Source organism: Collinsella sp. AF14-35 (assembly GCF_003464565.1).
Lineage (GTDB): Bacteria > Actinomycetota > Coriobacteriia > Coriobacteriales > Coriobacteriaceae > Collinsella.
Map to the genome: position 1 here is coordinate 1 of NZ_QRZD01000012.1, position 57,671 is coordinate 57,671.

The following is a 57,671-nucleotide window of genomic DNA, read 5'->3' on the forward strand; positions in this document are numbered from 1 at the left end:
GGAAACAACCCGCCAGTTTCGAAAGTCGTAATCATCGGGTTTGGTTCACAAGCCTATGTCACTGACCGCGGCGTCCAAGTTGTTCCGCTGGATGTGCTCGCGCCGTAGTGCAATTGCAAGTTTTTACTTCTTTTAACAAGGCACCCGACGGGCATAGGCTGCTCGCCGGGCGCCTTGGTTAGGATGCTATTGCTGTTGAGAACGCCTAGGCCAAATCTTCGCCGTTGGTGGCGATAACCTTCTTGTACCAGTCGAAGCTCTTCTTCTTGGAACGCTTGAGGGTGCCGTTGCCTGCATCGTCGCGGTCCACGTAGATAAAGCCGTAGCGCTTGGACATCTCGCCCGTGCCGGCCGAGACCAGGTCGATCGGACCCCAGGTGGTGTAGCCCAGCAGGTCAACGCCGTCCTCGGTCACCGCATCGCGCATCGCGGCGATATGCTGGCGCAGGTAGTCGATACGGTAGTCGTCGTTGATGGAGCCATCCTCCTCGACAACATCCTTGGCGCCCAGACCGTTCTCGACCACAAACAGCGGCTTCTGATAACGGTCGTACAGGTCGTTGAGGGTGATGCGGAAGCCCAGCGGATCGATGGCCCAGCCCCACTGGCTCTCCTGCAGGTAGGGGTTCTTGGCGCCGGCGAAGGCGTTGCCCTGGGTGCGCTCGACATCGGGGTTATCGGCACCGGCGGAGCAACGGGTGCTGTAATAGCTAAAGCTAATGAAGTCGACGGTGTTGGCGGCCAGGATCTCGCGGTCCTCGTCGGTCATGCCCACATCGATGCCAAGACGCTCGAGCTTCTTGACGGCATAGGCCGGGTAGTAGCCGCGGTTCTGAACGTCGACGAAGAAATAGTTGCTCTGGTTGCCAATCTGCGCCTGGCGCACATCGCCCGGACGGCAGCTGTAGGGGTAGTAGCTACCTGCGGCAAGCATGCAACCGATCTTGACCTCAGGGTCGATCTCATGGGCGATCTTGGTTGCCCAAGCGCTGGCGACGAGCTCGTTGTGGGCGGCCAGGTACTCGACGGCCTCCTTGTTCTCGCCCTCCTCAAAGACCAGACCGGCACCCATAAACGGCAGGTGAAGGATCATGTTGATCTCGTTGAAGGTGAGCCAGTACTTCACCAGGCCCTTGTAGCGGGTGAAGATCGTGGTCGCGAGGTTCTTGTAGAAGTCGATGAGCTTGCGGTTGCGCCAGCCGCCGTACTCCTTGATGAGGTGGACGGGGCAGTCGAAGTGCGTGATGGTCACGAGCGGCTCGATGCCGTGCGCCTGGCACTCGCGGAACACGTCCTCGTAAAAGGCCAGGCCGGCCTCGTTGGGCTCGGCCTCGTCACCGTTGGGGAAGATACGGGTCCAGGCCAGGCTCATGCGGAAGGTCTTAAAGCCCATCTCGGCAAAGAGGGCAATGTCCTCCTTGTAGTGATGGTAGAAATCGATGCCGGTCTGCGCGGGATAGTAATAGCCGTCCTCGAAGTCGAGCATCTTGCGCTGGCCGGAGACCACCGCGTAACGCTCCGGGCCGTGCGGCGCCACATCCACGTTGGCCAGGCCGCGACCGTCAACGTTGTACGCGCCCTCGCACTGGTTGGCAGCCGTCGCGCCGCCCCACAGGAAGTCATTACGGAAAGCCATGCATCGATCCTTTCACACGCTGTTTGTCGTGGCTTCAGTATCCCCGTAAGCAGCGCGCCACTCAACGGCAACGGCGCAGGTCGGCACTTCTTTTCGCGCACAGACGCCCGGCAGCCGCCCCCGTCTGACACTTTTTGATACCTGCCCGCCCAAACCGCCAACCACCACAAAGGGGACAGGCACCTTTGCGGCGGATTGGGCCCGGTTTGTCTCGATCTGTAACAGTTAGGCAGCCAAAACCGGGCCTGGTGTTACAGATCGAGATTTTTCGGGCAGCCCCTTCAGTTTGTCTAAATCTGTAACAGGTAGAGACGATTTAGCCCGCTAGATGTTACAGATCGAGATGGAAGATTCTAGTCGCAGGCGATGTCGAGGTTCTTGCCGACGAGGCCTACGTAGCCGCCTTCGGCTGCTTTGGGGCTGTCGGCGTGGCAGAGGACCCACTTGTCGGCCTTCCAGTAGCAGTAGCTGTCACCGACGGCAGGCATGTCGGTTGCAGCCTCGGGGCGCGGGCCGTTGGTACCCGCCGGCAGCGCCACCATCACCTGGAAGCCACCGTCGTCGACCATGCACGGCGTGTAGTGAAGCGTGGTGTTGAAAACCTCGACGACCTTGCCCGCCGGCACGCGGAACGCCTTGACGCATGCGGTGTCGAGCTTGCCGTCCTCGATCTCCCAGCGATGCGCCACAAGCAGGATAAAGTCGCGAGCGCCCAGGTTGAATTCGCTGGCGCGGTGATACTCCAGACAGTTGAGTTTCGTGTTGTGGCCATTGCACCAGCCGAGCTGGAAGGGACGACCGCCAAACATGAGAAAACCCAGTTTGTCGGCATCCTTGACGCCCTCGAGCTCCGGCGCACTCGCTACGTACTTGCTGCCCTCAGGAATGGGCGTGGCAGAGAGCGCCTCGAGCACGGGCGACGTGAGCTCGGACGGAACGTCATCCCAAACGTTGCCATAGGATTTGAACTCGGGATCGTTAACAGAGTAGATATGCATGTTCGCTCCTGTTCGTAAATGTGACTAAACGAACATTCTAGAACAAACATGAGCGATTTTGAACGCTCGTTCCGACCACTCAACAAAAAGGCGCCCCCGTATAAGCGAAGGCGCCCAATGCGCGCGTTTTAGGCGATATAGCCCTTAGGCCTGCTGATAGTGCAGGTGCTTCTCGTCGATATCGGCCAAGTCGCGGTCGAGGTAGCGGCGCGCGAGCCAGTTTGCCATGGGGAGGTTCTGGTCCAGGTAGTTGCCGCACTCCTCGGGAGCAGCGCCGGGGATATCGCCCTCAAAGCCAGCAACAAACTCGAACAGCTCACGCACGAGCGGCAAGATTTCCTCGCTCGTCAGCTCACCAAAAACGACGAGGTAAAAACCCGTGCGGCAGCCCATGGGACCAAAGTAGACAATGCGGCTCGACCACTCGGCATGGTTGCGAAGGAACGTCGCACCCAGGTGCTCAATGGTGTGGCACTCTGCCGTGTTCATGACCGGCTCCTTGTTGGGCGTGGTCAGGCGCAGATCAAACGTGGTGACGGCAGCGCCGGTCGCCGGATCGCGGTCGATGCGGCTCACATACACGCCGGGCTCGAGCAGCAGATGGTCAACGGAAAAACTTGCGATGCGCTCCATGGCAGTTCCTCTCGGTAGTCAATTTGGGACGGGGCTCTTTTAGCTGGTTCGAATGGTCGCACCAATCATACCAGTCAAAAAAGCCCCGTCCCAAAAAGACAACTTAGCCAAGGACACGGGCCATACGGGCCTTGAACTCGGACAGGAAGCGCGGGGTATCGACGGTCAGCGCCACGAGTGTGCTCTTGTCGGGATCTGCCACGCGGCGCTCATCGCAGATGGTGCGGCCGCGATACTCACCCAGCAAGTCAACACGCAGGTTACAGCCGAGCGCACCCACGAGCGTGGGATCAATCGCCACGGCAACCGCCAGCGGATCGTGCAGCGCGCAGCCGCCCAGGTAGGACGCGTTCATCTCGTACGAACCAATGTAGTGCTCGACCATGCTCGCAAATGCGCAGCCGGCCATGGTTCCCGAACCCGTCCAGCCGGCAATGTCGCGGCGCGTGAGCACCACGCGATGCGTCACGTCCAGGCCCACCATGGTGAGCTTACGGCCCGAGCGCAGCACCGCGTCGGCTGCCTCGGGGTCGCTCGCCATGTTGGCCTCGGCGCCCGCGCTCACGTTACCGGGCACGGTAAGGGCGCCGCCCATCACGACCACGCGGCCGATGGACATCATCGCCGCCGCATCGCGCTCCAGGGCGAGCGCTAGGTTGGAGAGCGGGCCAGTCGCTACGTAGACCAGATCGGGACCATAGGTGCGCGCGGCATCGATCAGATAATCGACCGCAGCGTTGCCGTCGGCCGAGGTCGCCCCCACCGGCTCGTAGGGCGACGCGGGCACGCTCGCGCCGCCGATGCCGTTCTTGCCGTGAATGAGCGCGGTGGACGCCGGCGGCGTATAGGGCTCAGTCGCTTGCAGAGGACGGTCGGCACCCAGGTACACCGGCACCTCGGGACGGCCCAACAGGTCGAGCACCGCCAGGCAGTTGTGCGCCGACTGCTCGACGCGCACGTTGCCAAAGCATGTGGTGATGCCCACGAGCTCCACCTCGGGGCTCGCGATGGCATAGGCAAGCGCCATCGCATCGTCCACACCCATATCCAGATCAAGGATCAGCTTCTTGGTTGCCATTGTTTTACTCCGCTTCTCCGTCTTGTACTAATCGTCTAAACCAAACATGCGCCCAACTTCGGCACGCGTGGGAATCGACTGCTGCGCGCCCAAACGCGACACCGTCACCGCCGAGGCACGGGCGCCGGCGGCCATGCATTCAAAGAGCGGCAGGCCCTCCAGGCGAGCCGCCGCAAGCGCACCAATAAACGTATCGCCCGCGGCCGTCGTATCGACCACCGCGCACGAAAGTGCCGGCATGCGCAGCAGCTCACCGTCATCGCCAAATGCAACTGAGCCGGCACCGCCTAGCGTGATGACCGCAGCCCCGGCGCCCTTGTCGAGCAGCGCATTGAGCGCGGCGACGCAACTCGCATCATCCGTGGGCAGAATGCCCGTCAGCACCTGGCACTCGGTCTCGTTGGGGCAGACCAGGTCGACCGCAGGCCAGACCTCCGCAGGCAGCTCGCAGGCGGGCGCTGGATTAAAGACCGTATAGAACCCCAGCTCGTGAGCGCAAACAAGCGCCTCGGCCGTCGCCACAAGGTCACATTCGCCCTGGGCGATAAAGACGCTTCCGGCAGCCGGGGCAATCTCGCTGGCGTCGCCGTCGAGCTCATGGGCCACCAGACGCCTCAACGCGCAGGCAACGTCCGCGCCCGCAAGCGCATGGTTGGCGCCCGGTGACAGTATGATGCGGTTGTCGCCCTCGCAGCGAATGATAGTCGCGGTGCCGGTCTCCACGTCATCGCGAAGCGCCACGAACTCAACACTCACGCCGGCATCCTGGAGCCCCGCCACAAGCGCATCGCCAAAGGTATCACGTCCAACAGCGCCGATCATGCATGTGCGCGCACCCATGCGCGCGGCGGCAACGGCCTGGTTAGCGCCCTTACCGCCGGCGTTGGTGATAAACCCGCTGCCGCCGACGGTCTCGCCCGCACGCGGCATGCGCTCGCACGCCACCGAAAGGTCCATGTTCATGCTGCCGAACACCGCAATGATGTCGCGATCTGCCATGGAAACCTCCTCATCTGCGGGCCTTATGCCCACCGTCGACCATCGATTGTGCGCCCTCGCACCCCCTATAACTTTAGTTCACTTTGATGTGGACGCACGCTTGAGCTTGCGCCAGCAGCAAGCATTCACAGGAGCAGGCAGCTACAATAAATACGTGCTGATTATTCTCGTCATTGGATGATGTTTTATGGAACAATTCTCGCAATCGGGCTCGCGCGGTCGACGCCGCACAGGCAACGAGCCGGCGCCGCACGAACGCGTGAAGAGCGAACGCCGTACCAACGAGCCGCGACGCACCGCAAGCCCTCATCGCGCTTCTACCAACAACGCGGGCCGCGCCAACACTCCCGCCGCGGAGCAGACGCCTGCTCGCCCCAAGTCCCGCTACATCCCTGCCCTTGACGGCCTACGCACGCTTGCCGTCGTCGCGGTGGTGCTCTATCACCTCAACCTCACGTGGGCGCAGGGCGGTCTGCTCGGCGTCACGATCTTCTTTGTGCTTTCGGGCTATCTGATCACACGCCTGCTACTCAACGAAGTCGCTAAGACCGGCCGCATCGACCTCAAGAGCTTCTGGATTCGCCGCATCCGTCGCCTGGTCCCCGCCGTGGTAACGGTAGTGTTCGTGACCTGCGCGCTGTGCACCATCTTTAACCACGTGATGCTCACCAAGATGCGCCCCGACATCCTGCCGTCGTTGCTGTTCTTCAACAACTGGTGGCAGATTGCCCAAAACGTCTCGTACTTCAATGCTCTGGGCGACCCCTCGCCGCTCACGCACTTTTGGTCGCTTGCCATCGAGGAACAGTTCTACCTGATTTGGCCGCCACTGCTGTTTGCCATGGTATCCATGCATGTGAGCAAGCCCAACACGCGCCGCTTGGTTCTGGGCCTTGCCGCGGCATCTGCCCTCGCCATGATGGTGCTTTACAACCCTGCCGCCGACCCCAGCCGCGTGTACTACGGCACCGACACCCGCGTGTTCTCGCTACTGCTGGGTGCCTGGATGGCCTTTATCCCCGATCGCGACCTGGCGCCAGTGCGTCTCGCTCATCGTTTGGGGCTCAATCGCCTGGCTGGCGCCGCCAAGCACGACAAGAACGCCGAGGGCAAACCTAGCGAGAAGGCCGACGAATCAGCCGAGACCGCCCCGGCACAGCCGAGCGCCCTCGTGCGCTTTTGGTCCTCGCCCACATCCATCGATGTGTTGGGCGTCGTGGGTCTGGTTGGCCTTGCCGCCATGGTCGCGCTCACCAACGGCTACACCGCGTTCCAGTATCGCGGCGGCACGCTGCTGTGCTCGGTCCTCACGCTCATGGTCATCGCGGCCTGCGTGCAGCCCCAGGGAATGGTTGCCCGCGCGCTGTCCGCCGAGCCGCTCGTGTGGGTTGGCAAGCGCTCGTACAGCATCTACCTGTGGCACTATCCCCTGCTGTTGCTCATGAACCCGGTCGCCAACATCAACGATACACCGTGGTGGCAGTACATCTTGCAGGTACTTGTGGTGGTCGCCGTGGCCGAATGCTCATATCGCTTTATCGAAACGCCGTTTAGAAAGGGCGCCTTTGAGCGCACCGTATCCGAGTTCCGCGACGGCACCGCCACGCCCGCCAACTGGGCACGCGCGCACGTCCCTGTCTGCGCAACCTGCGCTGTCGTGTTGGTCGTTGCACTGGGCGGCCTGATCTTTGTGCCGGAGACCTCCGCACTGAGCGGTGAGGGCGCCGAAGTCCTCAACAAGGAAGCCAAAAACACCGCGCCCGCCGACCAGCAGGCGGCCGACGACACCGACAAGGACAACGACGGCTTCCCCGATGGCTCCTACGATTTGCTTATGATCGGTGACTCCGTGTCGCTGCGCGCCGTTGATTCCTTTGACGGCGTGTTCCCGCACAGCCATATCGATGCCGAAAAGGGCCGCCAGTTTGATGCGGGCCGCGCGACATTTGAGGGCTATCTCCAACAGAACCTTGCCGGCAAGATCGTGGTCTTTGCGCTGGGCACCAACGGCTTGGTAACGGACGCCCAGGTCGACGCGATCATGGCCGACGCCGGCGAGCAGCGTACTGTCGTGTTTGTAAACACGCGTAGCCCGCAGCCGTGGGTCGGGTCCACGAACCAGGCCATCGCCAACGCCGCCACGCGCTACAAGAATGTACGCGTTGTCGACTGGTACGGGTACAGCGCCAACCGCAACGACCTGTTCGACGGCGACGGCACGCACCTGTCGACTACCGGCGTGACCGAGTACCTCAACCTGATCCACGATGCGGTCAAGAAAGACCTGCCCGTGCACCCCGAGGACCACGTCAACGATCCGCAGCCGGCAGCCGTCAAATCCGCCGCCGACGCACTCGTCAATGCCCTCGCCTACAAGCCACACAAGCTGGGCACCGACAAGTAGCACGCAGCCAAATCTGTGTACACCCGCAGCAACCAACCAAAAATCGCTCTTTTCGAGCCGGCTCCGAGAGGCCATGGGCAAAAAAGAGGCGCTAAGCGCCGTAGCCCATCGCTTGCAGCACAAACATGACGACCGTCAGCACCGTAATCACGGCGATAGTCGCCCACGTGAGCACGTTCCACACGCGGCCGTTGCGGTTGGCGCCCATAATGTGACGGTCGGCGGCGATAACCACTTGGAACACCAGAACCACGGGCAGTAGCACGCCATTGATGACCTGCGAGGTCATCATAATCTGGAACAGATCGACGCCGGGCATAAGCACCAGCACGGCAGAGATACCGATGATGGCCGTAATGATGCCGCGATAGACCGGGGCCTCGTCCCAGCTGCGGTCGGCACCGCGCTCCCAGCCAAATGCCTCGCAGATAGCGCTCGACGTAACGCCCGGTAGCACGCAAGCAGCCAAGAAGCTCGCCGCGACCAGGCCCGAGGCAAACAGCACCGTGGACCACTGACCCGCAATAGGCTCCAGCGCGCGGGCAGCATCGGCAGCATCGCTAATCTGAATACCCGCCGGGAACAGCACCGTACCGGTCGTGATGATAATAAAGCCCGCAATGATATCAGCAGCGATCGAGCCGCTCACGGTATCAATACGCTGCAGCACGATGTCGTCCTCGCCCGCATTCTTATCGACCACGTTATTCTGCGCCAAGAAAATCATCCACGGCGCGATGGTGGTACCGATCGTTGCGACCACGAGCGACACGTAGCTGGGGTCATTTTGAATGTTAGGCACGACCAGGTCGACCGCGACCTCACCCCAGTTGGGGCCAGCCATAAACGCGGCGACAATATAGGTCACGAAGACGCAGCTTACCAACAGCAGAATCTTCTCGATGCGCTGGAAACTACCCGACATGGTAAGCATCCACACCAGCAGCGCCACCAACGGCACCGAGATGCTCGCCGGCACGCCAAAGAGAGCAAGGCCGCTGGCGATACCCGCAAACTCCGAAATGGTCACAGCCGTGTTGGCGATCAACAGCGCCGCCATAGCAAGTACACTCTTGCGCACGCCAAAGCGCTCGCGAATGAGCGATGCCAGGCCCTTGCCCGTGACGCAGCCGCAGCGCGCCGCGGTCTCCTGCGTCACGATGAGCAGCACGGTCATGACGGGAAGCATCCAGAGCATCTTGTAGCCATAGCTGGCGCCCGCGCTGGAATACGTTGCAATGCCGCCGGCGTCATTGCCCGAAAGCGCCGCCAGCAGACCGGGACCCATAGCGCCAAAGATGGCCGCGATGGTCAACTTTTGCTTGGTGCCCGACTTTTGCTTGGTATTTTGCACGCGACCACCTAACCCATGACCGACATGGTGAGCAGCACCGCAGCGGCACAGTACGCTACGCACGAGATCATGACGGCAATAACGTTCATGGCGGTGCCCGACGTATTGAGGTCGTGCTCGTCACGCCAGAACAGCACCATCAGGTAAATCACGGCGCTCATGTTGCCAATCAGACAGACGATGGCCGCGATGTTAAAGCACCCGGTAAAGAGTTGCTCCTCAAACATGGACGCATCGGGGAACGCAGCGGTGCGCACCAGCTGGGCGCACAGGTAGGTCACGAGTGACAGAATCAGGCCCATACCCGTGCTCTGGAAGAAGAACCCCAGATACGGCTTGGGTTCGTCGTCGTGACCGTCATACTCCAGGAAGTAGTTCTTGACGAACGACACCATGCGCGAGGCCGCCAGCAGCACGAGCGGCATGGCGCACATGGGGAACACCACCAGATGCGCGGAGCCGAGCGCCGTTCCCAGCACGGTCGCCATGATGCACGACGCGATGCCCCATACAACAACCCAGTATTGGCGATGCACGAACCAGCTGAGCACATTCGTCGAGTCGTCGGACGCGCTATCGCCCGAGCCGACACCGGCGATCTGCAGGTCCTCCTGATGCTCCTCGGCGATAACGTCCATGGCGTCGTCGAAGGTCACGATACCCAAGATGTGGCGGTTCTCGTCACAGACGGGGATAGCGACCAGGTCATACTTGGTCATCTCGTCCGTTACGTCTTCCTGGTCCTCGTCGGGCGACACATAGACCAGGTCGCGATAGGCCAGCTGACCCAACGTGGCGTCGCGGTCGGCTACGATCAGCGTGCGCAGCGAAAGCACGCCGGTCAGCATGCCGCTCGGATCCTCGGTATAGACGTAGTAGACGCTCTCGAAGTCCTCGTCGAGCTCGCGAATCGCCTCGATGGCGTCACCGACCGTTGCCGTGGCGGGCAGGGAAACAAACTCCGAGGTCATGATGCGGCCGGCGGTGTTGTCCTCATACCCCAGCAGGTTACGAATCGCCTTCTCCTCCTTGACGCCCATCAGGCGCAGGAGCTTCTCGGCCTTCTCGTAATCGAGCTCGTCGATCAGGTCGGCTGCATCGTCCGGGTCCATCATGGCCAGCATCGACGATGCGTCCGTATCGGACAGGCCCTCGAGCATCTCGGTCATAAGCTCGTCGTCATCGAACTCCGAGATGGCCTCGGCGGCCTGGGCAGTATCGAGCTGTGCAAACACCTGCGCACGTAGGCGCGGGTCGAGCTGCTCGATAATGTCGGCGATGTCGGCAGGGTGCAGCTCGCCGAGCGTCTTGTGCGACACCGAGAGCTGGATATTCTTGGTCGAGCGGTCGAGCAGGTCCATGTAGGACCAGGCGATGATATCCTCGCTCAACGGCTTGCCCAGGTGCTTCATAAAGCCCTCGGCAACATGCTCGAGCGTGGGGCTGATCGCGCGCAGCAAGCCGCGGGCGCCAACCTCGGCACCCAGCAGACGCAGCTGATTTTCGCCCGACATGGAAAACTTGATGTCGTTTACGCGCACGACCTTCATGCCCTGCGTGTCGACGATCTGCTTGTTGAGCACGTCGCGTGCGAGCAAGAGCTCGGTCGGCTGCAGGTACGAAAAACGGATTTCGGTGGCCGACGCCTTAAGGTACACGCCCGTCTCGTCGATACGGTCGACCCATTTGCGCCAGCTGATCATAAACGGCGTCTTGCCGGGACCGCGGAACGCGAGCGACGTCACGTGTGGAAAAACTTCGCCGGTAGCAATACCAAAATCGTTGACCACGCCGAGCTTTTCGCCGTCGACGTCCAAGACCGGCAATTTGAGCATCTCACTCAGATAATTCAATGGTGCTCCCCATCATTATTCCTCCGGACGCGGCCGCGCGTGCGGCGTCCGGGGGCTTCTGGATATGTATACGCATGCGCGGGCGGCACGCCGCTCGACGCTTACACCCCGTGCATGCGCAAAAAGCACCTGCATGGGGTCATCGACTGTATGGTCGAGGTTTGGATTTCACCTGTAACCTTTCTCTTGACCCTCATTAACCGCAGTAACTATAGCATCAGCATCGCCTTGCGGCATCGAATTTATGCGCTGCACATTGCAGGCATACCAAACGCTGACGTATCCGTGACATAGCCATTGGGGACGTTCTTAAACGACTACCCAATGGCTACTCTGTGGTGTCATCGTCCTCGGCAAGTTGGGGGAACACGGCATCCTTGGGCATGGAAACCTTGGTGAGCGAGGTGAGCTTTTTGCTCAATGCCGTGTCCGTCTTAACCAGGTCGCTGAGCGTCACGATCTTGTAGCCGTCGGCGACAAGGCCATCGATAATCTGCGGCAGCGCCTCGAGCGTCTGCTCGGCGCATTCGTCTCTATCGGTGAGCAGCACGATATTGCCCGGCGTCACCGAATCGAGCACCGTCGAGACCTGCTCGTCGGCACCGTTGAGCAGCCAGTCGCCCGAGTCAATATTCCACGAGACCACGGCGGAGACCAGGTCCATCGCATCAATCCAGTTTTGCTCGTCAAAGGCAGCGTAGGGAGCACGCAGCAGCATCGTCTTCACGCCGGTCGCCGACTTAATCGCATCGGTGCCTTTCGTGATCTGTTCGCGTACCGCCTCACGGTCCTGACCCTTGAGCGAATCGTCGCTGTAGCTGTTGGATCCGATCTCGCACCCGGCATCGACAATCGCCTTGGCCGTGGCAGGCGATGCCTCGGCCGCATCGCCCGACAGGAAGAACGTCGCGGTGACGCCCTTTTCCTTGAGTACCTGCAAGATCTGCTTGGTAGCGCTGCTCGGACCCTCGTCAAACGTCAGCGCCACGTACTTTTTGTTGCCCTTGGGCGCCACGCTGGCGCACGCAACGACGCAATCGGTGGCGGGCACGACCTCGCCGCGGTCCTGTGTCTTGCCCGATTGCTCGCCGACCCACACCTCGGAGCGGCCCTGGACACCCCACGTCTGCACATACTCGATAGCGCCCGTACCCTCGACCTTGAGCTTGGGCTCGATAACCGTAGCCTGAACCTCGTGCTTCTCGTAGGTGTTACGGCCATCCTTGACCGTCACCTTCTCGCCGCCCTCAAGTTCGCGGCTATCCCATTTGCCCTGCTTCACGCGCTTGCCGTCGACCTTCACCGACAGCTTTTCGCCCCCATGGCGCTTGAGCACGCTGTCATCGACGGCCAGCAGGTCGCCTGCGTCGTAGGTGTCAGTCAACTCCTGGTCGTCGATGAGATTCTGCAGCGTAGAGCCCACACGCACCGCTGTCTTCTGGCCGTTGAGCTCCACGTCCACACTGCGGTTGACGTAGCCCACGACGGCAGCGATAAACAGCACGAGCGCGCAACCCACGGCGATGAGCGCGTAGGGCAGGCGAGACGAACGACGGGGTGTGCGGCTGTTGCCGATGCGCGCGCTGCGATCGCTAAAGCCGCGGCTATGGTTGAGATACATCGCGCCGGGCTTACGGTGACGGCGGCGCTGACCGCTGGGCAGCTGCCCCAGGTCGCGGCGCGCCGTCGGACGCGCACCCGAACGCCCGTTTAAGTTGGATCCGTTTTGGCGCATGTGCCCTCCCCCATAAACACAGCAAGCCGGAGCAACAGGTCTCCGGCTTGCCTCCCATCATTTGGTACGTCGCTATTTTGTAGCTTTTGACGAGCCTCCGCTCGCCTTTTGGTATTCGTCCTTAAAGGCCTTGAACATACCGCGCGTCTTGCCGAGCTGCTTGCCCAGTGCGCGGCTGCCCTTGTCCACGGCGACCGATCCCTTGTCATCGAGCACCTTGGCGCCCTTTTTGACCTTGTCGCCCACCACGACGCTGGCCTCGGCGGCCTTGGCAGCCGCACCGCCCGAATACCCGAGCGACTTGACCTCGTCCGAGACGACCATCGCGCCGTTCTCGTAGCCGCGCAGCATCGTCGGCGGCACCTGCGTGTCACCAACCAAAACACTCGAAGCAGCGCCGGCGGTCACATAGAATGCCTGCACGATGCCCGAGCGCGGCTTGAACTCAACGTCCGAGCAATAGCCCACGACGTCGCCCGATTCCGTGCGCACGTCCATACCGACCCAGATGATGCAATCGTCCAGGTTGATGTCGAGGCGCTTGGCCGCAGCGGTATCGTAGGTGCCCTTGACGTCGTCAACCGCGATGGCGCCCTCGTAGACACCAATGGCGTCGAGCGCTACGAATCGGTCGGGACGCTCGATCATGCCCGCGATATCGGACTGGCGGACCATAAAGCCGACCACGCGCGTACCGCCCGGGGTAAAGACCGGAAAGTGAATCTTTCCGAGCTTTTTAGGGCTGCGCGGCGTGCCGTCCTTTTTGGTGCGCTTGTCCTCGGCAGGCTTGCGATAGATCTTGGCGCCGACAAAATCCCCGGCGCGCATTATGCCTCGGTCGAGGGCTCCGCAGCCTCGGCATCAGCCTCGACGGCGTTCTCGACCATGACGTCGGCGGCAGGCGTCACGTTGCCACCCGAAATGGCGTCGTTGAGCTGCTCGCGCAGCTGGTCCATGCGCTCGCGGGCCAGGTCGACCTTGGCGCGCAGGTCGTCGGTCTTGGCGTCGACCATCGGGCCAAAGTCATTCACCGCAGCACGGGCCTCCTCGGCGCTGTGCTCGTAGGTGTCGCGCATATTGTCCCAGGCGTCGTTGGCGATATCGGCAGCCATGGCGCGGGTCTCGGCGCCCGAGCGCGGGGCCAGAGCAACACCGATAATAGCGCCGGCAGCGGCACCAAAAAGTGCGCCGGAGACAAAGCTGAAAGTCTTACCCATGATCATTCCTCTCCTGCGGGCACGTCGGTGCCCACCGTTTGAATGCTGTCCATTATACCCGCAGCGCATCACTTGCCGCTCCGCTCATCTGCGTACGGCAAAGGCGCAGGTACGTGATGGTGATAAACGCGTAGGCCTACTCCTGAGGCATAGCCGGCATGGCCACCGTGGCACCCGGGTCCTCGCCGGCGCCGTCCACGAGTGGCAGGCCGCCCTCATGCGCAGGTCCTGCCGGAACCGTCGCCGCACCGCCAAAGACGGCAGCGGAGGCCTCGTGGTTCTCGGCAACCGCGCCCTCGGTATCAATCGCCACCTGGGGCTCGTCGTCAAAGTTGGGGACGCCCTGGGGCTCGGTGGGAACGGGCTCGGCGGTCGCATCGGCAACGGGCTCGGCGTCGACCGGCACATCGCCCTCGTCAGCGCCCTCGTCCTCGGCAGCATCTTCGCCGTTCGCAGCAGCGACGGCCTCGTGAGGATCCTTGCCCTCGGCCTCGGCGCGCATGCCCAGCACCAGGTTGCGCAGGCCCGCGACCGTGCCTTCCACGTCGGGGGCAGGCTGGTCGACGTGCAGGTACGCCCAGTCCATCATAAAGGTGGCCGACGACAGCGCACCGATGGCCAGTGCGTCGTCGGGACACGAAAGCTCGACCTCAAAGACACGCTCGTCATGCTCGCTTACGCGCGTGCGGCCGCACGAGATGCTACCGGCAAGACCGGTCTCGTTCATGAGCTCGACCGTCACGTGCTCCAGCAGGTGGCAGAGCTCGGTCTGACCCATGCAGTCCTGGAACTCGCGGCCGGAATCGCCCAGGCACAGGTGCTTGGCAATCGCCGGTACCAGGTAGTACACGCGCGCCGTGGCCTCGATGTCCTCCGAGGTCATGAGCGGCATGCCGGGGTTCACCAGCACATGCGCACAGATCTTGTCCTCGCTGACGGTGACCTTAAGGATGTTGAACAGGCCTGCCATAACTCTCCCCTACTCTTCCTTGTCCTACTCGTCGCCATCGTGCGGATCCACAGAGCCCGCACCCGACGCCGCCGGCTTCTCTGCCGAAGACTCGGAATCCTTCTTATCGGTTTCGGCCGGAGCGATCACGCGAATGAGCGAGATGCGCTGGCCACGCATCGACTGCACTTTAAACTTGTACCCCGCGACCTCAAACACCTCTCCGATGTCGGGCACCGAGTCGCAAAGCTCCAAAATCCAGCCGGCGATGGTCTCATAATCATCGCTTTCCTCGAGCGGCCAACCAAGCTCAATCGCGTCATCGCACGAAAAACGCCCATCGACGAGCCACTCGCGGCGCGAAAGGCGCGTGAGGTACTTGTTGTCGGGGTCGAACTCGTCCTCGATCTCGCCCACGATCTCCTCGACGATGTCCTCGATGGTGATGATGCCGGCCGTGCCGCCGTACTCATCCACGACGACCACGATCTGGTCGTGCGAGGTCTGCATCTCGGACAGCAGCGGCAGGATGTCCTTGGTGTCGGGCACAAAGGTGGCGTCGCGCAAAAAGCCGGCGATGGGCTGGTCGCCCTTGCCGTCGAGCGCGGGCTGGATCAGGTCCTTGATGTGCGCGATGCCCGCGACGTTGTCGGGGTCCTCGTGATAGACGGGGATGCGGCTGAAGCCGGTCTGGCGCATGGTGGATAGCACGCTGGCGACCGTCTCGTCGTCCTCGCACATGGTGGTGTCCACGCGCGGCACCATGACCTCGCGGGCAACGGTGTCGCCCAGGTCAAAGATCTCGTGGATCATGCGCTTTTCCTCGTCGAGCAGGTCGTCCTGCTCCGAGACCATGTACTTGATCTCTTCTTCCGAGACGTTCTGACGGTCGTCGGCACTCTTGATACGCAAGATGCGGGCCAGGCCATCGGAGCAAGCGCCAGTCAGCCACACGAGCGGACGGGCGATCTTCTGGAACACGGAAAGCGGGCCCACGACCTGCTTGGACACGCCCTCGGCATTGGCCAGGCCGATGCGCTTGGGGACGAGCTCGCCGATCACGATGGACACGAAGGCGACCGCGACGGTGATGATGACCGGCGCCAGGCCGCGCGCGATGGCGGAGAGCGGCGCGATGCCAAAGCTCATGAGCCACGTGGCAAGCGGGTCGGACAGGCTCGTCGAGGCGACGGCGGACGAGGCGAAGCCCACGAGCGTGATGGCGACCTGGATGGTGGCGAGCAGCTGGTCGGAGTCGGCGGCCAGCTTAATGGCACGCTCGGCGCGCTTGTCGCCTTCCTCGGCCTCATGCTCCAGCACGGCGCGCTTGGCCGTGGTGAGCGCCATCTCGGACATAGAGAAGTAGCCGTTGATGAGGGTCAAAACGAGGGTAGTGATAAGGGAGATGGTTATGTCCATCGGGAGTTTCTCGAACCTCCAAGATTCGGGACGTCAGGTCAAAACGTTGACGACGGATACGGCAATTGCACCGGCGCCCAAACGAGGACGCGGGCGCGCAGGCGCGGTCGCTAGATTACGAAGAGAATCACCGCCATGAACTGGAAGATGCTGCCGGCGAGCACCAACAAGTGGAAAACACTGTGCAGATAGCGCACGTTTTTGGCGATATAGAACGGCACGCCCACGGTGTAGCACACGCCGCCGACGGCGAGCAGGGCAAGCGCCACGGGGTTCAGCAGCGCCACGAGTGCGGGCAGTTTAAAGACAACGAGCCAGCCCATCAGCAGATAGACCAGGCCGCTTACCCAGTGCGGCTGGCGCTCGCGCAAAAAACACTCGAGGGCGATCCCGACGATGGCGATGGCCCATACGGCAAAAAACAGCACGGGACCACCGTCGTTTGCCAGCGTAATGAGGCAAAACGGCGTATAGCTGCCGGCTATGAGCAGGTAGATGCAGCTGTGGTCGATGATGCGGAACACGCGCTTGGCGCGCGCGGGTTGAATCGCATGGTAGAGCGTGGAGGCTAGGTACTCGAGGATGATGCTGACGCCATAGACAATTGCCGCGGCCATGTGGGCCGGGCCACCGCCGCGCAGGGCAGCGAATACGATCAGGAGCACCAGGCCCGCGATACCCAGCAGACAGCCGACACCATGGGTGACGGAGTTCATGATCTCCTCGCCCACCGTGTAGTGCGGAACGGCCGCGGCCTTGGGTCGCGGCTTGGAACTGTCGCTCGAATCGGACATGCCGGTTACATCCTCCAACGTAAAGAGTTCTCAACACTATATCAAAGCGTCTGGGTGCGTGCGAAATTTGCACCATACGTGACCCTTTGTTTACCCATTCTTTGCCTGTTGACGCATCAACGGTGAACGTCCATAATGCGCTTGCATTAAATGTTGATGTATTAACATCTTATAGGAAAGCTTCTTATGTCTCAAAACGCACGTTCCCATCGAAAGCTCAAGATAGCCGGCGTCGTTGCGCTGGTGGTTGTCATTGCGCTGCTCGGATTTGCCGGCAACTTTCTGTTTGACTTCGCGCTGAATCCCCGCGCGCCATACACCATGAAGATGATGCAGGACGGCAAGGACGGCAAAGAAAGTGAGCAGCCGGATGCCGAGGGAACCGAGGCGCGGGCGTGGTTTAAAGAGAATCGCGAGAGCAGCAGCCTCACCGCAGATGACGGGACCGAGCTTGCCGCCTGGTATTTTGCTGCGTCGGAGAGCACGCACGACTACGCCGTCTGCCTGCATGGATATACCAACGAGCCCATCGGTATGGCCCGATACGTCAAGCGATTCCACGACCGCGGCATGAACGTACTCGCACCCGCCGCCCGCGCCCACGAGCGTTCCGGCGGTGACTACATCGGCATGGGCTGGCCCGAGCGACTCGATGTCGTCGCGTGGATCGGGCGGATTGTTGCGGCCGATCCCAAGGCGCGCATCCTGGTCTTTGGCGAGTCGATGGGCGCGGCGACTGCCATGAACGTAGCGGGGGAATCTCTGCCCGCAAATGTGAAATGCATTATCGAGGACTGCGGCTATACAAGCGTTTGGGACGAGTTTTCCCTGCAGCTCAAGGATGTATTTGGCCTGCCCAGTTTTCCCTTGCTCGATGTAGCAAACTTGGTGTGCAACGTGCGCGCGGGCTACGACTTTCATAAGGCGAGCAGTGTGGAGCAACTCAAACACGCGACGGTTCCCATGTTGTTCATCCACGGCGACCAGGACACCTTTGTGCCGTACGACATGCTCGACCAAAACTACGACGTGTGCGCCAGCAAGGTCAAGCAAAAGCTCACCATCCATGGCGCCACCCACGCCAAGAGCGCGCAAGTTGACCCCGAGCTCTACTGGAATACGGTCGACGAGTTCCTCGACAAGAATTTTTAAGCAAATAGTACGGTTTACTGGTCTATCTGGCCCCTAGCACTTCCAAAAAGCCGCCCGTGGGCGCTGTGCTCACGGGCGGTTTTTACTAACGTTGCGCTACAAAAGCGCTTGATATGTCCAATAGCTAGGCGCTATTTGACCTCGATGAGCTCGTACTCGCTCGTGCCCAGGCCGATCTTCTCGGCATGCGCGATGCACGCGCGCCAGTCGGTGTCGGGATGCGTGATGCAGAAGGGATCCTTGGCCTGCTCGCCCTCCAGATGCTCGTGATTATGCTCCATCTTGGCCGCGCTGTCGGTAAGCTCGGTGTTAGGCAGCGGCTCGGACGCCAGGACGGCGTCGGCGCAGGCCTGGTCGATGGCGACCGGGTCGAAGCTCGCGAACATGCCGATGTCGTTGACGATGGGCGTGTCATTCTCGGGATGGCAGTCGCAGTTGGGGCTGATGTCCATGGCGAGCGAGATGTGGAAGCTCGGGCGGCCGTCGACGATGGCCTTGGTGTACTCAGCGATCTTGTAGTTGAGTACGTCGGCCGCGGCATCATAGTCGGGCTTGATGCAGTCCTGGTTGCACGCCGCAATGCAGCGTCCGCAGCCCACGCAGCGATCGTGGTCGATGGCAGCCACATGAACCGTGCGAGTGCTGCCGTTGGCAAGCTCGCGCTCACGCGTACCGTCAAACGTGATGGCGCTGTGCGCGCATATCTTCTCGCAGGCACGGCAGCCAACGCAGTTGGTGGTATCGACGCTCGGCTTGCCAGCGGCGTGCTGCTCCATCTTGCCGGCACGGCTACCGCCGCCCATACCCAGGTTCTTCATGGCGCCGCCAAAGCCGGCCTGCTCATGGCCCTTAAAGTGGGTGAGGCTAATCACGATGTCGGCGTCCATGAGTGCCTGGCCGATCTTTGCCTCGCGCACGTACTCGCCGCCCTCGACCGGAACGAGCGCCTCGTCGGTGCCCTTGAGGCCGTCGGCGATGATGATCTGGCAACCCGTGGCATACGGGGTAAAGCCGTTCTGGTAGGCGGTGTCGATGTGCTCGAGCGCGTTTTTGCGGCTGCCCACATAGAGCGTGTTGCAGTCGGTGAGGAAGGGTTTGCCGCCCAGCTCCTTCACGACGTCTGCGACGGCGCGGGCGTAGTTTGGGCGCAGAAAGCTCAGGTTACCCAGCTCGCCAAAGTGAATCTTGATAGCGACGAACTTGTTCTCGAAGTCGATCTGCTCAATGCCGGCGCGGCGAATGAGGCGTTTGAGTTTGTCGAGCTGGCTCTCGCGAGCATGCGTGCGCAGGTTGGTGAAGTACACCTTTGCCGGTGCTGCGGGTGCGGTTGCGGTCATAGATCTATCCCCTCGGTCTATATGGCGTTACAGACATAGAGGATGGTACCCGTTGAAGTGGGGTTGAAGTCAAGCGCAACGCCGAGTCGCTAGGAACTCATTGGGGACAGACTTAAATGAGTGCTTGCCGCCCGGCCAGCGAGCCGGCGATCCGGCAAAGACTGTCCCCAACGACTAGTCGTTTAAGAACGTCCCCAATGACTACTCCTGCACCTTGAGGGCTTCGGCCAGGCTGACGCGCTTGATAGAGCGCGTGTGCAGCAGCGCCACGACCAGGTAGGTCGCAAAGCCGATGCCGATGCATGCAGCCATGGACCAAGCGGGCACGTAGATCTCGATATTGCCGTTGTAGGCGAGCAGCATCGAGCGGAAGATGGCCGTGAGCGAGCCAATAATGACCGGCAGGCTCAGCACGAGCGACGCCGCCACGCACAGCGTGATCGAGCGGATGTACAGATGCGAGATCTCGCTATCGCGATAGCCAAAGACTTTCATGTAGCTGATCGAACGGGCGCTGTGGTCGATCACCGCTTTGGTCAGCAGGTACATAAACAGCAGGAAGATAAACACCGCGAGCCCGACCATCATGCCGATCATTTTGCTCATCATGCCGATGAACTGGTCACCCACGGCGCGCATGTCGTCGGGCGTGGTGTCGCCGGCAAAGTAGCGCGCGTCGAGGTCGAGCTTCTCGTCGCTCACATAGCCGTTAAAGTAGGCGGCGTCGTTGTCGAACAGCTCGTTAAATTCGTCGATACTCATATAGATGTTCATGTCCGACTTGGAGCCCCAGGCACAGTCCTTGCCCGCGTACTCAAAGGAATAATGCTCACCCTCGTACTTGTCGCTGAGCGTGACCTTCTGGCCCTCGCTCCAGCCAAACTTATCGAGCAGACCGCCGCCAAAGACGACGCGGCCATCGCCGATGTTGAGGCCCTTCCAGTAGCGCGAATCGGACGAGATGCCGTAGACAGAAATCGTCTCCTCGCCATTGCCGTCGCCACGGTCGTACTGCAGCTGGTGAACGGCATATTTCTCGGCCTGCGCGATTGCGCCCGCGCCGTTGTCGGTCGTATTGACCGGGTGGATATCGTCGTTGTCAGTGTCGATCTTAGAGGCCTTGTCGATCAGATCGATGGCCTCATCGCGGTTGCAGCCGAGGGCATCGGCAAGATCGTCAAGGCGCGCGTAGAGCGCATCCTTCTTGTCCTGGACCTTGGCAAGCGCATCCTGCGCTGCGGTCAGGCTCTCGGCAGACGGAGATGCGGTCGCGGCATCGGCTGCCGTCTGCGCCGCATCGGCCGCGCCGTCAAGCTCGTCATCGGCATCCTGGGCGGCAGAAAGCAGCGCGCCGTCAACCGACTGCAAGCGCTCGAGTGCCGACCACTGCTCGCGCTCCTCGGTAGTGCCCTCGAGCTCCAGCGGCGCCTTGAGTGTGTACTGATGCTCGGCGACCAGGCTCGTCTCGAGGTTGTCGGCGTAGTGCGTCATCGTGGGCAAAATCGCCAGGCCAAAGAGCAGCAGCAGCGAGGCGAATGCAATGCCCACGAAGAGCGTGGCGAAGTTGCCCAGGTTGCGCAGGAAGACGCGCAGGCGGAAGCGCGAGACAAAGCCCATGCACTCCGGCAGCTGCAGGCCGCGCTTGGTGCCCGATTTGCCGCTCGCCTCGTGACGAAGGAACTGCAACGGCGTCTTGCCCATCTTGCGAAGCAGGCCCACCAGCGTGATGAGGATGAGCGCAGCGGCGGGGACCACGGCACACTTCACGAAGATCTCCCAGCTCCAGTACACCTGGAAGGGCGGCAGGCTGTACGAGCCGTAGTAGAGACCGCGCATGGGCTCGGTAAAGAACGCAACGCCGAGCGCGGTTCCCAAAAGTGCCGCGAGCACGCCCACGATGGCGGGAAGTGCCAGGTAATGCAGCACGATCTCGCGACGGCGATAGCCGCTGGCGAGCAGCGTGCCGATAATGGCGCTCTCCTCCTCGATGGTGGCGTCGGTAAGGACCACAAAGACAAACGCCATGATCACGATGATAATGTCGAGCAGCGTCATCCACATCATGGAGTCGCCGTCGACGTCGTCGCGCGCATAGCCAATGCCCTGATTGGAATCGGCATCGATCAGATCGTCCACGCGCGCATCGGCATCGGCCAGCGCCTCGACCATATCCTGCTCCGTATCGATGCGATCCGCGGTGGGGAGGTCGCGATCGGTAAAGGTAAAGGAGTAGGTGTAGGCAGGCGCGCCGCCGGCGTCCTCAAGCGCGGCAAAGCCGGCGTCGGTGACCTCGGCCACGCCGTACGTGATGGTGTTCACCGTAAAGTCCGAATTGTCGAGGAACAACGCCTGGCTATCGGGCTGGGTCATGATGCCGCAGATGGTGTAGGTGCGGCCCTCAAGCTCGACCTTATCGCCCACGGCGAGGTCGTTGTTGGTGGCGAAGACACGGTCGATTGCCACTTCATCGTCCGTCTTGGGCTGCCTGCCTTCGCAGTAGGACGCAATGTCAACCTTGGTGCGATGCGCGTAGGTGCGCAGGGTGCGCTTGGTGCCGTCGTCGCCAGCCGCCTTTTTGATGATGACGTCGATAGAGAAGTTCTTGTAGAACGTAACGCCGCCGACGTCGCCGGCTGCATCCTCGGCGGCCTTGAGCTGGTCTTTGGTAGCCTCGAAGGAGGTGGTCACGCGGCCGTCCTCGATCGTGTACTCGTCGCGCATGTCGTCGATGAGGCAGCCGATGGAATGCGCCGCGAGCAAAAAGCCCGAGGTAAGGGCGATGCTTCCGCACATAAGCAAAAAGATGCCCAGGTACTTGCCGATATTGCGGCGCAGCTCGCGCGGGAGACGTTTTGCGAGAGGTGTCATGGCGCCGCCTACCAATCGAGCTCGGCGGCCGCGACGGGTGACTCATTGAGCTCATCCTCGACGATGCGCCCGTCGCGCAGGCGCAGCACGCGATTTGCCATGCGCGCGATGGCGGCATTGTGGGTGACAATGATGATGGTGCAGTCGTAGGTGCGGTTGACATCCTCCATGAGCTGCAAGATTTCCTTGGACGTCTTGTAGTCAAGCGCGCCCGTGGGCTCGTCGCACAGCAGCAGGCCTGGGTTTTTGACGAGTGCACGGCCGATGGCGCAGCGCTGCTGCTGGCCGCCCGAGACCTGGCGTGGGAACTTGTTGCGGTGCTCGTAGAGGCCCAGCGAACGCAGCAGGTCGTCGACATTGAGCGGGTTTTTGGACAGGTGCGCCGTGACCTCGATGTTTTCCTTGATGGTAAGGTCGGGCACCAGGTTGTAGAACTGGAAGACAAAGCCCAGCTCGCGGCGGCGGTACTCGCCCAGATCGGCAGGCTTGAGCGCGGTGAGGTCGCAGCCGTCCACCATGATGGAGCCGCCGTCGGCATCCTCCAGGCCGCCAATGAGGTTGAGAAAGGTCGACTTGCCCGAGCCCGAGGGTCCCAGCATGACGCAGATCTCGCCGCGGTTGATGGACGTGTCGATGCCGTCGAGCACCGTCAGGCGCGCATCACCGTCGCCATAGTGTTTCTTGAGCCCTTTGACCTGGACATAGGCTTGCTTTGTCGCCATGTTATCCCCCGTTGTTAGCCTTCTGCTACTTTTCTAGGGTAATAGTAAACCTGGGCGAACTATTTTTAAGCGACGTGCGCGACTTTTTTCCAACCTACTCATTGGGGACAGACTTAAATGAGTGAAATCGCTCATTTAAGTCTGTCCCCAATGAGCGCCGGCAGGAAAGGAGCGTCCCCAAGTGCCGACATATTGGGACAGTCCCTGCCAGCCCTGCCGGCGAATCGGCAAAGACTGTCCCCAATGACTAGGTGGCTAGGCGTGGGATTTGTTGTGGGCGAGGGCTAGGCCTACGGCGGCGATGGCGGCGGCGAAGAGCACCGTGACGCCTAGGTCGCAGGCGATGTCGCCCAGCACGGCAGACGTCAGGTCCGAGGCAAGCGCCTTGCCGATCGCGTCGTTCACCCAATACGTCGGCACAAAGCGCGCCACCGTCTGCACGGCCGAACCCATCAGCGACAGCGGCATCCAGGCGCCACCCAAAAACGTCATGAGCATGCCGAGTAAGTTGCCCACACCGTTGAGCAGCTCCTCGCGCGCGCCCAGGCTCGACAGCGTAAAGCCAACAGCCAGCGGCGTGCACGCCAGGGCAAACGTTGCCGCCAGCGCCAGGCACACGCGACCCACGCCGACCTCGGCAACCGCGCTGGCAAAGCCCACGACGCCCATCATGCTCGACACGAGCCAGATGCAGACGGTGAGCACGGCGGCGGCCGCGAACACAGCGAGCGAACGCTGGCGCTCAGAGACCGGGCTGGCATGCATGCGGCGCACGCGCTCGGGCTCGTTCATGCCCGAGAACACCAGTCCCACCGACACGATGACCGACGAGATGATCGCGTACGCGCCAAAGTTGAAGTACGACTCGAGCGTGATAGCAGCAGTCGAGTCGACCTTGACCTGCTCGATCTGGACCTCCGCGCGCTTTGCGGCCGCGTGCTCGGCGGCCCTTGCGACGTCGCCGTTGGAGGCAGCGGGTTCAAGCGCCGCCGCGGCGCCCGCGAGCGAGATCCAGCGCGAGGCCTCGGCAGACGAGAGCGCCGCCGCCATGGTGCCGGAACCGTAGGTCACGTCGAGCTTGGGCAGGGCCTCCCCCGCACGGGCGGCTGCAACAAGATCGTCCTCAAACCCCTCCGGGATAAAGAACACGCAATCGGCACTGCCCTTGGCGCTGTTGCTCTTGGAGAGCGCATCGGCAAGGTCGTACGCGTCGTCGCCGATGCCCGTGACCAGGTCAAAGCGTGAGCCCAGGTGCTTGGTAAGCGCCCGCGAAAGGTCGCTATTGTCGCGGTCGACCACGATCACGTTGGTGTCGTAGGGCTTGTACTCGGTAAGCTGCGACGAGTTCCAGCTCACCGAAGCCGCGATGAATACGCCCATGAGCGAGATGAACACCGTATAGATGAGCAGGTAGAACGGGTGCGCCAGCGCCATGCGAAGCGCGGTCTTAAAGGTGCTCATAGCGGCTCCTTCCAAAGATCAGCGTAGCGGCGGCGACAAACACCAGGGCCATCAGGACGAGCGCGCCGACGCGAACGGCGAAGGGCCCCAGGTCCTCAAAGAAATACAGGCGATTGAACATGTCGCAGATGAGCTTGACGGGGTTGAGCCAGCACTCGACCGGACAAGCGCGGGCGACGTCGTCGGCAAGCGCCATCGCCGGCTCGCCGTAGAGGCCGGCGAACAGGGCGCACGTGGTGGCAAAGCCCGTGAGGATGCCCGACTTGGATGCCTTGCCGCCCTTAACGGGAAGCGTGCCCACAAAAAGCCCCAGGCCCGTGGCGGCAAGCGCGGATGCAGCCCCGCCCAGCAGGCACAACCCCTCGCGCCCGCCAAAGTCGACGCCCACGACCAGGCGCACGTAGCCGATCGCAACCGCCATCGATGCAAAGGAAACCAGCCACGAGCCGACAAAAATGCCGGCCAGCGACGCCGTCTTGGAAAGACCGCCCACGCAGCGGCGCGCGCCGAGGCCGGACAGATTGGGCTGCAAATCGACGACGCTCAAGGCGGCAAACTCGGCAGACATCATCGCGACCAGGCCAAAAAGCGCGTAATAGTAGATGACCGTGCCATCGGGCGTGGCACGAGTCAGGCTCACGCGGCGGGTTCCGCCCTCGAGCGACAGGGCGCGCGCAACCGCCGCCGGATCGGCGAGCGCCGCCGGGTTGTCCTGGGCAATCTGGGACATGAGCTCGGCATTTTGCGTATACGAGCTTGCCACCGTTTCAGGGATGCTGCGGTCGGTAAGCACCGACGAGGCGCGCGAGCTGTCGTAACTCGATAGCAGCGTGAGCCTGGGCGTGCCCGCGGCATCAACCGTATAGATGCCCGCGACCTCGCCGGCCTTGAGCGCTTTGCGCGCGGCAGCCAAGTCTTCGTACTCGCTCACATCGAGCAGCTGGTCGTCGCCTGCCTTGGCAAGCGAAGCTGCCACATCCTTAAAGGTCGAGGCATCCCAGGCCTCGTCCGCCACGACGGCAACCGGCACCGGGTCGACCGTGCCGTCGGAGCTGAGGTTCGCAAACATAAACATGAACATCGTGGAAAGCGCGATAGGAAAGAGAGCGCCCCAGACCCACGTGCTCGGCCGGCGCAGCAGCGTCTTGACCGTGGTGATGATGGTGTTGAACATGGCCGCCCCCTAGTCGCGCAGCTCGCGGCCGGTGATCTCGAGGAACACGTCGTTGAGGGTCGGCGGTTCGGAATAGATGCGGCCGAGCGGCACGTCATGCGAGCGCAGCGCATCGAGAATGTCCGTCAGGTTGTGCGGGCTCGCTTCGCACGAAAACGTGAGCTGTCCCGCCGTTGCCGAAAGGTCCAGAACGTGCGGCAGGCTTGCGACGGCACCGAGCGCCGCACTCGGAACCTCGCCGACCTCGATTACAATCTTCTCGCCCATCTGGATCATGCGCTTGAGCTCGTCGTTGGTGCCCTGCGCCAGCACGCGGCCGCCGTCCATGATCATGATGCGGCTGCAGATCTGCTCGACCTCCTCCATGTAATGGCTGGTATACACCACCGTAGCGCCCTCGTCGCGCAGGCGGCAAATGCCCTCCAGGATGGCGTTGCGGCTCTGGGGGTCGACCGCCACCGTGGGCTCGTCAAAGAAGATGAGCTCGGGCTTGTGTGCGATGCCGCAGGCAATGTTGAGGCGACGCGCCAGGCCGCCCGAGAGCTTGCCGGGGCGGAACTTGGCAAAGTCGCCCAGACCGACAAAGTCGATCGCCTCGTCCACGAGCGCACGGCGGCGCTTGCGGTCGTTGACGTAAAGACTGCAGAAATAGTCGATGTTCTCGCGCACCGTAAGCTCGTCAAACACCGCCACCTGCTGCGGCACCACGCCGATGCGGCGCTTGAGGTCGTAGCGGGCGGGCGTCATGGGCTCGCCGAACAGCTCGATGGTGCCTTTGTCGTAGGCAAGTAGCTGCAAAATGCAGTTGATGGACGTGGTCTTGCCCGAGCCGTTGGGGCCCAGCAGGCCAAAGATCTCGCCGGGGGCGATGCTCAGGTTAAAGTGGTCGAGCGCAATAAGGTCGTCATAGCGCTTGACGAGGTTTTCGACGCGGACGATGTCTGTCATGAGGCGGCCCTTCTGTTGCTTGCGGCCCGGTACGATTGCATCATCGCAGGAGCGGACGGCGCGCACCAGTGAGCTTTGTCACGAGTGCGAGGGGGCGGAGGCGAAACCCCCGCCTGCGCGAGCGATCGACGACGCTTTGCCGCGCGGGAGGAATGTCACGGTTGCGCCAGGCGGCCCCTCCACCACGCGCGGCTTCGCGTACAATACCCGTATGAACAGGCTTTTCGACAAATCGATCGTGCTGGCGTGCTGCATTGCGGCCGCCATGGGCCTTGCTGTGGACGCTCGCCTGGTCGCGGCGTTTTGCCTTGGAGTTATCGCCACCTCGCTGGCCGAGGTCGCACAGGGAAATCGCGCCCGCCGTGCGAGCGAGGCCGTGAGCTACGCTTACATCATCGCGGCTGTCTTCGTGCCGCCGTTTATGCCGTTTGCGCCTCTCGCCCTCTATGACATCGCGCGGCGCGTGCGCCGTGAGCACGCCTGGATCGCGTTGGGTGTCGGTGCTGTCTTTGCCTGTGCGCTCGTCGCGGACCTTCGCGGCGGCGCGCTCACCACCCGAACGCTGCTGCTAACCGCCATTCTTTCGGTCGCCGCCACGTTGCTGTCACTGCGCACCGCGCAGCTGGAGCGCGAACAGGAACGCATGCGCCGTACCCGCGACGAGCTGCAGGAACGAGCCCTCGCGCTCGAAGCGCGCAACCGCGATCTTGCCGACCGCCAGGACTACGAAGTCGAGCTCGCGACGCTCGCCGAACGCGCCCGCATCGCGCGCGAGATCCACGATAACGTCGGACACCAGCTCACGCGTGCCTCGCTACAAGCCGAAGCCCTGCGCGTGATCCACGCCGACGAGCCCGGCGTCGCCGCCGATTTCGCCGACGTCAAACGCACGGTTGACGAGGCGCTCCAACTTGTGCGTACTAGCGTCCATGCGCTCAACGACAACGCTGTCGACCTTTCCGTGCAGCTCGAACGCATTGTTGAAGGCGCGCGCTCGGACGGCGGCCCGCAGATTGAGCTTGAAGTTATGACCGAACATGCGCCCGCAAATGTCGCCAACTGCTTTGCGGCGGTCCTTCGCGAGGCGCTTTCCAACGCCATGCGCCACGCCCATGCCAATGCCGTTACCGTGCGGTGCATGGAGCATCCGTCGTTTTACCAGCTCATCGTTACCGATAATGGCGCGGACGCGACCCCGGCGAGCAGCAGCAACGTCGCAGAAGGCATGGGGCTCGGCTCCATGCGCGAGCGCGTCGAGGCGCTTGGCGGCACCTTCACCGCCGGTCCGCGCGCCGGTGCCGGCGGCTGGCGTGTGTTCGCCACCGTTCCCAAACAGCAAGGAGATGAGGGCCGATGAGGCTCATCGTTGTCGACGACGACCGCCTAGTGGTCGATTCGCTCAAGATTATCCTGGGCGCCCAAACGCAGATCGAGGTAGTGGGCACCGGAGCCGACGGCAACGACGCGGTGGCACTCTACGCCGAACTCGCACCCGATATCGCGCTGCTCGACATTCAGATGCCGGGGCGCGACGGCCTTTCGGCGGCGCGCGAGATCCTTGAGCACGACCCCGCGGCACGCGTGGTGTTTCTGACGACATTCTCGGATGACGAGTACATTGTGTCGGCGCTCAAGCTGGGCGCCCGCGGTTACCTGATCAAGACCGATGTCGCCGCCATTCCGCCAGCGTTGGCGCAGGTCATGGATGGCAAACGCGTGCTCGAGGGCAAGGCGATCGAAGATGTCGATTTTGATGGGGCGAACGCTGAGGCCGGTGCGACTCGCCGGCCCGCGGCCTTTGCCGGTCTGACCGACCGCGAGTTCGAAGTCGCCGAGCTCATCGCCCGCGGCCTCGATAACAAGGAGATTGCCGCCACGGCTTATATGGGAGAAGGCACGGTGCGCAACCACATCAGCTCGATCCTGGCCAAAATGGGCCTGCGCAACCGTACGCAAATCGCCATCGCCTACCTGCGAGGGTAATTACCCAACAACCGACCACCCCGGCAAAGTAAAATGGCTGCCACCGATTTAATGCCATTTCAAAACTATGTCGGTTTACTACGATGAATCGACCACCTTCGACCACGGCAAATTGCGCGCTTCCAAAACCGCAGGTAGAACGCTTGCAATATTTAGAAAAATGCAGTCATGGTCGGGAATGCCGAATTCATCGTAGTAAACCGACATAGTTTTATTCGCGACGGCCCTGCACGAGTGCCTCCGCAAACCTCGCGAGACCAAAATGATCCGTTTTCTTCCGCCCACGGAGATCGGCTGACGGCGCCCACCACGAAATCGGCCCATCTACTACGTTTGACCCGATACCCCTGACCATAGCCGCGTTTCATGAAAAACCGCAGGCGTTCTACCTGCGGTTTTCATTTCGCATTGCTTGCCGTGGTCGAGGGCTGCCGCCTAAACATAGTAGATGGGCCCATTTCGTGGCAGACGGATCACGCGGCAGCCTTCGCAAGGCAAAAATGATCCGCTTTCCTCCGTCCATGGGAGATCAAGAGCTGTCACGGATATGGTGCCATTTCAAAACTATGCCGGATTACGGAGCTAAAGTCGGGGCCCTCATCCATACCTTCATTTTTTGAAAAACGGCAGGCTATCTACCTGCGGTTTTGTTTTTGCGATTTTCTATATGGTCGGAGGTTCGCCATCCAGCCCCGTAATCCGGCATGGTTTTGTTAGCGGCGGCCCAGCCGCGCGTTCAAGCGCGGGGCCGGCGGGGCAATTTTGCCCCGCCGGCCCGTCTACGCGTTATTCCGGCTTAGTTTCTACCGTGGGAGTCTTGTCCGCCGCAACCGGAGTACGGGCGGTGTCCATAGTCAGGCAGTGCTTGGGGCAGCTCTCGATGCACTCACCGCACACCACGCAGGCATACGGGTCGATCGACCACGTTCCACCCTTGCGATCGACTGCGAGCGCGCCCGCCGGACAGCGACGCGCACACATGCCGCAGCAGATGCACGCGTCCATGTCGTTGACGATATGCCCGCGCAAGCGCTCGGGTGCCGCGAGCTTCTCCTGCGGATAGCACACCGTTACCGGCTGCTTGACCATAGAGCCCAAGGCCGTCTTGGCAAATGTCAGCAAACTCATGCCGCGCCTACCTTTCCGTGCAGCTAATGCAGGGGTCGATGGTCAGGATAATCATGGGCACGTTGGCAATGAGCACGCCCTGCAGCGCATGCGTCAGGCCCGCCAGGTTTTGCGACGTCGGCGTGCGCACGCGAAAACGGTCCAGATTCTTGGTGCCGTTGCCGCGCACATAGTAATACGCCTCGCCGCGCGGCTGTTCAATCACAACCTCGCCGCGTGCGCCGTCGGCCGGCGTAAGCTTGGTGCGCCCGCCGATCCCGTCGTGCGGAATCTTGCCCACAAGCTCCTTGATGATGTCCATGGCCTGCGTGACCTCGGCGCAACGCACTTGGCAGCGGGCATAGCAGTCGCCATCGGTAGCGACAACCGGCTCAAACGCAGCCAGGTCCGCATAGGCACCGTCGCCAAACATGCGCACGTCGTAGTCCACGCCCGAGGCGCGCCCAAACGGACCGACCATCGAAAGCTCCAGCGCGTCTTTCTTGCTAATCACGCCCACGCCATGCAGGCGCTCGCCGCAGCTGTCATCGTCCAAAAACGTATGCACCAGAGCCTCGTAGTCAGGACGCATGGCATCGAGCGTCTGGACAATGCCTGCCAGCTCGGAGTCCTCGATATCATGCTTAAGGCCGCCGATCTCGTTAATCGACAGAATCACGCGCCCGCCGCACGTGCTCTCAAAGATCTTGAGAATCTGCTCGCGCAGGGTCCACGAACGATAGAACAGCGCCTCAAAGCCATAGGCGTCGGCAAGCAGGCCCAGCCACAGCAGGTGCGAGTGAACGCGCGAAAGCTCGTGCAGAATGGTGCGAATATACTGCACGCGGCCGGGCACCTCGATGTCAAGCATGCGTTCGCAGGCGCTGGCATAGCCGCAGCTGTGGCCCACGGCGCAAATGCCGCAGATGCGCTCGGCGATGTAGCCAAACTGATGCATGTCGCGCTTTTCGGTGAGCTTCTCGAGCCCGCGGTGCACAAAGCCGATCTGTGGAATTGCCTCGATAACGCGGTCGTCCTCGATCACCAAGTCCAGATGAAGCGGCTCGGGCAGCACCGGGTGCTGCGGTCCAAACGGAATAACGGAGCGATGTGCCATGGGCCTTACGCCTCCTTTTTCTGCTTGTCGCGGGCGGCCTTGGCGGCAAGCGCCGCGCGGACCTTGGCCGCTTTCTCAGGATCCATGGCGGCGAGCTTTGCCTCCATCTCGGCGGCCTTGAGCGCCGCCTTCGCAGCAGCCCCATCGTGCTGAGCATCGGAGCCGGCAGCCGCAGCGGGCTGAGCAGCGGCGCCCGCGGCATCGCCGGCGCCCGCAACGCCCTCCCCTGCAGCAGCCGCAGCCGCGGCGGCCTTCTCGGCAGCGGCCTTGCGCGCCTTGGCCTCGGCAGCCGCGCGGACCTTCATGGCCTTCTCGCGCGCGGCCTTCACCTCGGGCGTGATAACGCTCATGGGTTCAGCGGTCGAGACCTGGTAGAAAAAGCCCTTAAAGTCGATCTGCATATCGGTGATGGCAAGACCAAACAGATCGTGCGCTTCGTTTTCAAACGGGAATACCGCCGGATAGTACGAGCTGATGGACGGAATCTCCTGGTACTGATCAATTCCCTCAACCACCAGGTTCTCGATCGCATAGCTGCCGTCCTGCGCAATATGCTCCCGAGCAGCACGAACGTTGATAAACGTATAGACCAAGCGATACGTGCCGTCGTCGACGTTGCGCTCGGCGTGCATTTGCACAAAGCGGGCACCGGCGCCCTTGAGCGCCTGGACATGCGACAGGAGCTCGTCGATCCCGACGGTGGTATAGATTGCCTCTTGCATTACTCGGCCTCCTTTGCAGCGACGGACGCGGTGGGCGTCCCAGCAGGTGCGTCGCCAGCGGCGGGCGCGTCGCCGGCCTCAGCTGCGGCCACAAACCCGTCCTCGCCCAACTCAACGCCACCGTCCCAAGTAGCGGCACCGCCCACGGTAAGCGGATCGCCGCCGGCGCGCATCACGGCCTCCTTCTGGTCCAGGATGCCGCACGCCTCCACGATGGCATCGATCACGGTCTCGGGGCGAATGGCGCATCCGGGCGCGTACACGTCCACGGGAATCGCGCGGTCCACGCCGCCGATCACGTTGTAGGCATCGCGGAACACGCCGCCCGAGCACGCGCAGATGCCGCAGGCCACCACGCACTTGGGCTCGAGCATCTGGTTGTAAATCTGGCGCACGACAGGCAAGTTCTGAGCGTTGACCGAGCCCGTCACCAAAAAGATGTCCGCATGCTTGGGGTTGCCGGTATTGACCACGCCAAAGCGCTCCGCATCGAACAGCGGCGTGAGCGAGGCCAGCACCTCGATATCGCATCCGTTGCAGCTCGAGCCGTCGTAATGAATAACCCACGGCGAGCGCGACATTTTATGATCCATGGATGCCGCCTCCTAAATAAACACGTCGACGAGGATGGGCATAAGGTTGAGCAGGCCAAACACCAGCGCCACGCCCCATCCGAGCTTAAAGCAGCTGCGCCAGGTGCTGCGCGCGAAGGTGTTGTCGATCAGCACCTCGACAAAGTACGTCGCAGCCATCACGACCAGGGCGACCAGCCAGCTCACTGGGTTGTCCCAGACAAAGAACATGCCCACCCACATCAAAAACAGCACGGTCTCGCACCAGTGCATAAGGGTCATCTTGGCCAGCGTGCTGCCGCTCATCTCGGTGGCGACGCCCTGGACGATCTCCTGATGCGCGTGATGCGAGTACGAAAGATCGAACGGCGACTTGCGCAGCTTGATGGTAAGCACCGCGAGCAGCGCGAGGAAAATGGGCGCGCTGTACACGATGATGGGGGCCGACTGCCCCGTCACGGCGATGGAATCGAAGCTGTCGGTGGCAAGGTACAGGCCCACGCTCATCAGCAGAACGGCGGGCTCGTAACTCATAACCTGCAGCAGCTCGCGGTCGGCACCGACCTGGGCAAACGGGCTTTGCGTCGAGGCGGACGCCAGCACCACAAAAATCGCGGCAAGCGTCACCATAAAGGCGCATAACAGCGTGTTGGAGCCCGACACAAAGATGCCGCCGCCCACCACGGTAAAGATGAGCGCGCACGCCATGTAGGTATCGTCCATGGTGTTTACGCTGGCGGGAGCCTTGCGCAGCAGCTTGGCAACGTCGTAGAAGGGCTGCAGCAAGCGCGGGCCCACGCGGCCCTGCATGCGAGCCGAAAGTTTGCGGTCAACGCCGTCGATCAAGCCGCCCACAAGCGGCGCAATCAAGGCAAACGCCACGGTGCCAATAAAAATGCCCACGACGCCCGAGCCTTCAAAATACTTGCCGCGCAGCACCGAGGGCGCACTCATGGCAAGCCGCTCGGGCCCAATCCACGCGCAACACAGCAGCGCAAACAAGATAATGCTGCAGCACACGACGCTACCCGCGGGGCCAATACGCTTCTCGCCAAGGGCGTCCTCCGAGTACCAATTGCGCTTTTCGGCCTTCACCTCGTGTCCCATCGAGCCGCGGAAATGGCGGTAATTGTCGGTTCCCACACCCGAAAGATATACGTTTACGTGCGGTTTGTTGCTCACGCGGAATGAAGTCAGCAGCACCACGGCGATAAACGCCACGATAACCACCATCAGATACATGGCGTCCTTGCCAATAACGTACGGCACGCGGCCAAACACCATGGCCAAGTAAGGCGACACCAGACCGCTCGAGATAACCGGAAACGCCACGCAGCACAGAATCAGCAGCGCGGCGATGGCGTTGAGGGCCATCCATTCGGTCTTATGGACATTGACCTCAACGTTTTGAGCCGTGGGGTCGACGCCCGAAAGCTTGGCAAGCCACTTGCCCCAGAAGTAAAACGTCGCGGCCGAGCCAAAGGCAAGCACCATGATCATGAGCACGTTGCCGGTCTGCGCAAACGCCACCAGGGCGCCCCACTTGGACACGAGCATGCCAAACGGCGCCACAAACATGCCCATAATGCCCAGCATCATCAGACGCGTCAGGTGCGGCATGCGGCTGAACATGCCGTCCATGTCCTCGATATTGCGGCTGCCGATATGATGCTCGGCCGTGCCCACGCACAGGAACAGCAGCGACTTGGCCACCGTGTGGAACAAGATCAGGAAGATGGCCGCCCATACGGCCTCGGGCGCGCCGACACCCAAGCAGGCACTGATGAGGCCCAAGTTGGAAATGGTGGAGTACGCGAGCACGCGTTTGGCGTTGCTCTGCGAGATGGCCATGAGTGCAGCGAGCAAAAACGTGATGGCACCCACACTCGTGACCATAAAGCCGGTCACGGGGTAGATGGCATAGAGTGGGCTCAGCTTGACCATCAGGAACACGCCGGCTTTGACCATGGTTGACGAGTGCAGCAGGGCGCTCGTGGGAGTGGGTGCAACCATGGCACCCAACAGCCAAGTGTGGAACGGCATCTGTGCGGCCTTGGTGAGCGCGGCGAGCGACAACAGGATGACCGGCATCACCAGCAGCGCGGACTGCGCGGTTCCGGTGCCGGAAAGCTCGATCATGCCCGAGATGGTCAGCGGCATGCCGTTAACGTGCAGATACATAAGTCCGGCCAAAAACGCGATGCCGCCCAGCATGTTGAGGATGATTTGGGTAAAGGCGTTCTTGATGGCCTCGGGCGTACGCGTGTAGCCAATCATAAGGAACGAACACACGGTGGTGATTTCCCAGCCGCAGAACAGCCACTCAAGGTTGTCGCTCGTCACGATGACGAACATGGCCGAGAGGAACAGGAACATGAGCGCCAGGAACTGCGGGCGACGGTCGGGCGCGGTCTGCCCGCGCAGCGCGGCCTCGTGCTCGTCATGGGCCTGGAAGTCCTTCATGTAGCCCAGGGCATACAAGCAGATTAGACTGCCAACGATGCCGACGGCGAGGACCATGATCACGCTCATGTAGTCCAGGTAGAGTGGCGTTGCCGTGACGGCTTCGGCCGCGGGCAGCGTCATGGCTGCAAAGGCGAGCGAGCCCACCAGCTGGACTATGCCGAGCACCGTGGTGAGCGCGTTCCTATATTTGTACGCGTTGTACAGGATGACAGCGCACAGGATGACGTCGATAACGGAACTGATGATCGAGAGCACATGCGAGGTGCCGGGGGCAACCTCAAAGCTCTGCGGACCCGTGCCAAAAAACATGACGGCGACTACAACTGTCACCGCCATAATAATGCCGGAGCCTATGAGCCCCGCCGCATCGCGGGCGCGGTCACCGCGCGCGAGCAGCATGCCCAGCGCCGGTACCAGCGGAAACAGGGTAAGGAAATACAGTAGCGTCATACCATCACTCCCCCATGCTAAAACGCTGCAATTGTTTAACGTTATAGCTCAATTGAGGAGTAGCGGCGGCGGGTTTTCGGTCAACTGGGGAGTTTTAGGCGTACGGGGTAAGGGCACGCCCGCATTGGAGCAGAGGGGCGGCAAGAAAAATGCGCCCCTGTGGGTGCACCATCCCGTTTGCTATTCCGCCTTTTTAACGCGCGGCTTGCGACCGCGCGGCTTATCGACCAGTGCGGACTCACCGCTCTCGCGGTACTGACGGCACCAAGCCTTGACCGAAGACTCGCTAGGAATCTTGTGCTTGATCATGGCCTCGCGAACCGTTAAGCCGTTTTCCAAGCGGTCCTTGACCACGGCGAGCTTAACTTCGTACGAATAGGTGTGATGATGCGAACCGGCGTTGAGAACGGCGTCGGCACCGCCCACGGCATATGCGCGGGCCCACTGACGAGCCGTGGCCTGGGGAATGCCGAGCTCCGCGGCGAGGGCGCGATGACCGACCCCCTCTTGGAGGACCTCGACGGCGCGCTGCCTAACCTCGGGCGCATGCGTGCGAGTCCTTGTTGCTTCCGACATACCTGCCACTTCTTAGCCTTAACCGTTAATCTGCTTTCTTACGTGCATGTTAGATAGTAGCATTTTGCTGTTTGCGCGTAACAGTTAATTGAAAATCGCAATTTCGCTATCTGGGCATTTGCCATTAATTTGCAACAGTTCTTTAGGTTTTATTTACCCAGCTAGCTGGCTCGCGGCTCATTGACGGTGTTTTACCAACCAGATTGGTATCTTTTTGTTTGGCTGGTATGGTTTGTGTAATTATTAACCCCTCTTCAGCCCGCACCTACATGTCAACTTTCCACTTACTTTCCAGCTTTCCACCTAGCTTTCCAGCTTTCCACTTAACTTACCACCTAAGGTGGAAAGCTGGAAAGCTAGGTGGGAAGCTGGGGCAGCAGCAGGCCAGGAGAACAAGAAAGGGGGCGGAAACCGGGTGGTTTCCGCCCCCTTTGCGAAGCCAGTTGGCTTCGGAACTAGTGGTCGATGCCGTTGAGGTTCACCCTCGTGAGCGTATAGGTCACATAGTCGGGCGATTGAGGCGTTGCGCTCGCCACGTCACCCTTAACCAGGCTCGCTGTCATCACCAAGCGATAGTTCGCGTAGAACTGCTCACGCTGTTCAACCTGCGTGTTGACCTTAACGGTAAAGGGCAGGCTAAACGTCGTATTACCGTTCTTCGTTTTGAACTTGCCGTTCTCCTTCGAGTCAGTGAAGGTGATCGTGCTACCGGAGGGAGCGACCGCGGCAAGCTTACTCTCCGTCACTGTTACGTAGTTTGAGATATCATCCGTTACGCTCTCATACGTGCCGTCGGTTCCGCGGCGCTGAAGCGAGAGCGTGTACACAACAGAGTCTGCGTTCGCAATTGCCTCGGCGGCGTTGCTGAGTCCACCCAGTTCATACGTGGCACCCAGACCAATCGCGCCATTCGCGATCGGACGCAGGTCGTCCACGTTAATGCCAAGCTGCGACTTATCTGGCGCAGAAAGCGTAATGGTCGTATCACCCGTGTCCATGCGATAGTACCCGACGTTACCGCGCTTCGTCTGCGTCAGGCTCGAGGTATTAAGGCCTTCCTTACGCGTCGAAAGCTTGGCGGTATAGGACATCTTGGTACAGGCGTCCTCGCCAGACTGCTTGGACAGGGAGATAACCTTGTTGCAGCCGTCCGGCGTAAGGCGAATCTCTTCCACTACCGTACGCACGGTAAAGGATCCGCCCGCTGCACGCTTGCGGATTCCGGCAAGGTCATGGTCGAGCGTGAGCCTCAGTGAGTCATCACCCGTATCCGTCACAATCTGTGTAAACGCAGGCGTCGAAGCGTCATACGGCTCCCAATCGCTGCCACTCCACCTGTAGTTCTGATTGCCGATGGCAACATAGAACTTCGCAATTGCCGAAGTTCCGCTCGGGAAACTGCTTACTCCCATTAGGTTGTTGTTGGCGCCATAGCGACACAGCGATGTATCGAGCTGATAGAACAGATGGTCGCTCTCTGTATAGTATTGGCTCGGGCTAAACGTAACCGTATCCATGACATCGAGAGAAAGAACGTAGGCGGCACCGTCCTCCGACTTCGAAACCGGAATGCACGCCCCATCTTTTTTGTCGACTACATTCTGCTCATAATTGGACAAGATGCTGTATGTCGATGCCGTACTGTTTTGAATATCGTCGCTGCCATCGGTGCGTAAAACATGATGCAGATTCCAAGATATGCGGCCACCCGAAGAATTCGAGTCAATAGACGAAGCCGTAAAACCGTTGATACTAGCTTGCGTCACGCCGTCGCCCGACTTGGGCACGTTGACAACTAGGTAGACGCTCTCCGATGCACGCTTCTCTCTGCCGGTATCCTTCTCCTTGGGTACCTTTAGCGTATAGCGACTGTTGCTGGGAACGTCAGCACCCGCAACCTTAAACAGCGTCCACTTGCCATCGAGTTTCGCTTTAGCGGTCGCCTCTGCCTCGTTATCACACACGGTCCATGTGCCGGCGCCATCCTGCGTGGCCGACACACCCAAGATCTCGCTCAGCCATCGCTCCTGATATGGATTGCCCGCAGAATCCTTAAAGCCGTCGTTTCCGCTCAGGGAAACGCTCGTTGCTCCGCCTTCGCCCACCGTATAGTGATACTCTCTGCCGCCGGCCTTGCCATCAACGTTCGCATCGATGAGCGTAAGCTGGGTGCCCTGGGGCAACCTTCCGTCGGCACCATTGAAGAGGATGCTCTTACCGAGCCCCTTCATCGAGCCGCCAGCAGCCATATAGCTGTCCCAGCCAAAGTCGACTTCCTTCCCATTGGCAGAATTGTATGTCCAGGTAAGCAGACCCGTCATCGGCTCGCCAAAGCTCGTAAGCACGTGTGCATCTTTTCCAAGGTTAGCGTAGTCGCTTTCTTTAAATTTAGTGCCGTAATCATACGTTGCAGTGAAATCGATCTCGAGCTTGCGCTTAACGATGATCGGCACCTGAACGTTGTAGCTCTGACCCGCCTCGGTAAAGGTGACGGTCAGGAGCGTAAAGCGACCCTTGCCGTTATCCCAATCGGAGCTTGGGCTAAACGACATGTTGTTCTTGCCGTTGTTCACCACGCGAAGCGTGGGATTGCTCGACGCGCCATCGTCCTTAACGAACACACCATCCTTGAGTTGGAAAACCTCTGCTTTGGCCGTCACGTGCGGATTGGTGCCATTCTCGTTATTCAATCTGCAAGCGTCGGAGAAGCCGCCGTTCGTGACGATGTTTAGATAGCTCTTGACCGTCGTGTTGTCGTTGCCAGAGATCACCAAAACGGGGAAATCTGTTGTGGCCTGGTTGCTGCTTGTATCATTATTCGAATTGAACTTACTCGCCACGGATGAGGCATCGTAGCTCGAGGTATTTTGATAGGCGCCGTTGTCATTAATGCCGCCGATATTGGTGTAGGTGTAGCGGCCATCAACGCCAGCAGCCGCCTCGCTCTGGATGGTCGCCGCGGTGTCGATGGCGGCGCCGTCGCCAAACAGGTAGCGGTCGGTGGTGTCGTTGTCGGAGGCACGCACCGCCAGCGTGCTCACGGGGCTCGTGGTCACGTACGGGCTTGCCGCCGTGGTAGCGGTATCGTCCGCACCGTAGAGCGTGGTGCCCTCGTCGGGCGCGCGCAGCGTGTCCTTATAGTCGCCGAACGCGATGTAGGTCTTCCTGTTTACGGCGGCCGTATTGGTCGTGTAAACCATCGGCGGCAGATCACGCGTGGTCTTGCCGTTGCCGAGCTTTACGTTCACGCCCGCTGCGGAGAGGCTATAGCCGTTTGTGTCAACCTCGCCTAAGAGCACGCCCTGCTTAGAGCCCAATTTGTAGGTATTGCTGTCCATGAGCACGTTTACCAGATGGAACTGGCCGCGTCCGTCGCCCGCAATGCCGCCGTTGGAGGTTCCACCAAACGTTGTGTTAGATACCTTTGTGTTGGTGACGTTGATGACGTCGGCACCGCTGTTAATCGCGCCAAGTAGACCGCCGCTCCACCTGCCCTTGATCGTGGCGCTCTCAATCGCGATATTGTTGCAGGCTATGTTCACATTGCTGAAGTAGTAGCCGATAAGTCCGCCCGAGCATTGGTCGGTGCCGGCAATGTTGATATTCTCGACGCTACAGCCCTCAAACCAGTACGTGTTGGGACTGCCACTGCTCGTGACCTCGCCAATCAAGCCGCCCGCATTACGGATGCTATTGTTCGTTCCGGTGGCATCGCCGATGATGGCGCTCTTGGCATCGCCTCCGGCATCAATGCGCACGTTGCTTATAGAAATAACGCCTCTATAGGCGCTTCCGACCACACCGCCGGCGCCCATGTACTTATCGGTGTTCGACCCGGTGGCGAGTACATTTACCCCAGAGATGACTGCCGTGCTCGATGCGACGGCTTCCGTGATGCCAATTTTGGTGTTCACCGATACGTTACTGGAGGTATAACCGAACACGCCGCCCACGTAGGGTGTTGTTCCCGTGGCGGTTATGGTCGAGTTTTTGCCAATAGTCTTCTCGTATACCCCTGTGGCCGCGGTTGTCCACACGCCGCACGGCGAGGCGATCGCACCCACATAGCCACCGACCTTCTTCTCGCCCGTGACGTTAAGGCCGGTGTACGAGCAGTCGTAGAGCTGCACAGGAGAGGACGTTCCCCCATAATTCACAATCGAACCGTTGGCGCCATCGGTGCTGCGCGACATAAGGCCAGCACTTCCAATGAGGCCGCCAGCCGTGCAGCCTCCGACTACGGTGCTGTTAGAAATGCCGACGTTTTTGAACACGCCATAGGCGACCTCGCCCGAACCTCCCTGGTTTGCAGTTGAGCCCGCAAGGCAGCCGACTCCCACCGAGCCGCTATTTTCATTGCTCGTCGACTTGGACTGCTCTACCCCGGTCGAAGATACATAGGTAAGCGAAATGTTGCAGTCGCTGAAGTTGAGATTGTTTACGTTTGCGCTGTCATTCGCTTCGATGCTTCCCTTATTGAATGCATTCGAGTAGAACTTGATAGTGCTGAACAGGCCGCCTACGCCCGCCACGCAATAGTCGTCATCCACGTATTCGCGCGCGTTGTTTGACACTTTGATTGTTGCGCCGTTGCCGTTGACAGTGGCAATGCCCGGAGTAATGAAATCTTTATCATTTACCTTTTTGTCGGTCGCACATGCATTTGAGTAATAGCGGCCCGAAAGACCCAAGAAACCCGAGCCATACTTCCTCATGTCATAGTCATGGGTCTTGCCTTGCTCAAACTCCAGGTCCATGCCGCAAACGCCCATCGCGCACACATAGCCCGTGCGCCAATCGGTCGCGTATTTCTTCACCAAATAGGGCGAATTAATATCTTGTCCGTCTTCGCCGTTTAATGGGCCTTGGTATTCCTGGTTGCCTGGCGCCTTAAGGTCGTCATTGATCGAGATCGCGAAATCGCCCTTTGCTGCTTCAGCAGGATTTCCAACCGCAGCATACTGCGCATTGCGAACCTTGCCATACCGTTCATTTCCGAACTTGTATCCCGTTGAGGGAATGGCGCCTTTGACGCTACTGCCCTCATATGCATGCGACCCGCGGTACGTGCCTTTGTCGTCTTTCGAATCGGTGTGAGCAGCACCAGCGCCCGCGCCGCTATTGATGATGGCAGACAGCACGAGCAGGCCCTGTCGATCTTTGACTGTAGTTTTAGGGGCCTTGTTGTTTTGCTGGCCGGCATCCCAGCTGAATTTCACGTACGTATCGGTCGTGGTTACGCAGCCGGTGTCATTCACATCAAGCTTGTTGATCTTGTAGTTAGAGTCTCCGTTCTCAACGTCGCAGCCCTCGCTAAAGGCATAGCCATCAATCACACGACCAACGTAGGGGTTGTCGTACAGCTTGAAGTTCGCACCGCCTTCTCCAGCACTTTTGAATTTTGTTTTAGTTCCTGCTCGCCAAGATGCCTTCGACATATTACGGAAAATCACGCCGCCGCCCGCAATGGCGCCGACGTAGCCGCCAATGGGAACAAGATGCGGCTTAGTTCCGCCACCAGCAACCGTAAACCCGGTTGTAGGGCTATCGGCCGTCGTCCCATTAACGACCACGCCATCAATAATGTTATCGCCGCCAAGAATGCAGCCGATAACGCCGCCGAAAAACGCCGTCGGAACACCATCCGCATCCTTGGCAGAATAAGTAATAGTCGCTTGTGCATCCACATAGCGAATGTTCAGGTTGCGCACCACGCTGCCATAGCTGTAAGGAATAAGGCCGCGTAATGAGCCAGTATTGTTTTTGATTACAATCGTTGCAGCCGTGCCGTTCACGTCGCCAACGATGACGCCGCGGAACGGGTATGCCGAGGTGCCGAATCCGGCGAACGCCGAGCCATCGAGCTCAATTGTGTTATCCGCATCCGACTTGGGCTCAATGCTGTAATACGCACTTTGCAGATACCGACGCATTGTATCGTCGGAAAGCACATCATTGGAGTCGGTCGCGTCGTCGACCTTCTTCTCCCACTTCTTCTTGGTGTCGTTCGTCTGCTTATAGACATAGGTAACTTCATTATCGACGCTGCCCCCGTTTCGACGTTGGCAAAGCGCCGATTGGTCCTTTACGATAGTAACTTCCCAGCCGTCAAGAGCGGTGCCGTTGTTGATGTAGTTCGCCGCCGCATTGAACTCCGATGCCGAGGTAATCGCGTACGGGTCGCCATAGGTGCCGCAACCCATCGTGAAGTTAGGAATGCGCTGGTTGACTTTGATTTCGTGGTACTGAACGCCATTCTCGGTGGCTTTTCCCTTGGCTACATAGGGAAGATAATTGCTGAACCGTTGTGCTTCAACGTTTGCCTTCTCGGCATTATCCGTCTCTACCAAGCCTTCATCGGTGCCATACGTCACTTCGTCGTAATACCAAAGCTGCTTGCCAGTGTATTCCTTGCCTTGGGCATCGATTTCGCTTCCGTACGTCACATTACCGGCCACGGCATCGGCCTTGGTAAAGGTATAGTCCGCAGTACCCGTGGTTGTATAGCCAAAGCTCTCCAGCAGGCTCGCGTGGGTGAAAATCGTATTGCCCTTCTGGCTAGGCAGGCTTATTTGCTCAAACTTTGCTGTGACCTGATCAGAATTCTTGTCATAGCCCAGATAGCCGAACAAACTTGACGCCGCGGTTTTATTGACGCCAGAATTGTCAGCATATTTAGACGTCGTTACATTTTTGACATCCAAATTGACGTACCTTGTTATGGCGTTTATCAGCAGCGGCGCATACTGCTTGTCCACCGCTCCGTCGACCTGCAGGCCGTTGAGCTTCAGTGTGTCAATTGTGATCGCTGCCTTCTTATCGCCAGATGCTCCGTAGGCACAACGAAGTACGAGCGCACCCGATACACTCTTGGGGTCAAGTCCTTTTGCGTCATCATTTTTAGCTCTGCCCACTGTTCCTGAAAGCGTTACGCTGCTAACGGTGAGGCTCCTGTTGCCAATCGTTCGAATAAGACCGCAATGCATATTCTCATGCTGAGTAGCCGAGTCGTTGCTTTTATTGCCTTGCTGTTCATCTTTTATTTTCGAATAGCAAAAGATGATCTCTACGTTTTGGATGGTCACATTGTTGTCGCTAACATTTGAGGGATAGTAGCTATAGCCCGTCAAATCGATAGTGACCGGATTGCCGCTCTTGGGGCCGATTACGTTATTGGTAAAAATCTTCTCTTTGTCACCGGTAAGATACGTACATGTCGAACTTGGGGCGTATTTCCTCGCCGCCCACAAAACAAGGTGCTCGGGCGTATTCATTACAGACGCATTGAGGTCTTTCACCCGAGTCAAAGCCCTGTCCAGATTGTAGTAATAGCGAACAGACCCGTTCGTTTTGTGATCCTCGCCCTCGCCGAAAACCGTTCGATTTCGATAGCTATTGTCCTTGGCGGGATCCCCGCTCATGTCTAACGTATCAGCCTGGGTATGAAGCGAAACGATCGCATTGCAGCCGTTATCCATCAACTTGCTTCCGGGCTTCACGCCATTAGCGACCCATTCATCAAACGTCGTTACCTTTGGAGCGACAATGGACGCCCCGCCCACAGCATAAGCGGTTTCCCAACTGGCCTTGTCTTCCAGATATAGGCCAGTGTAGGAGATTTCGGCGCCAAAGCTATTGGCCGAATCGGACGTACTGCCTCGAGCAATAAGAGCGCCAAGCGTAGTGGCGCTCTCGGTATTGAAAGAAGCGCCCGCCAAATTGACAGCGTAGTCATTAATGATCCAGTGACCGCTCGTGGCATATACAAGACCGCCGACCTCAACTGAGCCATTCGCAGTCACAGTAGTTTCATTCGTCTTAAGAGCGTAGGGCCTATCGTCGGAACTCGCAGAGGAATCGCCAATGGTAACGATGGCGTTGCCCCAGCTGTAGCCCAGAAGGCCGCCGGCGCCATGGTACTTGTCGCCGTTCTTGCCCACGGCCATATCGAACGAGTCGTATGCGAGCCCCATAATGTTGACGTTCTTGACAGCCGAACTGACTATCTCCTTTTTGACATTATAGGTACTCTGAACAATACAGCCGATAAGGCCGCCGACTTGGGCGATCTTGCCATCGGCACAGTCACCAGTATTGATTGAGCCACCAACTTCGAGGCTGGTCACATTGAATGTCGAAGTTACATCACCCACATAACCGATGGCGCCGCCGATGCGGGTGTCGCCCCTGAGCGTATTGCCTGTAGCAATAGCCGTTTGTGCTTTGCTATTGCCACCGAAATCAACGCTTGCAGCCGCCGATACACTACCCGCAATACCACCGATGTTCGCATCGTTACCGAACGTATCATCACACGTGATCTTTGTCTCGCACGCTACGCCCGACAACGTCAGTTTCTCGTCGGCGGTGCCCGTAATTGACGCCGCAAGCGAACCGGCATCGACGCTGAGGCCGTTGTCGAATTTCATGAAGCCACCGATGGTGAGGTTGCTCACCTTCGCGGCACCGCCAATGGCATTGAACAAGCCCAGACGACCATGGCGGTAAATCTTACCGTTGCCGTCACTCGTATCGCCGGCGGCAAGCGTCTTCCCGTCGCGCGTGCCATACGGCTCGCCGACGGCAAGGGTTACTTTATGATTATTGCCGTTGAACGTTCCCGAAAACGATACGCCGTTGTTCAGGCTGTCAAGGCCAAGACCCCCAATGCCCGTGCCCGACAAATTGACATCGCAGTTCAGGTTGATTACCGTTTGGCTCCCAAGAAGGTCAGCCATGTTTGAGGTCGGGCCAAACACGCCGTTATACAAGCCGCCGGTCTGAATCGACAATGCTAGGACAACAAAATCCTGTATGTCGTCGATGTCGAACGTGTGGTCCTGGTTCCACTTGTCGCTGTCGGCGCCATTTACATAACCAACCTGCCAACTATAGTTGGCCGATGAAGGGCCTTCAGGCTTATGCGTAGTTTCGTTGAGCTGAATCAGGTTCCATTTTAGCTTCGATCCGTCGAGCCTTACGACCTCCCCATAGCCCTTAGAGGCATCTTGGGCTCCGCCAAGATCATCAATCTTGGGTGCATCCTTACACCGCTTGTATATCCAGTAGTCTTTTTCATTGGAATTCGTCGGCTCGCTGTCGCTGCCCGTGCCGCGAGCGAACACAAGCGACGGATAATCGGAACGCACCATGGCTATTTGCGCGGTAGCATCCCCCGCGCCAAAATGCATGTTGGAAAAATCGGTTTCGCCCCCAAGGCGTATCGTGGCCGTCCAGCACTCCGCGGCAATGCCAGCGCCCTTGGCGATGCTGCCCTCATTGCTCACGGTAATCCCGTTGACATCCGCGACGCTGTTTTTGTCGATGCAGCCGACCGCTCCGCCAAAGCCGTTGCTCGTTGAAGCGACCTGGGTGCAGTTGACCGTAGCATTATTAATTTCAAGCGCGGCGGGCATAGCGGACGTACCAAGCCATCCAACAATGCCGCCAGCAAAATATGGGCTCTTAACGAGCGAAAACTTAGTCGTCACGCCTTCAACTTTCAGAAGGCTTAGAGGACTCGTCTCTTCGGTCGAATTCGCAGCGCCGCTCACAAAGCCAATAAGGCCGCCGAAGGCAGCATTACTGGCATCGTCCCCAAACGTGCTCTTGAATGAGCCGTCCTTGAATGACACAGAAACGCTTGGATCGTCCAGCGCCAGCACGCCGAAAACCGAGCCGGCTCCGTCAACCGCGCCCTTTACATGCGCCGCGCCCGCAAGCGTAACGCCATTACCCGTATCGATTTGGTTATTGCCAGTAAACTCAACCGACTGAATAAAGCTGACCTTGCCTATAAAGCCGCCGGAGATTTTGCTATTCGAATCGCCAATACGCTCAGGACACGCCACCTTTGCGCCCTCAGATTGCGAAAGGCTCAGGTTGGTCGCTTGTCCGATGAAACCGCCGCTGGCGGAGGTGCTCTTGACGGCGAGCGCGTGTAGGTCGAGAGCCTCCGTGACGTTGACCATGGCACCCGTGCTCGAGCCAACGAGTCCTACAACGCCACCGGCGGAGCCGTTCGTAGACTGGACGGTGGCGGTGGGAACGTTTGCCAGAGTGCCAATGCTCAGGGTCGCACCGTCCTTGACTTCGCCTACGAGCAGGCCAGCGTTGCCAGAGCTCGTTTTGACGGCTCCGCCTGAGGTCAGATCGTTGGGGAACGTGACGGACTCAACCGTCAAGCTCCCGCTCTCGACCGTGTTGGCAATCAAGCCAATGTTGCCCGTCGCATTCGCGTTGAGATTCTTTCGAGAATCGGTGAGGCTATAGGTAACGTTCGCAGCAAGGTCGCCCGTCGTCGCACCCAGGAGGGGTGCCGTCAAGGCGGAAGTCGTATCCTTCACATCAACGTTCACGGGTTCCACGATGTCAACCGACGCGATGAGTGTCTTGCTCGCTTCGCCGTTTTCCGCACCGCTGACCTTCGAAGCGACCATCGGCGCGCTATAGCTAGTCGCGCCTACCCACTTTATCTTGACCATATTGTTTTGGTCGGTCAGCTTGAGGCTATTAAAAACCGTCCGATCAGTCGTGAGCTCGACGGGACTATCAGCGCCATTCAGCGACCTATAGATCCTGCCTTCAAACGGATGCTCATCACTGCCAAGACCCTGGAAAGACATGCCGTTATTAGCCGACTCGGTGAGCTTCGCATCGCCCGTGATGATAACCTTGATCTGCGCATCATAGTAAAGCGAAGCGTCGGCGTTAGACAGGACGGCGAACGCCTCCGACGACTTGACATCGAGGCTTCGGATTCCGCTCTCGTCGTCTTTGCGCACGATGCTTTCCGCGCCGTTCTTCTCGAGCAGCTCGACGAGCTTATTCAAATCCGTGATCGTCGCACCCGCCTGGGCCTCAGCGTCCTCCGAAGTCGCATCATCGGCATCTTGCTCGGCGTCGTCAGCGGCGGCATCGTCAGCGGCATCGTCGCCTTCCGTCTGGTCGCCCGTGGAATCGGAACCCGTGGCGCTATCGGTGGTATCGCCTGCTGCAGCGTCATCCTTCACCGCGTCATCCCCAGCACTGTCGCTGTCGGCGCCGGTATCACTCGACCCAGACCCGATCGTGACATCGCCGTTGGTCTCGCCGCCCTCGGCAGTATCCAACGCCTTCGCAGATGCGGCAGCAATCTCGTTCGAGATGTTCTGCCAGCCTGCCGCCACAGCAGCCACCGTGGGCGAGCATGCTTGGAGCACCATGACCACCGTCATGAACTCTGCGAATATGCGCTTTGCCGTTCTCATCGATTCCGTACCTCTTATCCTAAAAACTCTGCTTCCAGAGTTATTGAGTCTCCGTCGTGCCCGTCAGGGTAGTTCCACTCACGCTAATGCCCAGGTCACCCCAGCCACCGGGCGTTTTGCCGTCCGCTCGGTAAAAGTTGACGACCATCGAACCCGGCTCCATGGTGAACGTAGCCTTGCGAGCTGCAGCATCCACCGTCGCGCTATGGTTGGTCTCAAAGAACGGGTCGATCTCCACGTTCTCCCCCCACGTGAGCGTGACGTTTGCCAGTGCGCCCGTAACCGTCACGCGGTAGTTGTATGCAGCGTAATCAGCAAACTTGCCAGCCTCATCGACCAGCGCGCCCTCAACCGCAGCGGTCTTGACCTCGGCCCTCTTTGACGGCACGACTTTCGCCGCCAGACAGGCTAGCTCGGTGCCGGGGCTCTTCTCCGATACGACCGTGGCCTTAATCACAAAGTATGCTTGTCCCAACTTAGCCTCGGGGAAGGTCACGGTGTAGTCGTTCTTGGTAGGTTGATTCTCCGGAAGCGTGACGCTGCTACCGGGCTGGGGCGCATAGCTCCACGTGGCGCCATCGAGCCCGTGCCCCTCGACCGTCAAGGTGTATGTCACATTTTTGTCGTTGCAGAAGTTGCTGTTGCCCAGCAAGTAGTTGTAGATGCTAAAGGTAAAGTTGCACTGCCCGTTGTTGGGATACACCGTAACGGAGCGCTGGGCACGGGCGAGCTCGTCGGGGCTAGGCGCACTCATATAGCCCGTGAGCAAATCGCTTGCAAATAGGCTCTGCGCAGTGCCCGTTGCGGCGACGGACTTTAGAAATCCGTTGGCGGTGTAGGCGGAATAGGTAAAGTAGCCACCCGTCACGAGCGCCACGGCGCAAATAAGTGCGATTGCCGCCACAACCAGCTTGTTCTTGACTAGGCTCTTGCTTTTTGCCAGCTGCTCGCGCTCGGCATCCTGCTGTTTCTCTTGCTTCTCCATGTGCGCCCCCTCTCCTACTTGCCGCTCGTGTTGCGCGCGATCAGGTAAATCACGTCGGTCTCTTTGGCGCTCTCGTCCCACGAAAGCTTGATGATAAAGTTAAGCGTGTCATTGCCAGTCGAGTTGTCGAGTGTCTTAGCGTTGAGGTCGCCTTTGCCGAATTTCTTGTATCGGTAGAGCGGGCGCGCGTTGCGCTGGACGTTTTGATAGTCCTTGAATGTAGGGTCGCTTGCGCCCTCGCCCGGCACGGCTGCCAGACCGTCGTTCTCCTTGTTGATATATTCGAAGCTCGTCAGCAGGTTCTCTCCGGTTGCTTTCCAGCTATAAGATTTGCCGTCTGCGGTACCGCTCACGTCGGGCGTCTGGAGCGCAGACGTGTTCTCGGCTCTGTACAGCTCAATAGTGAGACCCGTAATGTTGGTCGTATTCGCGAGTTGCAGCTCAAAACCGTCACCGCCCGTCTGCACGCAAAACGGGCGCTTGAGCGTCACCGTGTTGCCGGTCTTGGTATCGCCGTATTCGGGGTTGTAGCTCAGGTCGACCTGCTCTGTTGCCGTAGCGTTGGGGCCCAGCACTTTGAGCTCCGCCGGCTCCTTGATCTTGCCAACGGTGGAGCCGCGATTGGCATCGACGAACCATCCGAGCGTCAATCCCAGCAACACGAGAAGCACGGCCACCAGACCCACGATGGCCAGGGATTCGCGACGGTGGTCGCTCACCCAAGCCTTGATGCGCTCGATGCGGCCAGCCGGACGCGCTTCGCCGTGCGAGCCGAACCCGTTGCCGCCGGGGTTTGCCGCTCCTTCGTTGTGTTTGATATCGCCCTGCTCGCGGGCATTAAGCTGCTCGTCCATTTATTTATCCGTCTCCTTGGCGGTGAAGCGCACGCGAATGTACTTGACGTTCTTGCCGATAATCTCGTCGGCGTTGTTGTAGTAGCTGGCGCAGGTTTCCACATCCGCAGAGGACATGCCGGCTCCGACAGGCGGAACCGCGCTAGGCGCCTGACCTGGCACGCTCGTGCTATCGGCGCGGAAATAGCGCGCGTGGTTATTGTTGATGTCGCCGACGAGGGTTGTGTATCCCCCCTCGTCGCCTGTGTTAGCGAAAAGGTTGCCACCGTAGCCGGCGTTGCCCGTGCGAACATAGCTCTTGAACTGTTCCGGCCAAATCCAGTAGAGGGTTTTGGTGACGGTTTCGGTCGTGCTATTTGAGTCCGCAGCGTAAAAGCTCGACTTTGGGATGGTAAAGCTCTGCGTAATGACGGTGACGCTGGCCCCGTCCTGGGTCACCGTGGTGGTCGTGGGGACCAGCGGATTCGAGTAAAAGCCAGAGGCATCTTTGCCCTGAAAAACCAGGATATGACCGCGCACCAAATCTTTAAGCGAGTTGATGATCTCTTCGTTTTTCGATGCATCCGCAGCAGTGCCGCCCGTGCCCGCAACGCTCGTCTGAACAGAAATTTCCCAGGTCATCTCCACCGTGATATCGTGCAGGTCATTGCAGAGCGGCCTGACGTTGAGCTGGAGCTGGCCGGCCGACCCCGGAGAGAGACCGCCATCGGTGCTCATGTTATTGAGGTTGAAAAGATTGTTCACGGCAAGGCTTGTACTGTCCGACGCGTAGTTGTCCTGAGTGTCGTACTTACCCGCCGTGCCGCCCTGCGTTCCCGAGAGCACAAACCGCGGGCCCTTCGCCGCGATCGTGCTCCCCGTGGCACTCACTCGGTTATTCGCGGCAAACCAGGCCAGGCATGCAAAGATGGCAACGATGGAGGCCAGCACAAACAGACCGCTCACCAGGAAATCCTTCCAGAAATCCTTGAGGGTCCGCACGTGCTCGTCGGCAGCTTGGCGGTACTCGGCCGCCGTCTTGTGCTGCTGGAGCTCGCTATGTCGGTCCATGCCACTCATCGTTTACGTTTGCCCTGCTAGCGGGCGTGCCATCCTTTCCGCTCGGTCGCGTTTATCCGTTGTTCGCAGGTAGAGAATTCAGGCAGAATACAACACCATACGATAAGGTAAAAGAATAGCATTGACCTGCGGTTTGCTCCACAGCGCAAGCCTTAATGATGTCTTAAAGATTACGAATAGCAGCTTCTTCCATATGCCAAGGACATGGTGCAAACAAACCTGACCACTTGCACCAATCCGCAGCACCGGGCAGCGGGCACACGGCGTGCCGCCCCTTAACACCCCAACGCGCGCACGGGTATCACGTAGATACCGTCCTCGACCTCGCGGGCGTACTCACCCACCCCCACAATCACGGCCATAAACTCCGGTTCGCGTGTGCGTGAACGAGGATTTCCACAGACCTTCTTGCGAACGCGCTTGAGGCTCTCAACGCCGGCGCTCGCCTTATCTTCGCTCACCTTAATCTCAAAGGCGGCCCACCGTCCATCGGCTAGCTGCACGATGGCATCGCATTCAAGGCCCGAATCGTCGCGATAATAGCGCACGGGCGTGCTATCCAGCAGGTCGAGCGAACGTGCGTAGACCGAAAGATCGCGTATGACCAAATTCTCAAACACCAGACCAAATGTCTGCCAGTCGGCAAGCAGCGCCTGCAAGGACATACCTAGCAAGGCGCAAGCAAGGCTCGGATCTGCCAGATAGCGCTTGGGCTTGACGGTAAAGCGTCGTTTGTCGCGCGCGGCGGGAACCCAACCGGGGACCTCCTCGAGAATGAACATGCCTTTGAGGGCATCCAGGTACCTGCGCACCTTGGTCTCGTCGGCAAACGCTGCGGGTTCCCCCTCGGCACCGAACATATCCATAAGAATCGTTTTATACGTGGTCGCCTGTCCCAGATTGCGCGCGATCGATGCGGAGACTCGACGAGCAATATCGGGGTCGAGACCAACCGCCGGGAAGCTGCTCGAAAACGTAGTGTTGAGATATTCGCGAGCGATGAGCTGGGCGTCAGCCGAAACCATATCGATCGCCTCGGGCCAGCCGCCGCGGCAGGCGGCTTCGACAAGCCCCGGTGTATCGCCATTGCACCGACAGGGCTCAAAACGATGCTCAAACAAGCCCGCCAGGCTCACCTTGCCGCTGGACTCACCTGTCTCGGCAAGCGTCATGGGGTACATGCGGACGCGGCCGATGCGGCCGGCTCCACTATGCGCGGGTGCCTCCGTCTTTGAGCCAAACGCAGGCGTGGCGGAACCCGTGAGGATATAGGCGCCGCGCGTGCCCCGGGTGCGGTCAACCTCGTGTCTAACGTAGTCCCAAATCTGGGGAACTCGCTGCCACTCATCGATAATATGCGGACGGTCTCCCAGCAACATCATCGCCGGGTCGGCACGCGCGAGGTCGAGATTCTCGTCGACATACGAGGCGGACGCCCCGTGCTCAAGCGCGGCCCACGTCTTGCCGCACCACTTGGTGCCCGCAATCTCGACCGCGCCAAAGACGCGAAGGTAGCGTTCGATTTGCGCATCCACGATACGCGGGATGTATCCGTCCCGATGTAGCCTTTCGCCCGCCATGAGCCACCCCCGCAGATTTCCAGTTCCTGCTTTCTGATTCCTCTATTCCACTGTAGCAAATTCGGATTTTCGGGTGGTTGCGATTCGGATTTTCATGTTCTAAGGAGTCGGATTTTCTGGTGCATGAAATTCGGATTTTCTGAACCCGCTGGTCAGGGGCGCCCTCATTGGCAAAAAAGGCGGGGAGCGCCGATACGGCACTCCCCGCCCACTCAATACGCGATAGCTTTCTTACTTAGAGCTCGTTGGCCGCGTGATACGCCGTGCGAATGGCGCTCGCAATGTCGGCGGTGCGCTCGCCCGAGCAGTCGCCCACGCAGGTCACGGGCACCGTTACGCCGTCCAGGTCAAACCCGTTGGCCTTGGAGCCCACGGCCATCACCACGTAATCGCAGGCGATCTTCACCGGCTCCTCGGCGCCGTCCTCGGTGGTGCGAACGGCCTCCACGCCCTCGTCGGCAATGGCGGTCAGGCGGGTCTTAACATGCTGCTCAACGTTGTGGGCGGCAAAGTCGTTCATAATCAGCGGCAGAATGGTCTCGGACTCGCCTGCGGCAATCTTGTCGAGCATCTCGACAATCGCCACCTCGCAGCCGTTCTGCAGCAGGTACTCGGCAGTCTCGGTGCCCACCAGGCCGCCGCCGATAACGGCGATGCAGCCCGCGAGCTCCGCCTTGCCGGCCAGCACGTCCCAGCTCGAGACGACCTTGTCCGAATCGGCGCCCGGAACGGGGATGACCACGTCGTGCGCGCCCACAGCCACAATCGCGGCGTCGGCGGCGTTGAGGTCCTCGGCCGTAGCGGCATGGTTGAGCTCAACCTTTACGCCCAGGCCGGGCAGAATCTTCTCGTAATACTCCACCGAGCGCATGATCTCGTCCTTGCGCGGAGGCGCGGCCGCCAGCACAATCTGGCCGCCCAGATGATCGCTCGCCTCATAGACGGTCACGTCGTAGCCGCGCTTGGCCGCCACGCGCGCGGCCTCCAGGCCGGCAATACCGCCGCCCACCACGGCGATCTTCTTGTCGCCCTCGCCCGGCTTAATGGCGATGGTCGCCTCGTCGCCGTTCTCGGCATTGAGCACGCACGAGATGTATTTGCGGTTTTGAATCGCGTCGACGCAGCCCTTGTTGCAGTTGAGGCACTCGCGGATGGGCTCACCCGTGGCGGCCTTCAGCGCAATGTCGGGGTCGCACATGAGCGAGCGGCCATAGGCGATGATGTCGGCCGCGCCGTCTTCCAGAATCTTCTCACCGGCCTCGACCGAGACAACGCGGCCGACGGTTGCCACCGGCACGGAGACCAGGGCCTTGACGCGCTCGGCCACCGGCAGCGTCCAGTTGTAGGGCATGGCGCCCATGGGCGGAATGGTGTCTCCCATGTTGCCGGTGTGGTTGGCCTGCGCGACCTGGATCATGTCGATGCCCGCGCCCTCGAGCAGCTTGGCAAACTCGCAGGCCTCATCGGGCTGCAGGCCGCCCTTGCCGCGCGGCGTGCCGTCGGGGTTCTCCATGATCACGGGGAGCTTGTACTCCACCATCAGCTCCGGTGCGGCTTCCTTAATGGCGGCGACGACCTCCAGCGCGTAGCGAACGCGGTTCTCGAACGAGCCGCCGTACTCGTCGGTGCGCTGGTTGAGGATAGCCGAGCACAGCGAGCCCACCAGACGGTCGCCGTGGACCTCGATGGCGTCGATCCCGGCCTGCTGTGCGCGAGCGGCCGAGGCGGCGATGGCCTCCTTGATCTGGGTGAGCTGCTCCACGCTCGCCTCGTTCACAAAGTGCTGCATGTCGTGGTGCAGCTTGGCGTAGGCCTGCTTGCGAATCTCGTTGGACTCGGCCATCTTGGCGGCGAAGGTCTCCTCGTCGCCGGCGGCCTTGGCCTCCTGCGCGGCCTTGGCGGCGGCCATGGAGCCCATGACCATGCGGCCGACGCCGGGCACGTCGTACTCGGGATGGAACAGCTGCAGGGCGATCTTGGCGCCGTGCTTGTGGACGGCGTCGGCCAGCGCCTTAAACGTGGGGATCTGGGCATCGGTCGCCAGCTTGGGCGTGGGGCTCGCGGTCATAACGGGAGCGACGTCGCCGATGACGATGTAGCTCACGCCGCCACGGGCCAGACGCTCGTAAAAGGCCAGGCTGCGCTCACCGATGGAGCCGTCGCGTTCCTCGTAGCCGGTGGTAAGCGGCGGGAACATAATGCGGTTTTTGAGCTCAAGGGGGCCAACCGTAATGGGTTGAAGCAGCTTGGACGCAGGTGTGGTCATGGACATTCCTCTCTTGTAGGCGCGGCGGCGATGATGCCGCGTAGTTGTCTAGAGGATATGGCATGGAGCCACAGGGGCGCAACGGAAATCGGCGGATAGCAGGTGGCGGCAGGTGGATGGGGCGGGGCGACCCGTCGGTTTGTCTCAATCTGTAACAATTACAGGCCAAAAACGACCCTAGAAGGTACAGATCGAGACAAACAAATTCGGTCCGGACAAACATCTCAATCTGTAACATCTGGACCCACTTTTGCCCCCTTACTGTTACAGATCGAGACAAACGGGACCCGCCTGCTAGAAAATCTCAATCTATAACAACAACTCGGCGAAATCCGTCCCTCGTGTTATAGATTTAGACAAACGGGACCCAATCCACCGGTATATCTCGATCTGTAACATCTAGCCGCCCAAATCGGGTCTAGATGTTACAGATCGAGATCTTTGATTGAGAGGTTGGGAATTGGACCGAAAACACGGTCCCGGAATAACAAAAAAGCTCGCCGGCTAGGCCGACGAGCTGCAAGTTCTTGGTCGCGGGGGCAGGATTTGAACCTACGACCTCCGGGTTATGAGCCCGGCGAGCTACCAGACTGCTCCACCCCGCAATGTCTGGGCGCCTCATGTGCGCAAGAAAGAATATTACGCGGGAGTTCGGTAAACGGCAAGGAAAATCTCGTAGAGCATAATTCCTTCATATTTAAACCCCTCAGCCCATATCACCGTAAGCGAATCGCAGCCTGTCGCCGACGGCACGTATACAATGGTGCGCGTCCTTTTACGCCGACACCTGGAGTAGACATGCTGCTCGCTATCGATATGGGAAACACGCAGACGGCCATGGGCCTGTTTGACGGAGACGAGCTGGTGCAGTCGTGGCGCATGCCCACCGACCGCTCCTACACCGCCGACGAGATCCATGTGCGCCTGATGGGCTTCTTTAAGATGTACGACCTCTCACTCGACGCGGTCGACGCGGTCGCCTTTGCCGGCGTGGTGCCGCAGCTCTCGCGCGAGTGGCACGCCGTGGCCGACCGCATCGCGGCGGACGCCATCGTCATTGGACCGCAGACGGCGGCCGTGACCAAACTGCGGGCGGCGAACCCCCAGGCCGTGGGCGCCGACCGCGTCGCCAACGCCGTTGCCGCCGAGACCTTCTACGGCGCGCCGGCAATCGTGGTGGACTTTGGCACCGCGACCAATATCGACGTTATCGACGAGAACGGCTATTACATTGGCGGAGCAATCGCACCGGGCATCCGCATCTCCATGGATGCGCTCGCCGCCCGTGCCGCCAAACTCGCCAGCGTTCCGCTCGAGGCGCCCGAGCATGCCATCGGCCGCGATACAGAAGAGTGCATCAAAGTTGGCGCCGTCGTGGGCGCCGCCGCCATGGCCGAGGGCCTGGTCGCGCGCATGAAGCGCGAGCTGGGCCGCGACGATGCCACCGTTATCGCCACGGGCGGCCTCGCCGGCATCGTCGCCGATTCGACCGACGCCTTCGATGTGATCGACGGACAACTTACCATTAAGGGCATCTGCGAAATCTACCGCCGCATGCAGGAGCTGGGGTAAGGCAGGGGCTTAAGTCGAGCATGCCCGATGCCACAGCCCCCGCAAACGTTCGCCAAGCCTATTCCTCAAAACTGAATTATTTTCAATTATGAGGAATAGCAGCTCCTCGAATACACCCAGCACAGCGATATCGTGCATGTTTCCTATTCCTCAAAAACGAAAATTTTTCAGTTTTGAGGAATAGGGCGCTGGCAACCCATTCCCCAGATAGGCGAAACCCTCCCCAGCACAGGCCGAAGAGGGCTTCGTTGTCATCGTTATCTTTGAGCGCGGGCGCCTCGCGTTACAGTCCGCGAATCCGTACGGCCTCGGGCGGAAACTCCTGCTCGCCGGCATCGGTCTTGATGGTCGCGCGACCCCAGATGTCCAGGCCCGCAAACACACCGACCGCAAGCGGCAAACCGTTGGGCGACACCGCCGCGACCTGACGACCCAGCAGTGGCACCATGTCAAAGTACTCGCCCAGCACCGGAGCCAGCGGGCCGGCAGCGCCCTGCGGCGTGTTGGCGGCAACCGCCCAGGCGTCAACGCGGGTCAGCACAGCGGCGGCCAATGCCTCGATCAGCGCCTCATCTGCCATATCCACGCCAAGCTCACCCAGCGCCGCACGCTCAATATCAACCGTCACCGCGGCAAACATGCCCGCAGCACCGGCACCGCCGTTCACGGCAACACGCGCGAGCGACGCCTCAAACGCAGGCGCACCGCACACGATATCGCTCGGCCACTGGATACCCACTTTACCGGCAAGGCCCAACCCCGGCGTCGAAGCCGTGCCCACGAGCGCGTCCATCATGCCCATCGCGGCCACAAACGGCAGGCCGTGGAAGGCGTGCATGTTCACATCGGGGCGCACAACCAGCGAAAACGTCAGCGAAGCATCGCCCACGCTCCACGCGCACCAGCCCGCGGACACGCCCTCGCGGCCCGCGTCACGCGCCGCGTCGAGCTCGGTGCCAGCGGCAACAGCATTCATCTCGATCATCTACATACGCCCCAATTCGCCCACGATATGGCCCACGCGATCCTCGGGCTCCTTGACCTCGACGCCGTTGTAGCGGAAGAACCGAGCCGGGTCGTGCATCAGGTCCTCGAGCGGCACCAGCACAAAGTCACGCTCGCCGATCAGCGGATGCGGCAGGCGCAGCTTCTTGCCGCCGTGGGTCTCGCCGTCCATCCACAGCAGGTCCAAGTCGATGGTGCGCGGGCCGTTGGCCTTGGCCTTCTTGGAACGGTCGCGGCCCAGCTCGGCCTCGATCTTCATGAGCTCGTCAAGCAGCACCAGCGGAGCCAGCTCGGTCTTAATCTCGATGACGGCGTTGGCAAACGCGTCCTGGCGCGTCTCGTAGGCCGGCTCGCTCTCGTAGATCTTGGAGGAGTTGGACACGCAGGTGAGTGGAATCTCGGCGATCATGTCGCGTGCGGCGCGGATGTTGTCACAGCGATGCCCCAGGTTGGAGCCCACGGCCACAAACGCGCGGCGCGGCTGCGGCTTGGCAACCGCCCAGTAGCCGTTCAGGAACTGCGCAAAGCCCGCGGCGTCGTGCACGCGCACAATGTTGGCACCGGCCTGGATGGCGCCCAGGCACACGCCAAACGTAGCGGCATCGCGCTCGGCGGCCTCGGTCACGCCCGAGACGGCGCCCACAAAGCGCTTGCGCGATACGGCGCACATGAGCGGATAACCCAGTGACGCCATCTTGGCAGTCTCGCGCTGGATGACGATGTCCTCGTTGGCCGTCTTGCCAAAGCCCGGACCGGGATCAATGCAGATGCGGTCGCGCGACACGCCGGCGTGGATGAGCGCGCGGGCCTGGTCGGACAGAAAGCCCATGACGCGGCGCATGATGGGCGCCGAATCGGGCAGGGTGAAGCGGCGAAGCTGCGAGGTGGGCACGTAGGCTTCCTCGCGGCGGGCGCTGCGGCGCATCATGGCGGCCAGGCGGTCATTGGGCTCCGATGCGGCCTCGGTGGCCTCGGGCGCGGGCGCGACGGTCTCGGCGGCAGCAGCCTGCTCGGCGGCCGGCGTCTCCTGCTCGCTTGCAGGCTCGGTCGCGGGCTCCGGATCGCCAAACGGCAACGAGGGCTGCACCACGCCGCCCGGAAGCTTGGCCTCCGGCTTAGGCTCGCCCAGCAACTTGCCGCGACGGCGGCGAGCCGGCTTCTCAGCCTCACGCGCGGCCTCGGCAGCCGCCTCGCGCGCCTTCTCGGCAACAAACGCCGCAGCCGAGGTATCGAGCTGCACCGTTGCGTGCGTGCGTGTAGGCGCGGCGACCTCGCCGGCATGCATCACGATGACGCCGCAGGTGCTCGTCTTAACAAACTCGACCATCTTGGGGTCGGTGAAGCCCGTCACGTCGTTGACGATCGAGGCGCCGCAGC

38 protein-coding genes and 1 tRNA gene (1 of these 39 running past the window's edge) are annotated in these 57,671 nt (G+C 60.4%); 5 read left to right on the forward strand and 34 right to left on the reverse strand.

Going from position 1 to position 57,671, the window contains the following annotated elements:
- Nucleotides 1–205: 205 nt before the first annotated feature.
- The 5 genes from DWW12_RS05260 to DWW12_RS05280 form a co-directional block, all read right to left on the reverse strand.
- Nucleotides 206–1,636 carry a 6-phospho-beta-glucosidase gene (locus DWW12_RS05260; protein WP_117776403.1) on the reverse strand — a complete coding sequence of 477 codons (1,431 nt, stop codon included), beginning with the start codon at nt 1,634–1,636 and terminating at the stop codon, nt 206–208.
- 353 nt (nt 1,637–1,989) lie between these two features.
- Nucleotides 1,990–2,634, reverse strand: coding sequence for a DUF4867 family protein (locus tag DWW12_RS05265; protein WP_117855352.1), 645 nt, complete (start codon nt 2,632–2,634; stop codon nt 1,990–1,992).
- A gap of 144 nt (nt 2,635–2,778) precedes the next feature.
- Nucleotides 2,779–3,267: an S-ribosylhomocysteine lyase gene (locus DWW12_RS05270; protein ID WP_117640520.1), complete on the reverse strand. Its 489-nt coding sequence runs from the start codon at nt 3,265–3,267 to the stop codon at nt 2,779–2,781.
- Between the two features lie 103 nt (nt 3,268–3,370).
- Complete coding sequence (locus tag DWW12_RS05275) at nt 3,371–4,345, reverse strand: nucleoside hydrolase (RefSeq protein ID WP_117583666.1); 975 nt, start codon at nt 4,343–4,345, stop codon at nt 3,371–3,373.
- A 27-nt stretch (nt 4,346–4,372) separates the two neighbouring features.
- Nucleotides 4,373–5,344, reverse strand: a complete 972-nt coding sequence (locus DWW12_RS05280) for a ribokinase (RefSeq protein WP_117583667.1) — start codon at nt 5,342–5,344, stop codon at nt 4,373–4,375.
- A gap of 187 nt (nt 5,345–5,531) precedes the next feature.
- On the opposite strand from DWW12_RS05280, the gene DWW12_RS05285 reads away from it, so the two are divergent.
- On the forward strand, nt 5,532–7,748 hold the full coding sequence (locus tag DWW12_RS05285; protein WP_117855354.1) for an acyltransferase family protein: 2,217 nt from the start codon (nt 5,532–5,534) through the stop codon (nt 7,746–7,748).
- A gap of 91 nt (nt 7,749–7,839) precedes the next feature.
- Here the strand turns inward: DWW12_RS05285 and DWW12_RS05290 are convergent, their stop codons facing one another.
- The 8 genes from DWW12_RS05290 to DWW12_RS05325 all read right to left on the reverse strand — a co-directional run bounded on the left by DWW12_RS05290 (nt 7,840) and on the right by DWW12_RS05325 (nt 17,069).
- Entirely contained in the window at nt 7,840–9,036 is a 1,197-nt protein-coding gene (locus DWW12_RS05290) for an Nramp family divalent metal transporter (protein WP_117855390.1), read from the reverse strand.
- A gap of 74 nt (nt 9,037–9,110) precedes the next feature.
- On the reverse strand, nt 9,111–10,955 hold the full coding sequence (locus tag DWW12_RS05295) for a magnesium transporter (protein ID WP_117855356.1): 1,845 nt from the start codon (nt 10,953–10,955) through the stop codon (nt 9,111–9,113).
- Between the two features lie 328 nt (nt 10,956–11,283).
- A complete protein-coding gene (locus tag DWW12_RS05300) occupies nt 11,284–12,690 on the reverse strand; it encodes a polysaccharide deacetylase family protein (RefSeq protein ID WP_233544236.1) in 1,407 nt (468 codons plus the stop codon).
- Nucleotides 12,691–12,762: 72 nt separating this feature from the next.
- Nucleotides 12,763–13,518, reverse strand: coding sequence for a PRC-barrel domain containing protein (locus tag DWW12_RS05305; protein ID WP_117716174.1), 756 nt, complete (start codon nt 13,516–13,518; stop codon nt 12,763–12,765).
- The gene (locus DWW12_RS05310) at nt 13,518–13,907 is read right to left on the reverse strand and encodes a YtxH domain-containing protein (RefSeq protein ID WP_117716231.1); all 390 of its coding nucleotides are present in this window, start codon (nt 13,905–13,907) and stop codon (nt 13,518–13,520) included. The genes DWW12_RS05305 and DWW12_RS05310 overlap by 1 nt, the downstream gene beginning before the upstream one ends.
- Before the next feature lie 136 nt (nt 13,908–14,043).
- Nucleotides 14,044–14,877, reverse strand: a complete 834-nt coding sequence (locus tag DWW12_RS10025) for a hypothetical protein (protein ID WP_233544237.1) — start codon at nt 14,875–14,877, stop codon at nt 14,044–14,046.
- 24 nt (nt 14,878–14,901) lie between these two features.
- Complete coding sequence (locus DWW12_RS05320) at nt 14,902–16,275, reverse strand: hemolysin family protein (protein ID WP_117855357.1); 1,374 nt, start codon at nt 16,273–16,275, stop codon at nt 14,902–14,904.
- Between the two features lie 110 nt (nt 16,276–16,385).
- Complete coding sequence (locus tag DWW12_RS05325; RefSeq protein WP_199570704.1) at nt 16,386–17,069, reverse strand: hemolysin III family protein; 684 nt, start codon at nt 17,067–17,069, stop codon at nt 16,386–16,388.
- Nucleotides 17,070–17,255: 186 nt separating this feature from the next.
- On the opposite strand from DWW12_RS05325, the gene DWW12_RS05330 reads away from it, so the two are divergent.
- The gene (locus DWW12_RS05330) at nt 17,256–18,221 is read left to right on the forward strand and encodes an alpha/beta hydrolase (protein ID WP_117630021.1); all 966 of its coding nucleotides are present in this window, start codon (nt 17,256–17,258) and stop codon (nt 18,219–18,221) included.
- A gap of 131 nt (nt 18,222–18,352) precedes the next feature.
- On the opposite strand, the gene DWW12_RS05335 is transcribed toward DWW12_RS05330, so the two are convergent.
- The 6 genes from DWW12_RS05335 to DWW12_RS05360 form a co-directional block, all read right to left on the reverse strand.
- Nucleotides 18,353–19,558, reverse strand: a complete 1,206-nt coding sequence (locus DWW12_RS05335; protein WP_117769774.1) for a DUF362 domain-containing protein — start codon at nt 19,556–19,558, stop codon at nt 18,353–18,355.
- Nucleotides 19,559–19,759: 201 nt separating this feature from the next.
- Nucleotides 19,760–22,426 carry an ABC transporter permease gene (locus DWW12_RS05340; protein ID WP_117855359.1) on the reverse strand — a complete coding sequence of 889 codons (2,667 nt, stop codon included), beginning with the start codon at nt 22,424–22,426 and terminating at the stop codon, nt 19,760–19,762.
- Between the two features lie 8 nt (nt 22,427–22,434).
- Nucleotides 22,435–23,148: an ABC transporter ATP-binding protein gene (locus tag DWW12_RS05345; RefSeq protein WP_117655442.1), complete on the reverse strand. Its 714-nt coding sequence runs from the start codon at nt 23,146–23,148 to the stop codon at nt 22,435–22,437.
- Between the two features lie 255 nt (nt 23,149–23,403).
- The gene (locus DWW12_RS05350) at nt 23,404–24,609 is read right to left on the reverse strand and encodes an ABC transporter permease (RefSeq protein WP_117855361.1); all 1,206 of its coding nucleotides are present in this window, start codon (nt 24,607–24,609) and stop codon (nt 23,404–23,406) included.
- A complete protein-coding gene (locus DWW12_RS05355; RefSeq protein ID WP_117855363.1) occupies nt 24,596–25,783 on the reverse strand; it encodes an ABC transporter permease in 1,188 nt (395 codons plus the stop codon). Before DWW12_RS05355 ends, DWW12_RS05350 begins: the two co-directional genes overlap by 14 nt.
- 9 nt (nt 25,784–25,792) lie before the next feature.
- Nucleotides 25,793–26,731, reverse strand: coding sequence for an ABC transporter ATP-binding protein (locus DWW12_RS05360; protein WP_117800076.1), 939 nt, complete (start codon nt 26,729–26,731; stop codon nt 25,793–25,795).
- Between the two features lie 211 nt (nt 26,732–26,942).
- Between DWW12_RS05360 and DWW12_RS05365 the strand changes: the two genes are divergently transcribed.
- Both DWW12_RS05365 and DWW12_RS05370 read left to right on the forward strand, forming a co-directional pair.
- Nucleotides 26,943–28,088 carry a sensor histidine kinase gene (locus tag DWW12_RS05365; RefSeq protein ID WP_158564410.1) on the forward strand — a complete coding sequence of 382 codons (1,146 nt, stop codon included), beginning with the start codon at nt 26,943–26,945 and terminating at the stop codon, nt 28,086–28,088.
- On the forward strand, nt 28,085–28,714 hold the full coding sequence (locus DWW12_RS05370) for a response regulator transcription factor (RefSeq protein WP_117655439.1): 630 nt from the start codon (nt 28,085–28,087) through the stop codon (nt 28,712–28,714). The genes DWW12_RS05365 and DWW12_RS05370 overlap by 4 nt, the downstream gene beginning before the upstream one ends.
- Nucleotides 28,715–29,500: 786 nt before the next feature.
- Here the strand turns inward: DWW12_RS05370 and DWW12_RS05375 are convergent.
- The 13 genes from DWW12_RS05375 to DWW12_RS05435 all read right to left on the reverse strand — a co-directional run bounded on the left by DWW12_RS05375 (nt 29,501) and on the right by DWW12_RS05435 (nt 54,322).
- A complete protein-coding gene (locus DWW12_RS05375) occupies nt 29,501–29,842 on the reverse strand; it encodes a 4Fe-4S dicluster domain-containing protein (RefSeq protein WP_117630030.1) in 342 nt (113 codons plus the stop codon).
- Between the two features lie 7 nt (nt 29,843–29,849).
- A complete protein-coding gene (locus DWW12_RS05380) occupies nt 29,850–30,938 on the reverse strand; it encodes a nickel-dependent hydrogenase large subunit (protein ID WP_117855364.1) in 1,089 nt (362 codons plus the stop codon).
- 5 nt (nt 30,939–30,943) lie between these two features.
- Nucleotides 30,944–31,660 carry an NADH-quinone oxidoreductase subunit C gene (locus DWW12_RS09840; protein WP_158564412.1) on the reverse strand — a complete coding sequence of 239 codons (717 nt, stop codon included), beginning with the start codon at nt 31,658–31,660 and terminating at the stop codon, nt 30,944–30,946.
- The gene (locus DWW12_RS05390; RefSeq protein WP_117855366.1) at nt 31,660–32,253 is read right to left on the reverse strand and encodes an NADH-quinone oxidoreductase subunit B family protein; all 594 of its coding nucleotides are present in this window, start codon (nt 32,251–32,253) and stop codon (nt 31,660–31,662) included. The genes DWW12_RS09840 and DWW12_RS05390 overlap by 1 nt, the downstream gene beginning before the upstream one ends.
- A gap of 12 nt (nt 32,254–32,265) precedes the next feature.
- Nucleotides 32,266–35,148, reverse strand: a complete 2,883-nt coding sequence (locus DWW12_RS05395) for a proton-conducting transporter membrane subunit (RefSeq protein WP_117855367.1) — start codon at nt 35,146–35,148, stop codon at nt 32,266–32,268.
- A 180-nt stretch (nt 35,149–35,328) separates the two neighbouring features.
- A complete protein-coding gene (locus DWW12_RS05400; RefSeq protein WP_117564058.1) occupies nt 35,329–35,724 on the reverse strand; it encodes a helix-turn-helix domain-containing protein in 396 nt (131 codons plus the stop codon).
- A gap of 455 nt (nt 35,725–36,179) precedes the next feature.
- On the reverse strand, nt 36,180–46,556 hold the full coding sequence (locus tag DWW12_RS05405; protein ID WP_147345468.1) for a hypothetical protein: 10,377 nt from the start codon (nt 46,554–46,556) through the stop codon (nt 36,180–36,182).
- A 457-nt stretch (nt 46,557–47,013) separates the two neighbouring features.
- Nucleotides 47,014–47,958, reverse strand: coding sequence for a hypothetical protein (locus DWW12_RS05410; RefSeq protein ID WP_117855369.1), 945 nt, complete (start codon nt 47,956–47,958; stop codon nt 47,014–47,016).
- Between the two features lie 14 nt (nt 47,959–47,972).
- A complete protein-coding gene (locus DWW12_RS05415; protein ID WP_117855371.1) occupies nt 47,973–48,812 on the reverse strand; it encodes a hypothetical protein in 840 nt (279 codons plus the stop codon).
- On the reverse strand, nt 48,813–49,862 hold the full coding sequence (locus tag DWW12_RS05420; RefSeq protein WP_118934677.1) for a hypothetical protein: 1,050 nt from the start codon (nt 49,860–49,862) through the stop codon (nt 48,813–48,815). It lies immediately after the preceding gene.
- A 284-nt stretch (nt 49,863–50,146) separates the two neighbouring features.
- Complete coding sequence (locus DWW12_RS05425) at nt 50,147–51,451, reverse strand: ATP-binding protein (RefSeq protein WP_117855374.1); 1,305 nt, start codon at nt 51,449–51,451, stop codon at nt 50,147–50,149.
- Between the two features lie 235 nt (nt 51,452–51,686).
- On the reverse strand, nt 51,687–53,717 hold the full coding sequence (gene bilR, locus DWW12_RS05430; RefSeq protein ID WP_233544238.1) for a bilirubin reductase, long form: 2,031 nt from the start codon (nt 53,715–53,717) through the stop codon (nt 51,687–51,689).
- A gap of 528 nt (nt 53,718–54,245) precedes the next feature.
- Nucleotides 54,246–54,322 (reverse strand) — tRNA-Met (locus DWW12_RS05435).
- Between the two features lie 193 nt (nt 54,323–54,515).
- On the opposite strand from DWW12_RS05435, the gene DWW12_RS05440 reads away from it, so the two are divergent.
- The gene (locus tag DWW12_RS05440) at nt 54,516–55,289 is read left to right on the forward strand and encodes a type III pantothenate kinase (RefSeq protein WP_117855378.1); all 774 of its coding nucleotides are present in this window, start codon (nt 54,516–54,518) and stop codon (nt 55,287–55,289) included.
- Nucleotides 55,290–55,572: 283 nt separating this feature from the next.
- Here DWW12_RS05440 and DWW12_RS05445 read toward each other — a convergent pair whose 3' ends face one another.
- Both DWW12_RS05445 and folP read right to left on the reverse strand, forming a co-directional pair.
- On the reverse strand, nt 55,573–56,274 hold the full coding sequence (locus DWW12_RS05445; protein ID WP_117776604.1) for a hypothetical protein: 702 nt from the start codon (nt 56,272–56,274) through the stop codon (nt 55,573–55,575).
- Nucleotides 56,275–57,671 carry the 3' portion of a dihydropteroate synthase gene (gene folP / locus DWW12_RS05450; RefSeq protein WP_117766302.1) on the reverse strand. 334 nt of this gene lie beyond the right edge of the window, so only the last 1,397 of its 1,731 coding nucleotides appear in the window; its start codon lies off the right edge, out of view; its stop codon occupies nt 56,275–56,277. It abuts the gene before it with no gap.

What these genes read in the sequence shown, in the direction of transcription:
- DWW12_RS05260 (WP_117776403.1), bottom strand. Translation starts at nt 1,636, where the DNA reads ATGGCTTTCCGTAATGACTTCCTGTGGGGCGGCGCGACGGCTGCCAAC.
- DWW12_RS05265 (WP_117855352.1), bottom strand. Translation starts at nt 2,634, where the DNA reads ATGCATATCTACTCTGTTAACGATCCCGAGTTCAAATCCTATGGCAAC.
- DWW12_RS05270 (WP_117640520.1), bottom strand. Translation starts at nt 3,267, where the DNA reads ATGGAGCGCATCGCAAGTTTTTCCGTTGACCATCTGCTGCTCGAGCCC.
- DWW12_RS05275 (WP_117583666.1), bottom strand. Translation starts at nt 4,345, where the DNA reads ATGGCAACCAAGAAGCTGATCCTTGATCTGGATATGGGTGTGGACGAT.
- DWW12_RS05280 (WP_117583667.1), bottom strand. Translation starts at nt 5,344, where the DNA reads ATGGCAGATCGCGACATCATTGCGGTGTTCGGCAGCATGAACATGGAC.
- DWW12_RS05285 (WP_117855354.1), top strand. Translation starts at nt 5,532, where the DNA reads ATGGAACAATTCTCGCAATCGGGCTCGCGCGGTCGACGCCGCACAGGC.
- DWW12_RS05290 (WP_117855390.1), bottom strand. Translation starts at nt 9,036, where the DNA reads ATGGGTCCCGGTCTGCTGGCGGCGCTTTCGGGCAATGACGCCGGCGGC.
- DWW12_RS05300 (WP_233544236.1), bottom strand. Translation starts at nt 12,690, where the DNA reads ATGCGCCAAAACGGATCCAACTTAAACGGGCGTTCGGGTGCGCGTCCG.
- DWW12_RS05305 (WP_117716174.1), bottom strand. Translation starts at nt 13,518, where the DNA reads ATGCGCGCCGGGGATTTTGTCGGCGCCAAGATCTATCGCAAGCCTGCC.
- DWW12_RS05310 (WP_117716231.1), bottom strand. Translation starts at nt 13,907, where the DNA reads ATGGGTAAGACTTTCAGCTTTGTCTCCGGCGCACTTTTTGGTGCCGCT.
- DWW12_RS10025 (WP_233544237.1), bottom strand. Translation starts at nt 14,877, where the DNA reads ATGGCAGGCCTGTTCAACATCCTTAAGGTCACCGTCAGCGAGGACAAG.
- DWW12_RS05320 (WP_117855357.1), bottom strand. Translation starts at nt 16,275, where the DNA reads ATGGACATAACCATCTCCCTTATCACTACCCTCGTTTTGACCCTCATC.
- DWW12_RS05325 (WP_199570704.1), bottom strand. Translation starts at nt 17,069, where the DNA reads ATGTCCGATTCGAGCGACAGTTCCAAGCCGCGACCCAAGGCCGCGGCC.
- DWW12_RS05330 (WP_117630021.1), top strand. Translation starts at nt 17,256, where the DNA reads ATGTCTCAAAACGCACGTTCCCATCGAAAGCTCAAGATAGCCGGCGTC.
- DWW12_RS05335 (WP_117769774.1), bottom strand. Translation starts at nt 19,558, where the DNA reads ATGACCGCAACCGCACCCGCAGCACCGGCAAAGGTGTACTTCACCAAC.
- DWW12_RS05340 (WP_117855359.1), bottom strand. Translation starts at nt 22,426, where the DNA reads ATGACACCTCTCGCAAAACGTCTCCCGCGCGAGCTGCGCCGCAATATC.
- DWW12_RS05345 (WP_117655442.1), bottom strand. Translation starts at nt 23,148, where the DNA reads ATGGCGACAAAGCAAGCCTATGTCCAGGTCAAAGGGCTCAAGAAACAC.
- DWW12_RS05350 (WP_117855361.1), bottom strand. Translation starts at nt 24,609, where the DNA reads ATGAGCACCTTTAAGACCGCGCTTCGCATGGCGCTGGCGCACCCGTTC.
- DWW12_RS05355 (WP_117855363.1), bottom strand. Translation starts at nt 25,783, where the DNA reads ATGTTCAACACCATCATCACCACGGTCAAGACGCTGCTGCGCCGGCCG.
- DWW12_RS05360 (WP_117800076.1), bottom strand. Translation starts at nt 26,731, where the DNA reads ATGACAGACATCGTCCGCGTCGAAAACCTCGTCAAGCGCTATGACGAC.
- DWW12_RS05365 (WP_158564410.1), top strand. Translation starts at nt 26,943, where the DNA reads ATGAACAGGCTTTTCGACAAATCGATCGTGCTGGCGTGCTGCATTGCG.
- DWW12_RS05370 (WP_117655439.1), top strand. Translation starts at nt 28,085, where the DNA reads ATGAGGCTCATCGTTGTCGACGACGACCGCCTAGTGGTCGATTCGCTC.
- DWW12_RS05375 (WP_117630030.1), bottom strand. Translation starts at nt 29,842, where the DNA reads ATGAGTTTGCTGACATTTGCCAAGACGGCCTTGGGCTCTATGGTCAAG.
- DWW12_RS05380 (WP_117855364.1), bottom strand. Translation starts at nt 30,938, where the DNA reads ATGGCACATCGCTCCGTTATTCCGTTTGGACCGCAGCACCCGGTGCTG.
- DWW12_RS09840 (WP_158564412.1), bottom strand. Translation starts at nt 31,660, where the DNA reads ATGCAAGAGGCAATCTATACCACCGTCGGGATCGACGAGCTCCTGTCG.
- DWW12_RS05390 (WP_117855366.1), bottom strand. Translation starts at nt 32,253, where the DNA reads ATGGATCATAAAATGTCGCGCTCGCCGTGGGTTATTCATTACGACGGC.
- DWW12_RS05395 (WP_117855367.1), bottom strand. Translation starts at nt 35,148, where the DNA reads ATGACGCTACTGTATTTCCTTACCCTGTTTCCGCTGGTACCGGCGCTG.
- DWW12_RS05400 (WP_117564058.1), bottom strand. Translation starts at nt 35,724, where the DNA reads ATGTCGGAAGCAACAAGGACTCGCACGCATGCGCCCGAGGTTAGGCAG.
- DWW12_RS05410 (WP_117855369.1), bottom strand. Translation starts at nt 47,958, where the DNA reads ATGGAGAAGCAAGAGAAACAGCAGGATGCCGAGCGCGAGCAGCTGGCA.
- DWW12_RS05415 (WP_117855371.1), bottom strand. Translation starts at nt 48,812, where the DNA reads ATGGACGAGCAGCTTAATGCCCGCGAGCAGGGCGATATCAAACACAAC.
- DWW12_RS05420 (WP_118934677.1), bottom strand. Translation starts at nt 49,862, where the DNA reads ATGGACCGACATAGCGAGCTCCAGCAGCACAAGACGGCGGCCGAGTAC.
- DWW12_RS05425 (WP_117855374.1), bottom strand. Translation starts at nt 51,451, where the DNA reads ATGGCGGGCGAAAGGCTACATCGGGACGGATACATCCCGCGTATCGTG.
- bilR (WP_233544238.1), bottom strand. Translation starts at nt 53,717, where the DNA reads ATGACCACACCTGCGTCCAAGCTGCTTCAACCCATTACGGTTGGCCCC.
- DWW12_RS05440 (WP_117855378.1), top strand. Translation starts at nt 54,516, where the DNA reads ATGCTGCTCGCTATCGATATGGGAAACACGCAGACGGCCATGGGCCTG.
- DWW12_RS05445 (WP_117776604.1), bottom strand. Translation starts at nt 56,274, where the DNA reads ATGATCGAGATGAATGCTGTTGCCGCTGGCACCGAGCTCGACGCGGCG.